The 57,671-nt window shown below is 39.9% G+C and carries 59 protein-coding genes, 2 tRNA genes and 1 other RNA gene (1 of these 62 running past the window's edge); 57 read left to right on the top strand and 5 right to left on the bottom strand.

The annotated features are described in order from the left end of the window. The 3 genes from FHR85_RS10425 to FHR85_RS10415 all read left to right on the top strand — a co-directional run. A protein-coding gene (locus FHR85_RS10425) for a lysine N(6)-hydroxylase/L-ornithine N(5)-oxygenase family protein (RefSeq protein ID WP_167262950.1) crosses the window boundary here: on the top strand, positions 1–1,286 show its 3' portion. It extends 28 nt beyond the left edge of the window; 1,286 of the gene's 1,314 nt are visible here — the last part of the coding sequence; its start codon lies beyond the left edge, outside the window; its stop codon occupies positions 1,284–1,286. Between the two features lie 81 nt (positions 1,287–1,367). Further along, positions 1,368–1,877, top strand: a complete 510-nt coding sequence (locus FHR85_RS10420; RefSeq protein WP_167262948.1) for a type 1 glutamine amidotransferase domain-containing protein — start codon at positions 1,368–1,370, stop codon at positions 1,875–1,877. A 49-nt stretch (positions 1,878–1,926) separates the two neighbouring features. Beyond that, positions 1,927–2,679, top strand: a complete 753-nt coding sequence (locus tag FHR85_RS10415) for a DUF3891 family protein (protein WP_167262946.1) — start codon at positions 1,927–1,929, stop codon at positions 2,677–2,679. Here the strand turns inward: FHR85_RS10415 and FHR85_RS10410 are convergent. Continuing rightward, positions 2,671–3,954 (bottom strand): glycoside hydrolase family 18 protein, encoded by a 1,284-nt coding sequence (locus FHR85_RS10410; RefSeq protein ID WP_167262944.1) that lies wholly within the window; start codon positions 3,952–3,954, stop codon positions 2,671–2,673. The genes FHR85_RS10415 and FHR85_RS10410 overlap by 9 nt on opposite strands. 94 nt (positions 3,955–4,048) lie before the next feature. Between FHR85_RS10410 and tadA the strand changes: the two genes are divergently transcribed. The 7 genes from tadA to FHR85_RS10375 all read left to right on the top strand — a co-directional run bounded on the left by tadA (position 4,049) and on the right by FHR85_RS10375 (position 8,618). Next, the gene (gene tadA / locus FHR85_RS10405) at positions 4,049–4,510 is read left to right on the top strand and encodes a tRNA adenosine(34) deaminase TadA (protein ID WP_167262942.1); all 462 of its coding nucleotides are present in this window, start codon (positions 4,049–4,051) and stop codon (positions 4,508–4,510) included. A 104-nt stretch (positions 4,511–4,614) separates the two neighbouring features. Then, positions 4,615–4,882: signal recognition particle sRNA large type (gene ffs / locus FHR85_RS10400), an RNA gene on the top strand. 145 nt (positions 4,883–5,027) lie between these two features. Next, positions 5,028–6,758, top strand: coding sequence for a DNA polymerase III subunit gamma/tau (gene dnaX / locus FHR85_RS10395; RefSeq protein WP_167262940.1), 1,731 nt, complete (start codon positions 5,028–5,030; stop codon positions 6,756–6,758). Positions 6,759–6,770: 12 nt separating this feature from the next. After that, positions 6,771–7,091 (top strand): YbaB/EbfC family nucleoid-associated protein, encoded by a 321-nt coding sequence (locus FHR85_RS10390; protein WP_167262938.1) that lies wholly within the window; start codon positions 6,771–6,773, stop codon positions 7,089–7,091. A 16-nt stretch (positions 7,092–7,107) separates the two neighbouring features. Then, positions 7,108–7,704, top strand: a complete 597-nt coding sequence (gene recR / locus FHR85_RS10385; protein WP_167262936.1) for a recombination mediator RecR — start codon at positions 7,108–7,110, stop codon at positions 7,702–7,704. A 69-nt stretch (positions 7,705–7,773) separates the two neighbouring features. Then, positions 7,774–8,037 (top strand): pro-sigmaK processing inhibitor BofA family protein, encoded by a 264-nt coding sequence (locus tag FHR85_RS10380; protein WP_167262934.1) that lies wholly within the window; start codon positions 7,774–7,776, stop codon positions 8,035–8,037. A 389-nt stretch (positions 8,038–8,426) separates the two neighbouring features. Beyond that, positions 8,427–8,618 (top strand): sigma factor G inhibitor Gin, encoded by a 192-nt coding sequence (locus FHR85_RS10375; protein WP_167262932.1) that lies wholly within the window; start codon positions 8,427–8,429, stop codon positions 8,616–8,618. A gap of 425 nt (positions 8,619–9,043) precedes the next feature. On the opposite strand, the gene murB is transcribed toward FHR85_RS10375, so the two are convergent. Next, positions 9,044–9,964 (bottom strand): UDP-N-acetylmuramate dehydrogenase, encoded by a 921-nt coding sequence (gene murB / locus FHR85_RS10370; RefSeq protein ID WP_167262930.1) that lies wholly within the window; start codon positions 9,962–9,964, stop codon positions 9,044–9,046. Between the two features lie 176 nt (positions 9,965–10,140). On the opposite strand from murB, the gene FHR85_RS10365 reads away from it, so the two are divergent. The 9 genes from FHR85_RS10365 (at position 10,141) to rsmI (ending at position 17,012) form a co-directional block, all read left to right on the top strand. Further along, positions 10,141–11,574, top strand: coding sequence for an aminotransferase class I/II-fold pyridoxal phosphate-dependent enzyme (locus FHR85_RS10365; protein WP_167262928.1), 1,434 nt, complete (start codon positions 10,141–10,143; stop codon positions 11,572–11,574). Positions 11,575–11,586: 12 nt separating this feature from the next. Then, the gene (tmk, locus tag FHR85_RS10360) at positions 11,587–12,228 is read left to right on the top strand and encodes a dTMP kinase (RefSeq protein ID WP_167262926.1); all 642 of its coding nucleotides are present in this window, start codon (positions 11,587–11,589) and stop codon (positions 12,226–12,228) included. A gap of 77 nt (positions 12,229–12,305) precedes the next feature. Beyond that, the gene (locus tag FHR85_RS10355) at positions 12,306–12,635 is read left to right on the top strand and encodes a cyclic-di-AMP receptor (protein ID WP_167262924.1); all 330 of its coding nucleotides are present in this window, start codon (positions 12,306–12,308) and stop codon (positions 12,633–12,635) included. Between the two features lie 16 nt (positions 12,636–12,651). Then, on the top strand, positions 12,652–13,092 hold the full coding sequence (locus FHR85_RS10350; protein WP_167262922.1) for a YaaR family protein: 441 nt from the start codon (positions 12,652–12,654) through the stop codon (positions 13,090–13,092). 19 nt (positions 13,093–13,111) lie between these two features. Continuing rightward, the gene (gene holB, locus FHR85_RS10345; RefSeq protein WP_167262920.1) at positions 13,112–14,104 is read left to right on the top strand and encodes a DNA polymerase III subunit delta'; all 993 of its coding nucleotides are present in this window, start codon (positions 13,112–13,114) and stop codon (positions 14,102–14,104) included. A gap of 5 nt (positions 14,105–14,109) precedes the next feature. Then, positions 14,110–14,937 carry a regulatory iron-sulfur-containing complex subunit RicT gene (locus tag FHR85_RS10340; protein WP_167262918.1) on the top strand — a complete coding sequence of 276 codons (828 nt, stop codon included), beginning with the start codon at positions 14,110–14,112 and terminating at the stop codon, positions 14,935–14,937. 13 nt (positions 14,938–14,950) lie between these two features. Next, positions 14,951–15,283 carry an initiation-control protein YabA gene (locus FHR85_RS10335; protein ID WP_167262917.1) on the top strand — a complete coding sequence of 111 codons (333 nt, stop codon included), beginning with the start codon at positions 14,951–14,953 and terminating at the stop codon, positions 15,281–15,283. Positions 15,284–15,375: 92 nt separating this feature from the next. Continuing rightward, a complete protein-coding gene (locus FHR85_RS10330; RefSeq protein WP_167262915.1) occupies positions 15,376–16,113 on the top strand; it encodes a tRNA1(Val) (adenine(37)-N6)-methyltransferase in 738 nt (245 codons plus the stop codon). A gap of 17 nt (positions 16,114–16,130) precedes the next feature. After that, complete coding sequence (gene rsmI, locus FHR85_RS10325; RefSeq protein WP_167262913.1) at positions 16,131–17,012, top strand: 16S rRNA (cytidine(1402)-2'-O)-methyltransferase; 882 nt, start codon at positions 16,131–16,133, stop codon at positions 17,010–17,012. Positions 17,013–17,052: 40 nt separating this feature from the next. Here the strand turns inward: rsmI and FHR85_RS10320 are convergent, their stop codons facing one another. Then, a complete protein-coding gene (locus FHR85_RS10320; RefSeq protein ID WP_167262911.1) occupies positions 17,053–17,328 on the bottom strand; it encodes an AbrB/MazE/SpoVT family DNA-binding domain-containing protein in 276 nt (91 codons plus the stop codon). Between the two features lie 585 nt (positions 17,329–17,913). Here FHR85_RS10320 and metG point away from each other — a divergent pair. The 26 genes from metG (at position 17,914) to FHR85_RS10190 (ending at position 42,988) form a co-directional block, all read left to right on the top strand. Next, entirely contained in the window at positions 17,914–19,884 is a 1,971-nt protein-coding gene (gene metG / locus FHR85_RS10315) for a methionine--tRNA ligase (RefSeq protein ID WP_167262909.1), read from the top strand. 60 nt (positions 19,885–19,944) lie between these two features. Then, complete coding sequence (locus FHR85_RS10310) at positions 19,945–20,709, top strand: TatD family hydrolase (RefSeq protein WP_167262907.1); 765 nt, start codon at positions 19,945–19,947, stop codon at positions 20,707–20,709. Between the two features lie 207 nt (positions 20,710–20,916). Beyond that, the gene (locus tag FHR85_RS10305; protein ID WP_167262904.1) at positions 20,917–22,176 is read left to right on the top strand and encodes a 3D domain-containing protein; all 1,260 of its coding nucleotides are present in this window, start codon (positions 20,917–20,919) and stop codon (positions 22,174–22,176) included. A 92-nt stretch (positions 22,177–22,268) separates the two neighbouring features. Beyond that, positions 22,269–22,829 (top strand): ribonuclease M5, encoded by a 561-nt coding sequence (gene rnmV / locus FHR85_RS10300; RefSeq protein WP_167262902.1) that lies wholly within the window; start codon positions 22,269–22,271, stop codon positions 22,827–22,829. Further along, complete coding sequence (gene rsmA / locus FHR85_RS10295) at positions 22,826–23,701, top strand: 16S rRNA (adenine(1518)-N(6)/adenine(1519)-N(6))-dimethyltransferase RsmA (RefSeq protein WP_167262900.1); 876 nt, start codon at positions 22,826–22,828, stop codon at positions 23,699–23,701. The genes rnmV and rsmA overlap by 4 nt, the downstream gene beginning before the upstream one ends. A gap of 352 nt (positions 23,702–24,053) precedes the next feature. Further along, the gene (yabG, locus tag FHR85_RS10290; protein ID WP_167262898.1) at positions 24,054–24,947 is read left to right on the top strand and encodes a sporulation peptidase YabG; all 894 of its coding nucleotides are present in this window, start codon (positions 24,054–24,056) and stop codon (positions 24,945–24,947) included. A 171-nt stretch (positions 24,948–25,118) separates the two neighbouring features. Further along, the gene (veg, locus tag FHR85_RS10285) at positions 25,119–25,373 is read left to right on the top strand and encodes a biofilm formation stimulator Veg (protein ID WP_167262896.1); all 255 of its coding nucleotides are present in this window, start codon (positions 25,119–25,121) and stop codon (positions 25,371–25,373) included. Positions 25,374–25,512: 139 nt separating this feature from the next. Then, on the top strand, positions 25,513–25,671 hold the full coding sequence (locus FHR85_RS10280) for a small, acid-soluble spore protein, alpha/beta type (protein WP_208379664.1): 159 nt from the start codon (positions 25,513–25,515) through the stop codon (positions 25,669–25,671). 112 nt (positions 25,672–25,783) lie between these two features. Then, positions 25,784–26,635: a 4-(cytidine 5'-diphospho)-2-C-methyl-D-erythritol kinase gene (ispE, locus tag FHR85_RS10275; RefSeq protein ID WP_167263047.1), complete on the top strand. Its 852-nt coding sequence runs from the start codon at positions 25,784–25,786 to the stop codon at positions 26,633–26,635. A gap of 65 nt (positions 26,636–26,700) precedes the next feature. Beyond that, on the top strand, positions 26,701–27,516 hold the full coding sequence (gene purR / locus FHR85_RS10270) for a pur operon repressor (protein WP_167262892.1): 816 nt from the start codon (positions 26,701–26,703) through the stop codon (positions 27,514–27,516). A 203-nt stretch (positions 27,517–27,719) separates the two neighbouring features. Beyond that, positions 27,720–28,007, top strand: a complete 288-nt coding sequence (spoVG, locus tag FHR85_RS10265; protein WP_167262890.1) for a septation regulator SpoVG — start codon at positions 27,720–27,722, stop codon at positions 28,005–28,007. A 230-nt stretch (positions 28,008–28,237) separates the two neighbouring features. Further along, positions 28,238–29,611: a bifunctional UDP-N-acetylglucosamine diphosphorylase/glucosamine-1-phosphate N-acetyltransferase GlmU gene (glmU, locus tag FHR85_RS10260; RefSeq protein ID WP_167262887.1), complete on the top strand. Its 1,374-nt coding sequence runs from the start codon at positions 28,238–28,240 to the stop codon at positions 29,609–29,611. 57 nt (positions 29,612–29,668) lie between these two features. Beyond that, positions 29,669–30,622: a ribose-phosphate diphosphokinase gene (locus tag FHR85_RS10255; protein WP_167262885.1), complete on the top strand. Its 954-nt coding sequence runs from the start codon at positions 29,669–29,671 to the stop codon at positions 30,620–30,622. Positions 30,623–30,708: 86 nt separating this feature from the next. Next, positions 30,709–31,359, top strand: a complete 651-nt coding sequence (locus FHR85_RS10250) for a 50S ribosomal protein L25/general stress protein Ctc (RefSeq protein ID WP_167262883.1) — start codon at positions 30,709–30,711, stop codon at positions 31,357–31,359. Positions 31,360–31,468: 109 nt separating this feature from the next. Further along, positions 31,469–32,029, top strand: coding sequence for an aminoacyl-tRNA hydrolase (gene pth, locus FHR85_RS10245; RefSeq protein ID WP_167262881.1), 561 nt, complete (start codon positions 31,469–31,471; stop codon positions 32,027–32,029). Positions 32,030–32,104: 75 nt separating this feature from the next. Beyond that, the gene (locus tag FHR85_RS10240; protein WP_167262879.1) at positions 32,105–32,332 is read left to right on the top strand and encodes an anti-sigma-F factor Fin; all 228 of its coding nucleotides are present in this window, start codon (positions 32,105–32,107) and stop codon (positions 32,330–32,332) included. A 55-nt stretch (positions 32,333–32,387) separates the two neighbouring features. After that, positions 32,388–35,927 (top strand): transcription-repair coupling factor, encoded by a 3,540-nt coding sequence (gene mfd, locus FHR85_RS10235; protein ID WP_167262877.1) that lies wholly within the window; start codon positions 32,388–32,390, stop codon positions 35,925–35,927. A 91-nt stretch (positions 35,928–36,018) separates the two neighbouring features. Then, positions 36,019–36,552 (top strand): stage V sporulation protein T, encoded by a 534-nt coding sequence (gene spoVT, locus FHR85_RS10230; protein WP_167262875.1) that lies wholly within the window; start codon positions 36,019–36,021, stop codon positions 36,550–36,552. 76 nt (positions 36,553–36,628) lie between these two features. Beyond that, positions 36,629–38,197: a polysaccharide biosynthesis protein gene (locus FHR85_RS10225; protein ID WP_167262873.1), complete on the top strand. Its 1,569-nt coding sequence runs from the start codon at positions 36,629–36,631 to the stop codon at positions 38,195–38,197. Between the two features lie 297 nt (positions 38,198–38,494). Further along, positions 38,495–39,943 (top strand): bifunctional methyltransferase/pyrophosphohydrolase YabN, encoded by a 1,449-nt coding sequence (gene yabN / locus FHR85_RS10220; RefSeq protein ID WP_167262871.1) that lies wholly within the window; start codon positions 38,495–38,497, stop codon positions 39,941–39,943. A 9-nt stretch (positions 39,944–39,952) separates the two neighbouring features. After that, positions 39,953–40,219, top strand: a complete 267-nt coding sequence (locus FHR85_RS10215) for an RNA-binding S4 domain-containing protein (RefSeq protein WP_167262869.1) — start codon at positions 39,953–39,955, stop codon at positions 40,217–40,219. A 58-nt stretch (positions 40,220–40,277) separates the two neighbouring features. Further along, complete coding sequence (gene yabP, locus FHR85_RS10210; RefSeq protein ID WP_167262867.1) at positions 40,278–40,583, top strand: sporulation protein YabP; 306 nt, start codon at positions 40,278–40,280, stop codon at positions 40,581–40,583. Continuing rightward, complete coding sequence (gene yabQ, locus FHR85_RS14630; RefSeq protein WP_167262865.1) at positions 40,580–41,188, top strand: spore cortex biosynthesis protein YabQ; 609 nt, start codon at positions 40,580–40,582, stop codon at positions 41,186–41,188. Before yabP ends, yabQ begins: the two co-directional genes overlap by 4 nt. Next, a complete protein-coding gene (locus tag FHR85_RS10200; protein WP_167263045.1) occupies positions 41,160–41,561 on the top strand; it encodes an FtsB family cell division protein in 402 nt (133 codons plus the stop codon). The genes yabQ and FHR85_RS10200 overlap by 29 nt, the downstream gene beginning before the upstream one ends. A 74-nt stretch (positions 41,562–41,635) precedes the next feature. Continuing rightward, positions 41,636–42,016: a S1 domain-containing RNA-binding protein gene (locus tag FHR85_RS10195; RefSeq protein WP_167262863.1), complete on the top strand. Its 381-nt coding sequence runs from the start codon at positions 41,636–41,638 to the stop codon at positions 42,014–42,016. Between the two features lie 681 nt (positions 42,017–42,697). Continuing rightward, positions 42,698–42,988 (top strand): TIGR04104 family putative zinc finger protein, encoded by a 291-nt coding sequence (locus FHR85_RS10190; RefSeq protein ID WP_208379659.1) that lies wholly within the window; start codon positions 42,698–42,700, stop codon positions 42,986–42,988. 132 nt (positions 42,989–43,120) lie between these two features. Here FHR85_RS10190 and FHR85_RS10185 read toward each other — a convergent pair. Both FHR85_RS10185 and FHR85_RS10180 read right to left on the bottom strand, forming a co-directional pair. Continuing rightward, positions 43,121–43,192 (bottom strand) — tRNA-Glu (locus FHR85_RS10185). Between the two features lie 15 nt (positions 43,193–43,207). Further along, positions 43,208–43,281 (bottom strand) — tRNA-Met (locus tag FHR85_RS10180). 264 nt (positions 43,282–43,545) lie between these two features. On the opposite strand from FHR85_RS10180, the gene spoIIE reads away from it, so the two are divergent. The 12 genes from spoIIE to lysS all read left to right on the top strand — a co-directional run bounded on the left by spoIIE (position 43,546) and on the right by lysS (position 57,220). Next, on the top strand, positions 43,546–45,993 hold the full coding sequence (gene spoIIE / locus FHR85_RS10175; protein ID WP_167262861.1) for a stage II sporulation protein E: 2,448 nt from the start codon (positions 43,546–43,548) through the stop codon (positions 45,991–45,993). Positions 45,994–46,056: 63 nt separating this feature from the next. Beyond that, on the top strand, positions 46,057–46,806 hold the full coding sequence (locus FHR85_RS10170) for a vWA domain-containing protein (protein ID WP_167262859.1): 750 nt from the start codon (positions 46,057–46,059) through the stop codon (positions 46,804–46,806). Further along, entirely contained in the window at positions 46,769–47,695 is a 927-nt protein-coding gene (locus FHR85_RS10165) for a protein kinase domain-containing protein (RefSeq protein WP_167262857.1), read from the top strand. Before FHR85_RS10170 ends, FHR85_RS10165 begins: the two co-directional genes overlap by 38 nt. 83 nt (positions 47,696–47,778) lie before the next feature. Continuing rightward, the gene (gene tilS / locus FHR85_RS10160; RefSeq protein WP_167262855.1) at positions 47,779–49,149 is read left to right on the top strand and encodes a tRNA lysidine(34) synthetase TilS; all 1,371 of its coding nucleotides are present in this window, start codon (positions 47,779–47,781) and stop codon (positions 49,147–49,149) included. An 11-nt stretch (positions 49,150–49,160) separates the two neighbouring features. Beyond that, on the top strand, positions 49,161–49,697 hold the full coding sequence (gene hpt / locus FHR85_RS10155; RefSeq protein WP_167262853.1) for a hypoxanthine phosphoribosyltransferase: 537 nt from the start codon (positions 49,161–49,163) through the stop codon (positions 49,695–49,697). Positions 49,698–49,829: 132 nt separating this feature from the next. Continuing rightward, positions 49,830–51,878: an ATP-dependent zinc metalloprotease FtsH gene (ftsH, locus tag FHR85_RS10150; RefSeq protein ID WP_167262851.1), complete on the top strand. Its 2,049-nt coding sequence runs from the start codon at positions 49,830–49,832 to the stop codon at positions 51,876–51,878. Between the two features lie 390 nt (positions 51,879–52,268). Further along, on the top strand, positions 52,269–53,045 hold the full coding sequence (locus FHR85_RS10145) for a type III pantothenate kinase (protein WP_167262849.1): 777 nt from the start codon (positions 52,269–52,271) through the stop codon (positions 53,043–53,045). A 2-nt stretch (positions 53,046–53,047) separates the two neighbouring features. Next, the gene (gene hslO / locus FHR85_RS10140) at positions 53,048–53,917 is read left to right on the top strand and encodes an Hsp33 family molecular chaperone HslO (protein WP_167262847.1); all 870 of its coding nucleotides are present in this window, start codon (positions 53,048–53,050) and stop codon (positions 53,915–53,917) included. Between the two features lie 31 nt (positions 53,918–53,948). After that, positions 53,949–54,788 carry a dihydropteroate synthase gene (gene folP / locus FHR85_RS10135; RefSeq protein ID WP_167262845.1) on the top strand — a complete coding sequence of 280 codons (840 nt, stop codon included), beginning with the start codon at positions 53,949–53,951 and terminating at the stop codon, positions 54,786–54,788. Continuing rightward, the gene (folB, locus tag FHR85_RS10130; protein WP_167262843.1) at positions 54,775–55,149 is read left to right on the top strand and encodes a dihydroneopterin aldolase; all 375 of its coding nucleotides are present in this window, start codon (positions 54,775–54,777) and stop codon (positions 55,147–55,149) included. The genes folP and folB overlap by 14 nt, the downstream gene beginning before the upstream one ends. Next, positions 55,136–55,633: a 2-amino-4-hydroxy-6-hydroxymethyldihydropteridine diphosphokinase gene (gene folK, locus FHR85_RS10125; protein ID WP_167262841.1), complete on the top strand. Its 498-nt coding sequence runs from the start codon at positions 55,136–55,138 to the stop codon at positions 55,631–55,633. Before folB ends, folK begins: the two co-directional genes overlap by 14 nt. Positions 55,634–55,729: 96 nt before the next feature. Further along, positions 55,730–57,220 carry a lysine--tRNA ligase gene (gene lysS, locus FHR85_RS10120; RefSeq protein ID WP_167262839.1) on the top strand — a complete coding sequence of 497 codons (1,491 nt, stop codon included), beginning with the start codon at positions 55,730–55,732 and terminating at the stop codon, positions 57,218–57,220. The last annotated feature ends 451 nt before the right edge of the window (positions 57,221–57,671 follow it).

Below are 57,671 nucleotides of genomic sequence, written 5' to 3'. Positions count from 1 at the left end.
GTGTTGGTATTGGACCTTTTAATTTAGGTTTAGCCGCATTAACTGAAGATTTGGATGACGTCGACAGAATCTTTTTCGATGAAACGCCGAAAATGAATTGGCATCCAGGCATGCTAATTGATGGGATGGATTTACAAGTATCGTTTTTAGCCGATCTGGTGACATTCGCAGATCCAACGAGTCGGTATTCGTTTTTAAATTATTTGCATGACCATGAACGACTATATAAATTTTTCTTTTATCATCGTTTAGAAATTCCGCGTCAAGAATATAATGATTATTTACAATGGGCAGCAGCTCAGATTAATGGCCTTTATTATGGTCATCGCGTGGTAGATGTGATTGATCATCAAAATGATTCTGAACCCCATTATGAAGTAGTTGTAGAAGACGTCGAGCAAGGTGAGACGTCACATTATTATACAAAGCATGTCGTGATGGCAACGGGCTCAAAACCGCTTGTGTTAAATGCAGCGGAAGATTTGCCCGAAGAAGATGTGTTGCATACGAGTCAATATTTAGAACATAAAGATGAATTGTTAAAGTCTGACCATGTGACGGTGGTCGGTTCAGGCCAAAGTGCAGCAGAAGTCTTTTATGATTTATTACAAGAGCGGAAAAATTATTCTTTTCATATTACGTGGTTTACGCGCAGTAAAGGGATTTTCCAGCTTGAAGCAGCTAGTATTGGACAGGAGTTTTTCTCTCCGAAGTATGTGGATTATTTCCATCAATTAGAGTTTGATAAACGTATGCGGACATTGGAGACGTTAGATCCGTTGCGTAACGGGGTGGATGTGAAGACGTTGGATCATATTTACCATTTATTATATAATTTCTCGATTGGTGAAACAGACCCACAAGTAACGATTCAACCGTTAACGGAAGTCAATGACATTAAGCAGAAAGACGGTTCATATGAATTGGTCTGTCAGCAGTGGCAGGAAGAACAATCGTTTGAGTATGACACTGAAAAAATAGTGTTAGCGACAGGGTATAAGCCTGATATTCCTAAATGGTTTACGGACCGCTTTGAAGACAGAGTTAAATGGGAGAATAAAGATAAGTGGATGTATGATTTGACGCGTGAGTATCGCCTGCAATTCAACGATGAACGTGATCATCAGTTTTATGTGGTGACGAATATTGATCATTCTCATGGGACAGCGGCGACGAATTTAGGGCTTGCTGTTCAACGGAATATGGAAATTATTAATGATATCGTTGGAAAACAGGTTTATAAAGCGCAGGATCATGCGATTTTCCAACAATTTCGCTATGAATAGGACTGGGTGAAGTCGTTTGATTTTATAGGTAACGGGAATAGTGTTAATAACAAAAACGATGAGGTCAAGGAGGGGTTCGCTATGTTTAAACGGATTGCGTGTCTCATGACGAATGACTTCGAAGACCGAGAGTACACAGACCCAGCCTATGCGTTTCGTGAAGCGGGACATTCAGTAGAAACGATTGGAAAACTGAGTGGCCAAGTGGTAAAAGGAAAGCGCGGGGAAGTGGAAGTAGCAGTTGATTATGGTATCGATGATCTCAGTCCAGATGAATTTGACGCGTTGTTTATCCCTGGAGGCTTTTCGTCTGATCAATTGCGCGCAGATGACCGATTTGTTCAGTTCGCTCGTGATTTTATGGAACAAAATAAACCCGTATTTGCGATTTGCCATGGACCACAATTATTGATCACAGCTAAAACTTTAAAAGACCGTCATGTCACAGGTTATGATTCTATTGTCGTCGATTTAGAAAATGCAGGTGCTATTTATCATGACCAGCCCGTTGTCGTCTGTCATAACCTTGTAACGAGTCGAAACCCTGATGATATTCCAGATTTTAATCGTGAATCCTTAAAACAGTTATGAGCTAGATTCATCTAGCTCATAACTTGTTCATAGAAGGTGGTGAGTTCGTTTGATTATAACAGAACGAGAAGATTCATTTATCATGATTCGCCAACATGATCATGCGCTTGTAAGCGGCGAAATAGCGAAGCAATGGTTATCTAACATTTTCGAAGGAGAAAAGTGGCGCGATCAAGTGGAATATGCCGTGTCTCATCATGACTATGCTTGGATTCCTCTAGATGCAGAACCTATTTGGAACGATGATAAAGGTCAGCCGCATTCATTTATGGATTATCCCGTCAAACCGAAAGTCGAGCATTATTCATGGGGAGTCGACCAGGTTCATAAACAGTCGGCATATGCAGCTCTATTATGCAGTTGGCATTATGCGTCATTTTTTGACCAACAATCTGATGATCCGATCATTTCCGAATTTATTACCCGGGAAATAAATCGACAACAATCTATTAAGCAACAATCATTACCCGGGCAATCTGAACAAAACTTTCATTTTAAGTTACTGCAATTCTGCGATGATTTGTCGCTTTATATGTGCTTAAATGAACCAGGAACACCCAAACATGAAGAGGTTAAAATGTTCAAAGATGGGTTCAGACAACACTTTCAAGGCTTGGACGAGCCTATACAAGCAAAATGGTTAGACGAACAACGAATTGCTGTTTCGCCTAACCCATTTAAGGAGCCATTTCACCTGACAATTCCAGTTAAAGAAGTGGATAAAGAATTAATTAACAGTCGCGGTCTTCAGCAAGCGTTTGACTTAACGGAATTTGATGAACGCCATGTCTATTTAGTTTAATTTTCGAATATTAAATTCGTGATCAAGCAATGCCCAGTTCTGAGGAAAAGCTAAGCCGAGTTTCCAGTAACTAATCCCTCGCAACCCTTTTTCTTTAATAAGGTCGAATTTAGCTTGAATACTTCTAGCGTCTTCAAACCAGACTTCGTGTTGGTTGCCATCTTCATCCCAATAATAGAAGTAGGGTGCTTGCGCTTCCTCATCGAATTCGATCGCTTGATTGTACTCGTTTGCCAGTTGAATGCCTTGATTGGGACTAATGGCTTGAGCAGGGTCGCCGCCTTCTTCATAAGGCAATGTCCAGTCATAGCCATAAGTATTTTGACCAAGCATAATCTTATCGGCAGGAATTTCAGTTAAAGCGTATTCGACCACATCGGTGACGGGACCAATCGGCGATACGGCCATTGCTGGACCACCACTATAACCCCATTCATACGTCATGAGCACAACGAAATCGACAATGTCACCGTGGGCAGCATAATCATGTGCTTCATACCACGCACCTGTTTGTTCAGCGCTTGTTTTCGGTGCAAGAGCGGTAGAAATCATCAAACCTTCTGGTGATAAACGGTCTTTTGCGGTTTGGAGAAATTGATTATAAGCCTCTCGCATATCTGTAGGTAAAAACTCAAAGTCGAAATGAATATCTTGATACCCAACTTCGTTTGCTGTTGCGATGATTTGGTTAAATAATTCATCTTGTACTTGCTGATTCGTTAATATTCTACGGCCAAGTTCCTGATCGAAGGAACCATCGCGTAAATTGGTGATGACCATCATAAGTGCAGTCTGATTCTCGCTAGCAATCTCAGGTAATGGTTCAATTGGTGGTGGTGTTAATGTACCGTCATCATTTACTTCATAACTAAATAATCCTAAGTACGTTAATAAAGGTGTACGATTCATTGCAGATTCAATCAGTTGATCGCTCACTGTATCCCCGAACGGTTCGACATAGGCATTAGTTGATATAGTGGTTTTGGATGGCTGAGGAATAGATAAGACTTGCCCGATCATTAAGGGTTCATTGTAATTCAAATCATTATACTCAGCTAATTCTTCAAACGGGATATTCAGTTTTTGACCAATAGAATAAAAACTGTCACCAGCTTGCACTGTATACTCATCATTAAGGATGACGAGTGTTTGCCCGACGACTAAATCATTTGGTGTTTCTAATTGATTAATCATAATCAATTCATCTGCTGATGCTTGATAACGATTGGCGATTGAATATAAGGAATCACCTCGTTCGACGACATGAATTAACATAAACGCACTCCTCTCACTTATTCTTTATGAATTTATGAGAGGTCAATCGTTAATATGCATCCATGCCATGTTATAATGGGTTTAGGTGATATAGATGCATGAAACATTTATGGATGAAGCGATCGAACAAGCGAAGCAAGCAGAAGCTATAGGAGAAGTGCCAATTGGCGCTGCGATTGTATATGAAGATCAAGTGATCGCTATTGGATATAATCAACGAGAGACGTCGCAATTAAGTGTAGCGCATGCGGAAATGATCGCGATTGAAGCGGCTAACCAGCAAATCGGGAGTTGGCGTTTAGAAGATTGTACACTCTATGTCACGTTAGAGCCCTGTCCGATGTGTGCAGGCGCGATTGTTCAATCACGTATTCCTCATGTTGTATATGGTGCTACAGATCCTAAGGCAGGGTGCGCTGGTACGCTTATGAATTTATTAGACGATGATCGGTTTAATCACCGTGCGACTGTTACATCAGGTGTGAAGGAAGCAGAATGTGCGTCGTTATTAACTGATTTTTTCCGTCGTTTAAGGAAACAAAAAAAGTCGACATAATTTGTTAACGAATTGGATTTCTTTGTTATTGCAAATTCGGATTAAACGTAATATACTAGTATATGCGCTTTTGAAAAGGCGCTCTATAATTAAATGAACACTTGCCGTGCTAGGTGGGGAGGTAGCGGTGCCCTGTAACCCACAATCCGCTATAGTGGGACTGAATTCCCGTCTGAGGTAAAGTAGCTTTAAGGTCTGACGTCAGTGCACAGTGTTGACGTCTGGGTCCTGTGCAACGAGAACCCGTGAACCCTGTCAGGTCCGGAAGGAAGCAGCAGTAAGCGGCCCCTCTTGTGTGTCGCAGGGCAACCTGGACCGAGCTAGAATCTGACGTAACGCTTATGAGTTACTTTATCGAAGATGGGTGCACGGCGTACATAATGATGACAACTCACCTGTTAAGCGGGTGAGTTTTTTTAAGATATTACAGCGTTTACGAAACAATTGTATTACGTTTTGAAATGTCTGAATCGAATCGGTTATAATGGAAGAAGAGAAACTAAAGGAGATTACGTCCATGGCCTATCAAGCATTGTATCGAGTGTGGCGACCACAACAATTCACGGATGTTGTCGGTCAATCGCATATTACTAGAACGCTACAAAATGCGATTCTACAGTCTAAAGTCGCCCATGCTTATTTATTTACAGGACCACGCGGGACAGGGAAAACAAGTGCGGCGAAAATATTTGCTAAAGCAATTAATTGTAATTACGCCCCTGTCGAGGAGCCATGTGGTGAATGTGATGCATGTCGTGGCATTCAAGACGGTTCGATTTCAGATATTATAGAAATAGACGCCGCTTCTAATAACGGTGTAGATGATATTCGTGAGATTCGAGATAAGGTGAAGTACGCGCCTAGTGCTTTGACTTATAAAGTGTATATTATTGATGAAGTGCATATGTTATCGACAGGTGCATTCAATGCTTTACTCAAAACTTTAGAAGAGCCACCTGAGCATGTGATGTTTATCTTGGCAACGACTGAACCACATAAGATTCCATTGACGATTATATCGCGTTGCCAGCGCTTTGATTTTAAACGAATTTCTCAACAAGCTATTGTTGATCGCTTAAAATTAATCCTCGATGATAGTGATATTCCGTACGATGATCATGCGATTGTTCATGTTGGTCTAACCGCTGAGGGTGGTATGCGTGATGCGTTAAGTATACTTGATCAAGCGATCGCCTATAGTGAAGATGGCCATATTCATATGGAAGACGTGTTAGCAGTAACCGGCTCGATTGCCCAAGAACAGTTACTGGCAATGATTGAATCGCTCATTCAGCAAGATGGGAAGCAAGCTTTAACGCTACTCGACCAAATGATTCAAGAAGGGAAAGATCCGAGTCAGTTCGTTTTTGATTTTATCAACTTCTTACGTGATTTGTTAATGTACAACAGTGCAGATGGCATGGAAGAAGCGCTTGTTCGCGCGATTCCGAATGAGCAATTTCATCAAGTGCGTCAACAACTGACAGGTTATTGGTTAGAAGAAGCAATTTCAGTCTTAAACCAAACGCAACAAGATATGAAATGGACCAATAGCCCGAAAATTTTAGTTGAAGTGGCGCTATTAAATATTCGCGAACTACCTAGTGAAGCTGAAGAACAACAGGGATCTGCCGCATCACCAGAACTGTTACAACAGATTGCGAACTTAGAGAAGGAACTGAAGACACTAAAAGAACAGGGTGTCCCGCAGGCTAATCAATCACAGGCGCCACAAGAAGCACCTAAGCGCCAACAAACCAACCGTCAGAAGCAATATAAAGTCCCATATGAAAAAGTGCGCCAAACGCTATCGAACGCTACAAAAGACGATATTCAATCGGTTCGTCATAATTGGGCATCTTTTATGGAGCAGTTAAAAAAGACAAGTCCACCTGCCCATGCTAAACTAGTGAATAGTGAGCCTAAAGCTGCTTCACCACAATCACTTATTATAGCATTTGAATATGAAATTCATTGTAAGCTCATTGAAGAAAACCAAGAAATGATTGAAACAGCTTTAAGTGAATATATTGGTAAAAGGCTGACGATGATTCCAATTCCAAAAGATGATTGGCAGCCGATTCGAGAGGATTTCTTAAATCAACAATCAGATGATGAAACAGAAACAGTTGCACCAAACGAATCAACCGAACATGAGGAAGAAAGTAACCCAGCTGAAGAGGAACAAGTCATTACCGAAGCTCAACAGTTATTCGGGGATGATTTTGTGGAAGTGAAAGATTCTTAATAAAATATTTGATTGAAAGGGATGGATTATATGAATAATATGATGAAACAAATGCAGAAAATGCAGAAGAAGATGATGAAGGCGCAAGAAGAATTACATGAGATGTCCTTTGAAGCGACTGCTGGTGGCGGAATGGTCAAGGTTGTCGCTAGTGGTAAAAAAGAAATTACCGACGTTGAAATTAATGAAGAAGTCGTCGACCCAGATGATGTTGATATGCTACAAGATTTAATTATTGCAGCAACGAATGATGTGTTGAAACAAGTAGATGACACAACAAACGAAAAGATGGGTGAATTTACGAAAGGTATGAATATGCCGGGAATGTTTTAGGAGGCCATGCTAATAAATGTATTATCCAGAACCAATTACGAAGCTAATTGATAGTTTCACAAAACTGCCAGGTATAGGTCCAAAAACTGCCGCTCGCCTGGCATTTTTTGTGTTAGAAATGGAAGAAGACGATGTATTAGATTTTGCAAAATCACTCGTCAACGCCAAACGTGAGCTAACGCATTGTAGTACATGTGGTCATATAACGGATCAAGATCCATGTAGTATTTGTAGTGATGAATCGCGTGATGGAACAGTCATATGTGTGGTGCAAGATCCAAAAGATGTCATTGCGATGGAAAAGATGAAAGATTTCCAAGGCAAGTACCACGTATTACACGGAACGATTTCACCAATGGAAGGAATTGGACCAGAAGATATAAACGTATCGACGTTGATTGAGCGACTTAAAGATGAGCAGGTAGAAGAACTAATCTTGGCGACGAATCCGAATGTGGAAGGGGAAGCGACAGCGATGTATATCTCACGTCTCGTGAAACCATCAGGCATTCGTCTATCCCGAATTGCACATGGATTACCTGTCGGAGGCGATTTAGAATACGCTGATGAGGTGACGTTATCGAAAGCACTAGAGGGACGTCGCGATTTATAATTGAATGAAGTTCTAATCGTGCTAATACGCGCATATGATTCTACTAGGACAAGCGAAAGGAGTTCTAGTATGGATCCAATTGTCGTGGTATTAGCACTTTTAGCTTTAATTATTTTATTGTTGCTGTTTGGTGTGCCTGTTAGTATGATGCATTGGTTATCTAAAGGTGTATTTAAAATAGTGATAGGGGCATTGTTTATTTTCATTGCTAATGTGTTTGGTGCAATGTTTGGTTTACATATTCCGATTAATTTATTTACATCTGTTGTTGCAGGATTCTTAGGCGTGATGGGTGTAGGAGCATTAGTGGCCATCCATCTGTTAATCTTATAGAGTTGTTGAAGGTAAAGCGAGTGCAGTATTGCATTCGCTTTTAATTTTATAGCTTTGCTAAAGTCCGTTGTTGAATTGCGATCCGCTTTCGGTGGACGCTTTCCGCGGGCACGGCTCGAGCCTCCTCGGAAGCTAAAGGAACTTCGGCTAAGTTCCGGACGTCAATCACAAACGCCGAAGTGACCCACATCCTGTGGGCCTCTGGGGGTCTCGAGACACGTGCTGTTCCCACAGGAGTCGCCACCTTCGCTCCTCACAAATCAACAATTAAGTGCTACATCAATCGAAAATCAACACTATACTTTAACAGTCCTGTTTTATAAAAAGTTTCATAGAACATGTATAAGAATCTATTAAGCTGGGGATGATAGGTAGTGGAGGTGGAACCGATGAATCAAATGACCTTTCACTACTGCCAAGTGTGTGATCAATGGAAAGCGCAAGGAATCTATGTTTTAACGAATTTTATTTGTCAGTCATGCGAGCGTGCAATAGTTCAAACGAATCCTGAAGAAGAGCAGTATCAATATTACGTTGAGAAAATGAAATCTCGTCCGTTAACAAATCAGATGTTGATGTAATCTCCTCTCCTATTTTTTATAGAATAATTTAAAAGACGCAACGACTTTAAATTTAACAGTCGTTGCGTCTTTTAAATTGGCTTTGTTATAGTTTAGTGTTTATTTTTAAATAACAAAGTATTGAGTTGTTGAATTGTGAGTAGCGTTGGTGTCGACATTAGTCTTCTGGGTCGTCGATGGTATAGCGCGTGTCTCGAGATCCCGCTGTGATACAGTGATACAGCGAAAAAGGCGCATGATACAGCGCAATTGGTGCTCTATACAGCGAAATCTCTCCATTATACAGCGAAAACATGCTTACATACAGCGAAACCATCGCTTGATACAGCGAAACTCCCAACACATACAGCGAAACTAAACTATACACCGAAAGTGGATCACGATATCAACAACGGACTTTAACAAAGCTTTTAAATTTAGAGCGTTTATTCAGGATCTTCTCCAATAATCCGAACTTCTCGTTCAAGGTCAACGCCAAAGGTTTCCTTGACTGTATTTTGCACAAGTTCAATAGATTGAATGTAATCCGTCGCTGTTGCGTTATTCTTGTTCACGATAAATCCAGCATGTTTAGTGGACACTTCAGCACCGCCGACGCCTTTACCTTGTAAATGACTGTCTTGAATGAGTTTACCTGCAAAGTAACCAGGTGGGCGCTTGAAGACACTGCCGCAAGATGGATATTCTAAAGGTTGTTTGGATTCACGTTTATACGTTAAATCATCCACGGTGGCTTTGATGTTATCGTATTGGCCTGGTTTTAAGACGAATAAGGCTTCTAAGACGATATAGCCTTTTTCAGGGATGTTGCTGTGGCGATATTGTAGGTCAAAGGCATCAGCTGAAAGGGTCAGTAAGTTGCCATCAGGGTCCACCACAACGGCTTCTTTTAAGACGTCTTTGATTTCGCCTCCATATGCGCCAGCATTCATGAACAATGCTCCTCCTACTGTGCCGGGGATCCCGCAGGCGAACTCTAATCCTGTTAGTTGTTCGTCTAACGCACGGTAGGAAACATCTATGATTCGAGCGCCACTTTGTGCAATCATTTCATTTCCTTCGACTGTAATGTCTTTTAATTCTTTCAGGCTTAAGATAATCCCGCGAATGCCACCGTCTTTGACGATTAAATTCGATCCATTACCGAGAAGGGTGAATGGGAGTTGTTCACGGTTAGCCAATTTCACCACTTCTTGAACGGCTTCGTAGGAGGAAGGCGTGACGAAGTAGTCAGCTGCGCCGCCAAGTTTTGTATACGTATGGTTTCTTAAGGGTTCGTTAATCATGATATGGTCATCATCAAGTATTTGTTGTAATTGTTGTTCGATCGATGCATTAGTTGCCATGCAGTTCATCACCTCAACGCTTTGATTTTACGCGTATGAATGGTTTGTTATAGACGCGTCAGTTTATATTATTCTTATTATAACACGAAATGAATATTTACCGTTTGATGCAATGTGTTTTGAGACTTTTTTCGTGTAAAATAGGGTTATCAACGAATGAAGATTAGGTGATTAAATTGGATCAAAGCCAGAAACCGCTTGTTGACTCTTTAAAAGAGCATATAAGTAATTCACCGCACTCCTATCATGTCCCGGGGCATAAAAATGGGCAGTTATTTCCGGATGAGTTTGCTGATTGGCGTCCGTTTTTAGCTTATGATGTAACGGAATTGCCTGGTTTAGATGATTTACATGAACCGAGTGGAGCTATTGCTCAGGCACAACAATTAGCGGCACATTATTATGGTGTGGATGAGACGTATTTCTTGGTGAATGGGACAACGGCTGGTAATTTGGCGATGATTATGGCGACTTGTGAAGCGGGTGATCACGTATTAGTTCAGCGCAACAGTCATAAATCGATTATGCACGCACTTCATCTAGTAGGTGCGAGGCCGATATTTGTGACGCCAGATTTTGATCAAGCAACGGGCCGATTTAGTTCACTGCGTGCTGAGGTAATGGCTGAGGCTATAAGTAGCTACCCAAGTATTAAAGCGGTTGTGTTAACGTATCCTGATTATTTCGGTGCCACGTATGATTTAAAATCAATTGTAAAGGAAGCACACGCTCGTCAGATTCCTGTTTTAATAGATGAAGCTCATGGGGCTCATTTTAAAGTGAGTGATGCCTTTCCGAAATCTGCGGTTGATTGTGGTGCAGATGTTGTGGTTCAGTCAGCCCATAAGACACTGCCAGCCCTTACGATGGGGTCATTCTTACATTTGCAGTCAGCTTATGTGTCAGCTAACCTTTTAAAATATTATTTACAAGTGTTTCAATCAAGTAGTCCGTCTTATTTAATTATGATGAGCTTAGATTTAGCTCGTTATACAGTTGCGAATCTACATAAGGAAGACGTGAAGAAGACGCTAGACTGGATTGAAAAGTTTAATAAGATGATTGATCAGCTCGATGGTTTTCAAGTGTCAGCGGTTCGTAAAGGTGTTGATGATCCATTAAAAACGATTATAACGTCGGATCGTTATAATTTACACGATGTGTTAATGTGGTTGCATGAGAATGGGATTGATGCTGAATTAGTCAGTGAACAACAGCTATTATTGATTCATGGCTTAAATTTAGACGATGAATCGTGGGAAGAGCGAATAAGAACCATGACGGATTGTTTGAAAGGCATTCCATTTAAGCCAAACCATGATAGAATAGAAACTAATATCTCATTTCAAAGTGGTATTGTGCGTCTACCGTATTCTTATAAAGATTTGAGGCAATTCAGCCAAGTATTTATCAATTTTCAGGAAGCGATTGGTCGGATTGCTGCTGAGTCGATCACCCCTTACCCGCCAGGAATTCCTGTCATCGTAGAAGGGGAAATCATTACGTCTGAAGCGGTAGAGATGATTGAACAAGCAAAAGCTGAATCTGTCCATATTCAAACGGCAGGTTCATCTAGTCATACACAGATTAAGGTTTATTCTATAGAGTAAAGGAAGAGTGTTGTGAGCGGATTATTTATTACATTTGAAGGTGGAGAAGGCGCTGGTAAATCAACAGTGATTCAATATATTGCGGATCAACTTGAGCATAAAGGGTATCACGTATTAATGACGCGAGAGCCAGGTGGCATTGATATTGCTGAGAAGATTCGCCAAGTGATCTTAGACCCTGGCCATACAGCGATGGATGCGCGAACAGAAGCGCTATTGTATGCAGCTGCGCGCCGTCAACATTTAATTGAAAAGGTTATCCCTGCATTAGAAGATGGTAAAGTTGTTTTATGTGACCGTTTTGTCGATAGTAGTTTGGCTTATCAAGGACATGCTCGCGGTTTAGGAATTGACGATGTGTATGATATTAATAAATTTGCGATTGAGGATTGTATGCCAGATTTAACGATTTTATTTGATCTCGATCCTCAAATCGGCTTAGATCGGATACAAGATAATGATCAACGTGAGAAAAATCGTCTTGATTTAGAGAAGCTTGATTTCCACCAAAAAGTAAAAGAAGCCTATGATCTATTAAAAGAACGTTTTTCTGATCGCATTCAGAGTATCGATGCTCATCAACCGATTGAAGCGGTACAACAAGCGTGTGAAGCGACAGTTAATCAATATTTAGATCATCGATTTCAAAAATAATGCTTTATGAGTGCTAAATTGTCAAAAAACTTGTTATAATAGTAATAAGTATAGAGTCAGTTAAGAGGAGGATAAGGATGAAACTAATCCTTGCGATTGTACAAGATAAGGATGCTAACCGCTTGGCAGATGCGTTGGCAGACAATGATTATCAATCAACTAAGTTATCATCGAGTGGCGGTTTTTTAAAGGAAGGTAACACGACATTGATGATTGGTGTTCACGAAGACCATGTTGATCACGCGTTAGAAATCATTGAAGATAATTGTAGTCACCGTGACCAAATGGTAGCTCCCATTTCACCAATGGGAGGCAATGCAGACTCTTATATTCCGAAGCCAGTCAAGGTCGAAGTAGGTGGGGCAACCGTCTTTGTATTACCTGTTGACGCCTTCCATCAATTTTAAGCAGGAGTGACTGATTGTGAAAGTAACTCAAGAAATGCGTGCGCAATTAGAGGCCACGCAGCAAAAACAACCCAAACAAATGAATATGAAATCGTCATTCCAAAGCGTGGTCGGACAAGAAGCTCAGAAAATGAAGGAATCTGAGCTTAACCGCTTGCTAGGTGATTTAACCAAGCAAGGTGAAAAAGTGGCGAAATTTCGCTCCTTCCCTGACCTAGGCAAATACAAACAAATGGTTCGTCAATTTATTCAGGAAGCGACTAATTATGGTTTGGAGCTTGAACAGTCGCGGAAATGGGACTTAAATGGCGGAAACCAGACGTTATCAATTGTGAAACAAGTCGATGAAAAATTGGTTAAACTGACGGATGATGTGTTAGATCAAGAGAAAAGCTCCATTGATGTATTAGATGATATTGGTGAAATCAAAGGACTTCTTATGAATTTATATGCTTAAATAGAACAGGATGACGTTAATGGAAACGTGGGCACAGTTACAAGAATTACAACCTGTTGCAACCCGTATGCTACAAAACAGTATTGTTAAAAATAGAATGGCACACGCTTATTTATTCCATGGGCCAAAAGGGACTGGCAAACAAAACGCCAGTCTTTTATTTGCGATGCGGTCGTTTTGTGAAGAAGCTGTAGAAGAATCGAGTGAACCTTGTGGGGAATGTCGGTCATGTAAGCGAATTAAATCAGGCAATCACCCTGATGTCCATTGGCTAGAACCAGAAGGACAATCGATTAAAAAAGAACAAATCGAATTTCTGCAAAAAGAATTTACATACACAGGCTTAGAATCCAATCAAAAAGTTTATATCTTATCAGAAGCTGACAAAATGACAACCAATGCGGCTAATCGCTTATTGAAATTCTTAGAAGAACCTAGCCAGCAGACGGTAGCGATTTTAATGACTGAGAATGTGGGTTCTGTGCTGAATACGATTTTGTCACGTTGCCAACGTATACAATTCCATGCTTTGAATCAAAATGACTTAACACAGCAATTTATCGAACAAGGTATACCTGAGTCTACGGCACAAATTTATGCAGCCCTTAATTTTGATTTAAACGAAGCTATGACTTATGAAGAGGATAGTTGGTTTGCCGAAGCACGAAAAATAGTGATACAATTAATAGATAAAGTCATGAATCCTAAAGAAGAAGGATATCTGTTCCTCCATCAAGTGTGGCTACAACATTTCCAGGAACGCCACCAGCACGAGCTAGGAATAGATTTACTAACATTATGGTATCAAGATATTATTTCATACCATTTAGATCGACAAGATCGTATCGTTTTAATTGATCAAAATGACCGATTAAAGCAATTTCAATATACGATGACATTACATGAAGCCAAAGCGTGTGTATATGAATTGCTTCAAACGAAACGTAGGTTAGCCTACAATGTTCACAATACACTTGCAATGGAACATTTAGTCCTTCAATTGCAGAGGTGATAAACGTGATAGAAATTATTGGTGTCCGCTTTAAACAAGTGGGTAAAATATATTATTTTGACCCAGGAGAGCTACAATTAACAACTGAAGATTATGTCATTGTTGAAACGGCTCGCGGGATCGAGTTTGGTCGCGTTGTGATTTCAAATCGTCAAGTTGATGAAGAAGATGTTGTCTTACCGCTTAAGAAAGTGATTCGGGAAGCAGATGACAAAGATAAATTGACGGTAACTGAAAACAATGAGATGACAAACCAAGCGATTAATGAATGTTCGAGTAAGATTAAAGAGCATCAACTCGATATGAATTTGGTTGATGCAGAGTATACATTTGACCGTAACAAAATTATTTTTTATTTTACGGCAGATGGACGTGTGGACTTCCGTCATTTAGTGAAAGATTTAGCGTCAGTGTTTAAGACACGGATTGAATTACGCCAAATTGGTGTGCGTGATGAAGCTAAGATGTTAGGCGGAATCGGGCCTTGTGGACGTATGCTTTGTTGTTCTACTTTCTTAGGTGACTTTGAACCTGTCTCAATTAAAATGGCAAAAGACCAAAACTTATCATTAAATCCAGCCAAAATTTCTGGATTATGTGGCCGTTTGATGTGCTGCTTAAAATATGAGAATGATATGTACGAAGAAGCTAAACAAGAGCTACCTGATATTGGTGAAAGCCTAACAACTTCTAACGGATCTGGTAAAGTTGTCGGCTTGAATATGTTAGAGCGTCTTGTGCAGGTTGAGTTAACAGAAATGGAACGCACAGTTGAATATACAGTTGATGAATTAATTGATGAAGGCGCCATTAAAGTGCCAGCAACAGAGTAATGAGGTGGATGTTGTGAACAAGAAGGAAGTGTTAGAGCGTTTTTCTCATTTAGAAAAACAGTTTGAAGAATTACAGCAAGATTTTTCGTTGTTGAAAAACGATCTCGTTCAACTAATGGAAGAAAATCATCAATTATCGCATGAAAACCATCATTTGCGTCAGCGTGTAGACGATTTAACACAGGATGAACCCGCTAAACATGAACATAAAGCTGCCAAACGAGTTGGCGAAGGCTATGATAATTTGGCGCGTATTTATGAAGAAGGCTTCCATATTTGTCACGTCTATTTTGGAACACCAAGAGAAGAAGAAGACTGTATGTTTTGCTTAAAGTTTTTTAACTAGATAGATTCACTGAACATCCTTTACTGCTATGTGTAGTAAAGGATGTTTATTGTTAGCGTGTTTATGATTATTAGAAGAGAGGTTTAAAGGGCATGGTAGAATTAAAAGGTGATGAACGAATTGACTACTTATTTACCGATGATGAACGGCAAGTGATTCAAAGCCCGTCAGCGTTCGCATTTTCAGCTGATGCTGTCTTGTTAGCTGATTTCACATATTTACCAATTAAACGTGGTCGCGTCATGGATTTGTGTACAGGTAATGGCATTATCCCGTTGTATTTATCTAAGCGTTCCAATGCTTCAATTTATGGCGTTGAAATTCAAGAACGGTTATATGATATGGCGTTACGTAATGTTAAACTTAACCAACTAGAAGATCATATCGAAATGATTCATGGTGACCTTCGTGAGGTATCGAAACAGTATAATCAACAGTTCGATGTTGTGACGTGTAATCCGCCTTACTTTAAAACGGATTCGAAAGAGAAACAAAATAATAATGATTATTTAACGATCGCAAGACATGAGGTTTATGGTGGGCTAACTGATGTGTTACAAGCCTGTAGTCGTCTGGTTAAATCAGGGGGCAAAGTTTCGATGGTTCATCGTCCCAATCGTTTAGTTGAAATCATGACCTTAGCTGAAACCTTTCAATTAGCGATCAAACGACTAAAGTTCGTCCATGCCAAACCGAATCGAGATGCGACCATGGTATTAATCGAGTTTTTAAAAGATGGAAAATCAGATATTAAAGTCGAGCCGCCGTTTTATATTCATCAGGAAAACGGAGCGTACACGGATGCGATGAAGGCGATTTTACATGGCTAGAAAGGAAGAATTTTCAAATGGTTCAGATTCAAAAAAGTTTCGGTAAAGACCAGAGCTCAACTTTATACATCGTCCCAACGCCGATTGGAAATTTAAATGATATGACATTCCGTGCGGTGGATGTCTTAAAACAAGTCGATTTAATCGCTTGTGAAGATACACGGCAAACGAAGAAACTATTAAATCATTTTGAAATAGAAAAATCATTAGTCAGTTTCCATGAACATAGTGAGGAATCAAAGCGGGCAAGTTTGCTAGCTGATTTAGGTGAGGGGAAATCGATTGCTTTAGTGAGTGATGCTGGTATGCCACTCATTTCGGATCCAGGGTACACATTAGTGCGAGATGCACGCGAAGAAAGGCTTCATGTCGTTGTGTTACCAGGTGCCAATGCAGCATTAACCGCTTTAGTTGGCTCAGGGTTACCAACTGATACGTTCACGTTTGCTGGATTTTTGCCGAAGAAAGATCAAGACTTACGAAATCGTTTAAAAGAGTTAGATCGGACAGGAAATACTTTGATTTTTTATGAGTCGCCTTACCGTGTAAAGCAAACTTTAAAACGGATGGCTGATGTATATCATGCGTCTCGCCGAGTAACACTGGCTAGAGAGCTAACTAAAACGTTTGAAGAGTATGTGTCTGGAACCGTTGAGGAAGTTTACGAGTGGGCTTGTTCAAATGATGCCACTATACGTGGTGAATTTTGCATCACTGTAGAGCCAGCTGATCAAACAGATGAGGAAGAAGACCGTTGGTGGGAATCCTGGTCAATTATTGAACATGTTGATTACTATAAGTCTGAGGAAGGTATCAAAACGAAAGCTGCAGTTAAAAAAGTCGCCTTAGATCGTGGTATTTCAAGTCGTGATATTTATGATGCTTATCATGAGTCCTAAACATAGAAAAAGCGGGGCATCATAACCCCGCCTTCTCACTTTAATTCATTTTCTTTTGGATTTCATTAATTAATTGTTGTGCGCCTTCTTTACTAAGAACGATGTTTCCGTCGCCAACCATGATGTTGTCGTTAGAAACCTCTCCAGTAATTTGGCAAGCCATATTAGGTTGGTATTTCTTTAAAACAATTTGATCGTCGTCAACGTAGATTTCTAGTGCGTCTTTAACGTTGATGTCTAATGTACGACGAAGTTCAATTGGAATAACTACTCGTCCTAATTCATCGACTTTTCTTACAATACCAGTTGATTTCATTTTGTTTCTCCCCTCTCGATCATAATTTCGCTATCTTTCGAGACTAAATTTACCACTCTTTGTATGTATAGTCAATTAATTAAAGTATATTTACTAGTAAAGTGTTTCAAATTGAAACAACATACATGAATGGTGTAGATGTGTCTTAAAGAAATAGGATGTACAATGAAAAACAATGGAAATTAACGCTTAAAATCGTTACAATAGAACCTAACTGAATATATTAATGATTATGTTCTATCTTAGTCCATTGTTGGAATTGTGATCCGCTATCGGTGGACGCTTTCCGCGGGCACGGCTCGAGCCTCCTCGGAAGCTAAAGGAACTTCGGCTAAGTTCCGGACGTCCTGTCCGAACGCCGAAGTGACCCACATCCTGTGGGCCTCTGGGGGTCTCGAGACACGTGCTGTTCCCGTGACGGCCCGGACGGCCTAATGTCGACGTTGGTCACAGGACGTGACCGCTTTTAGTCGACCAGGAGTCGCCACCTTCGCTTCTCACAATTCAACAATTTAGAGCTAGCTTTATAAATCTTGAAACTAAAATTTTAAATAAGCTTATAATAGCTATATAGGAGGTTTCTTAATGCCTGAGGAGAAGAATACGTTTTATATTACAACACCTATTTACTACCCAAGTGGCAACTTACATATTGGCCATGCGTATACAACGGTCGCAGGTGACGCGATGGCTCGGTATAAACGATTAAGAGGCTATGATGTCATGTACTTAACAGGTACTGATGAACATGGCCAAAAAATTCAACGCAAAGCGGAAGAAGAGGGGACTTCTCCGAAAGAGTATGTGGATGGCATTGTAAGTGGTATTCAATACTTATGGGATAAGCTAGATATTTCTCATGATGACTTCATACGTACAACTGAGGATCGTCATAAAGTCATTGTCGAGAAAATCTTTGATCAACTCGTCCAACAAGGCGATATTTATTTAGATGAATATGAAGGTTGGTACTGTACACCTTGTGAGTCCTTCTTCACTGATCGTCAATTAGATGATGGTCATTGTCCAGATTGCGGTCGTCCAGTTGAACGAGTTAAGGAAGAATCATATTTCTTTAAGATGAGTAAATATGTTGATCGTTTAGTGCAGTTTTATGAAGACAATCCAGGCTTTATCCAGCCAGAATCACGTAAAAACGAGATGCTAAGTAACTTTATTGAACCAGGTTTAGAAGACTTAGCGGTATCAAGAACGACTTTCGAGTGGGGTGTAAAAGTCCCTGGTGATCCTAAACACGTAATCTATGTTTGGGTTGATGCATTATCCAACTATATTACAGCTTTAGGTTACGGAACAGATCATGACGAACGCTATCAAAAATATTGGCCAGCTGATGTACATTTAGTTGGTAAAGAGATTGTTCGTTTCCATACCATTTATTGGCCAATCATGCTTATGGCCCTTGATTTGCCACTTCCAAAGAAAGTGTTTGCTCATGGTTGGTTACTCATGAAAGATGGCAAAATGTCTAAATCAAAAGGTAACGTCGTCGACCCAGTTGATTTAATTGATCGTTATGGTTTAGATGCGCTTCGTTATTACTTATTACGTGAAGTCCCGTTTGGTTCTGATGGTGTCTTTACGCCAGAAGCATTCGTGGAGCGTTCAAATTATGATTTAGCCAATGACTTAGGTAACCTATTAAATCGTACAGTAGCCATGATTAATAAGTATTTTGATGGTCATGTGCCAGCGATTAATCTAAATGAAACAAGTTATGATACAGACTTAATGAAGTCAGCAGCGGAAACGAAGCTAAAAGTCGAAGAAGCGATGGACGAGATGGAATTCTCGGTTGCCCTTTCGACGTTATGGCAATTTATCAGTCGCACGAACAAATATATCGATGAAAATGAACCTTGGGTATTAGCTAAGGATGACGCACAACGCGATCGTTTAGGTAATGTGATGGCTCATTTAGTCGAGTCTCTTCGCAAGATTGCTATTATGCTTCAACCATTTTTAACGTCTACACCGAAAAATATCTTTGATCAGCTTGGCATTCAAGATGAGGCGGTACAAACATGGGATAGCATTGCTGAGCATGATCTTCTTCAAAACGTACAAGTCGTGAAAAAAGGTACACCAATCTTCCCTCGTCTTGACACAGAAGAAGAAGTTCAGGCGATTGTAGATATGATGACGAAAAACTCACCAAAACCGACTGAAGAAGCGGAAAATGAAAATGAGCAAAATGAAGACCAATCAGAGGAAATCACTATTGATGATTTCTTTAAGATCGATTTCCGCGTTGGTGAAGTCATTCACGTGGAACAAGTTCCGAAGACAGATAAATTATTAAAAATACAACTTGATTTAGGCTATGAGAAGCGTCAAGTTGTTTCGGGTATTGCAGAGCATTATGGTGAGCAAGATCTAATCGGTCGAAAAGTGATTTGTGTGAGCAACTTAAAACCAGCAAAACTTCGCGGTGAATTATCAGAAGGTATGATTCTAGCCGGAGAAGACGACAATGGTCATTTAAGCCTCGCAACCATCGATCAATCCTTACCAAACGGAACACAAATTAATTAAAAGATAAAAAAGGGGCGAATTTCGTCCCTTTTTCATGTATATGAAAAGGAGTGCAACGTCATGTTATTTGATACACATGTGCATTTAAATGCTGATCAATTTATGGAAGACCGTGATGAAGTCATTCAACGAGCTTTAGATGAAGGCGTTACTGAAATGGTAGTCGTCGGTTTCGATCGTAAAACTATTCCTATAGCCATCGAAATCGCTGAACAATATGATTTCATCTACGCAGCAATAGGCTGGCATCCAGTTGATGCGATTGATATGCAAGATGAGGACTTACAATGGATAGAAGAATTAAGCGCTCATGAAAAAGTTGTCGCCATTGGAGAAATGGGCTTAGATTATCACTGGGACAAATCACCCAAAGACGTACAAAAAGACGTATTCCGTCAACAAATCGCTTTAGCTAAACGCGTGAATATGCCAATTATTATTCATAACCGCGAAGCAACAGCTGATATTGTTGAGATTTTAAAAGAAGAACAGGCAGGAGAAACTGGCGGCATTATGCACTGCTATAATGATGATGTCTCTTACGCAAAAGAATGTTTAGACTTAGGATTTCATATATCTTTAGGGGGGCCTGTCACGTTTAAAAATGCGACAGATCCCAAAATCGTAGCCCAAGAGGTACCGCTTGAGAAGCTATTAATCGAAACGGATTGCCCATTTTTAGCTCCGCACCCCAATCGAGGCAAACGTAATGAGCCAGCTTATGTGAAACTCGTCGCTGAGAAAATTGCTGAACTCAAAGAGATCTCAGTTGATGAAGTAGCAAAAGAAACAAATAAAAATGCCAAAAATCTATTTCGCATATAATGAAAAAACCGTTCATAAAATAAAATGACCCACGTACGTATAAATCAAGTATGCTTGGTTAATGATGGTTTTAGGTATCAAATAGCGACCAATTTGTAAACAAATATCAAAGATTGTCATCAAAATGTAATGTGTAAATAGGACTTTTTTAGTTGACTTATTGGTATAGGGTGCCTATAATCGGTTGCGTACAAGGAGGCATAGTTTATGGCAAATTTTGAACAGGCGAAAGGAAGCGGACGTCGCTTCACGTCGAAACACATGTCTATTATTTTCTTTTCAGTGTTAATTGCCTTTTTCTCAGTTGCCATGTTTATCAGCGATGCAATGAAAGCTGAAGTTTCAGTCTCTATAAACGGTGAGGAAGAAACTGTTCATTCAACGGCTGACACCGTTGAAGGTTTATTGACTGAAATAGACTTAGAGGTTGGTAAACATGATGAGTTGTCTAAGTCATTAGACGCTCCAGTAGAAGATGGAATGGAGCTTACTTACAAAGAAACAGATGAAGTCGTCGTTACAATTGGAAATAAATCAAATCATTACTATACAACAGAAGATAACGTACAAAACTTTTTGAATGATGAAGGAATTGAGCTATCCGAAAACGATCAAATGTCCGTTTCGGCTCAAGATGATATTCGCAATAATATGCATATCGCAATCAATAAAGCTCTTGAAGTCACCATTAATGATGGTGGTGAAAAACAAACAGCTCATGTTCCTAATCAAACGGTAGAAAATCTATTAAACAAGCAAGGGATTGCATTAGATGACAATGATCGTATCAATGTGGATCCTACTGAAAAAGTAAAAGATAACCGTACAATCGAAATTGTTCGCGTTTCTACAGAGTATGAAACAGTCGAAAAAGATGTTCCTCATGAAACAGAAACACGTGAAGATGATTCGATTATGCAAGGTGATAGTGAAGTCGTTCAATCAGGTCAAGATGGTAAAAAAGTGGAAGAATACAAGATTACCAAAGAGAACGGCGAAGAGGTTTCTCGTGAACTAGTTGAAGAGGAAATCGTTGAGGAAAGTGAAAATCGTGTGGTCGCAAAAGGAACAAAGCAGCCAACACAAACAGCACAATCTAGCTCATCAAATGAGTCGAGTTCACAATCATCAGATGTTCAACAAGTTTCTGAATCATCTGGTGGCTTTCAAACGTTTACTTCAACGAAATATACAGCAGACTGTAGTGGCTGTTCAGGCTATACAGCAACAGGTGTAAATGTTAATAATAAAACAACTCATAATGGTATGAGAATAATTGCTGTTGATCCTAGTGTTATTCCGTTACATTCTAGAGTAGAAGTGAAAACACCATCTGGTTCATTTACTGCTATTGCACTTGATACAGGCGGTGCTATTAACGGTAACAAGATTGATATTTTAACTAATTCAAGATCGGACGCACTCCAATGGGGCCGTAGATCTGTTCAAGTTCGAGTACTTGATTAATATTTTCGCCTTTGGAAGAATCCTGCTATACTATGAAGGTATAGCAGGATTTTTTATGTTGAAGTTGATATGAATAAAAGTGAGGCATTGATTTGAAAATACAAGAAGTTATCGTCGTAGAAGGTCGTGACGACACAGCTAAAATAAAGCAAGCGGTAGACGCTGATACGATTGAAACAAATGGTTCAGCTATTGACCAGCCAACTTTAGAACGAATTAAGCACGCACAGGCTAAACGCGGTGTGATTATTTTTACTGATCCAGATTTTCCAGGTGAACGGATTAGACGGATTGTGCAACAAGAAGTCCCAGGGTGTAAGCATGCTTTTATGCCAAAAGATGAAGCAAAAGGCTCGAATGGACTAGGGGTAGAGCACGCTACGAAACAGGCGATTCACGAAGCACTGGAAGCTGTTTATGAACTACGTCAGACATCTTATCAGCCTATAGAGTGGCGTCCTTATTTACTGGAATATGGGTTAGTAGGTGGGGCGGGTGCTAAACCACGGCGTGAGCGTTTAGGTGAGCGATTAAAAATTGGCTATGCGAATGCTAAACAATTAGAAAAAAGATTAAACATGTTTCAAATCACAGTGGATGAATTCGAATCCGTTATGGATGAGATCTTGAAAGAGGAGCGACAGCAACCATGAAACCGATAGCGACAATAACACGGACGAAAGAAATTATGGAGCGTCATCAATTATCTTTTAAGAAAAGTTTAGGGCAAAATTTCTTAGTTGATGTTAATATTCTTGAAAAGATTGTGTCCAAAGCAGGTATTGATGATGAAACAGTGGTGATCGAAGTCGGTCCAGGGATTGGTGCATTAACTGAACAATTAGCTAAAAAAGCTGAACATGTTTATGCGTTTGAAATTGACGGGCGCTTAATCGATGTTTTAGAAGATACGATGTCGCCTTATCCGCAAGTGACAGTGACCCATCAAGACATTTTAGAGGTTGATTTAAATGCATTTATTGCTGAACATGTTCCTGAGGGTAAACAGGTCAAAGTTGTGGCAAATTTACCGTATTATATTACGACACCCATTTTAATGAAGTTGTTATCACGTCAGCTTCCAATTGAGTCGATCACAGTCATGATGCAAAGGGAAGTAGCTGCTCGCATGGCTGCGGCTCCGAATTCTAAGGATTATGGGTCGTTATCCATTGCTGTCCAGTATTATACCGAATCTGATGTCATTATGACGGTTCCGAAAACGTGTTTTGTCCCGCAACCTAATGTTGATTCAGCGATTTTGCAATTAAATGTTCGAAATCAGCCATATGTCACTGTTAAAGATGAGGCGTTGTACTTTGAGATTGTTCAAGCAAGTTTTGGTCAACGTCGGAAAACGTTACGTAATAATTTAAAACGTGCTTTTAAAGAATTGGATGCATCGACACTTGATCAAGTGTTTGCAGAATCGAATATTGATGGGACAAGGCGGGGAGAATCGTTAACGCTTAAAGAGTTCGGATCTTTAAGCGATGTCATGAGCCATTATGTAAAAAATAATTGATCTTCGCTCTGTTATAGTCCGTTGTTGATATTGTGATCCGCTGTCGGTGGACGCTTTCCGCGGGCACGGCTCGAGCCTCCTCGGCCCAAAGGCGTGGCCTGCGGGGTCTCGAGACTCGTGCTGTTCCCGCAGGAGTCGCCACCTTCGCTCCTCACAATTCAACAACTTAGCGTTAAATAAAGTTAAAACCAACACTAAGTTTTAACAAAGCCTCGAAATTATAAAGCATCTAACATCTTTTGTTTGTGAAAAACAAAAGATGTTAGATTTTTTTATGGGATTACATAGCACATTTATTTGTCCTATGTAATAGTGTGTAATGAGAAGGGCATCTGCGGAAAGGGCGAGCGCTATGACTTGGCAAAAAGGAGATATTGTGACACGTTATTCCTATAATCATGATCTGTTATTTCGTGTGCAACATTCTCATAAGGATGAAATTGTGCTATTCGGGGAAAACTTCCGACTAGAGGTTGATGCACCTTCCTCTGATTTAAGACGAGTGGAAGATAATGAACGTAATCAATTAGAGCAATCGATTCGTGAAAGTGAAGCAACGTCTTATCGTATGTTTCGTCAAGATTATTATTTACAGTCATTTCGTCATTATACATCTTCTATGGTCGCTGAAGACCCTATTATTCAATTTCAACTATGTCCAAAAGTCCTACACATTGATGGGGATCATTTATTCCTTAAAAAATGTATCATGTTATATAAACGGCTGGGCTTACAAGTTCACGGAATTCACGTGAATGAGTCAGAGATGCCAGAAAAAACGAAAGAGCTTGTTCAAAAAATTCAACCTGACATCCTCGTGATTACTGGCCATGATGCGTATTCTAAAGATAAAGGTGAAGAGCAGGACATTCGTGCTTATCGTAATAGTAAATATTTCGTTGAATCTGTACGTGAAGCTAGACGTATACAACCGAGTCTGGATCAAATGGTGATTTTTGCAGGGGCATGTCAATCTCATTTTGAGTCGTTAATTAAAGCGGGAGCGAATTTTGCGAGTTCACCTACACGAATTAATATCCACGCACTAGATCCTGTATATGTTACGGCGAAAGTAGGCTTCACCTCATTCATGGATAAGGTGGATTTACATGATGTACTTCACAAAACGATCACGCGTGAAAAAGGAATAGGAGGCGTTGAAACGAGAGGCTTATTTCGAATTGGTCTACCTTATATGCAGGGATTACCCCAAACAAATGAACATCCACAAGAACACCGCCGATAGCGGTGTTTAATTTTTTTAACGAGTTTTTAATGTATGAATTTGCTGAATTCGGTCATATTAAGAAGAAGATGAGACTTTTTATTGACATATGATCGCTTATATTGGTATAATTAAAAACTTTTGACTAACAATAGGAAATGTGTTACAGTTTATATAGTGAGGTGGAGTTTAATGGGAAAAACATTGGGTGAAATTAAACAAGCACTAGACGTTAAAATTGGTGAACGTCTAACGCTAGAAGCAAACGGTGGTCGTCGTAAAACAATTGAACGTTGTGGCGTTCTGGCGGAAACATACCCCTCCGTTTTTATTGTTGAACTTGATCAAGATGAACACGCTTTCGAACGTGTTTCTTACAGCTATGCGGATGTTTTAACTGAAACAGTTAAAATTACATTTACAGATGAGAGGACTAAGTTAGCTTAATTTAAGCTAATCGTTTATTTTTCTTCTTTTTGTTAATGCCCTCAACACTTACCATGTTTCGAATTCCTAATCGTACATAACCTAAGCGTGTCGTATTAAACGACAGAAGGAGTTGTGGTCGTTGGGTCGAAAAGGCGTAATGTCTAATCGTTTCAAGGATGAGATCGCAAAAGAGCTGGGGTTTTACGACACGGTACAAAGAGAAGGTTGGGGCGGTATCAAATCAAGAGATGCCGGTAACATGGTGAAGCGGGCTGTTGAGATGGCACAAGAACAGATGGATAAGGAACAACGTTAAAACGTTGGGGAAAGCAGGCCTGATTTTCAGGTCTGCTTTTTCTTTTGCATTGATAACAGATACTCGTTCGTATATGATACAATCACAGAGATGATGAAAACAGTAGGTGATGATCATGGTATTTGAAAAAGCACCAGCCAAAATAAATTTAACACTTGATGTCTTACATAAACGAGACGATGGTTATCATGAAGTTGAAATGATTATGACAACCGTTGATTTATTTGATCGTTTAAGCTTCGAAAAGTTAGATAACGACCAAATCCAAATTGAATCGGAGAACCGATTCGTGCCAGACAATGAACAAAACTTAGCGTATCAAGCAGCCAATATATTCAAACAACAGTTCTCAATTAAACAAGGTGTAAGGATTGAAATTGATAAGCAGATCCCTGTTGCAGCAGGTCTTGCAGGTGGTAGTAGTGATGCTGCTGCGACAATCCGAGGTTTAAATCGACTATTCGATACACGTTTATCAAATCAAGAAATGGAACAGTTAGCTGAGCGTATCGGTTCAGACGTACCGTTTTGTGTTCAAGGTGGCACACAATTGGCTCGTGGGAGAGGCGAAGTGCTAAAACCTGTTACGCCACTGCCACCGTGCTATGTGGTCATTGCGAAACCAACTGTTGGCGTTTCAACGAAGGAAATATACAAACGTGTCAATTTAAATGAAATGACGCATCCTGATACTTTAGCGATGATTCATGCGCTTGATGAACAGGATTTTGGCAAGGTTTGTGCTGAGTTGAATAACGTGTTAGAGCCGATTACAGTTGAGATGCATTCAACCATTGCACAAATAAAAGAAAGAATGCAAAAAGCTGGTGCACCTGGTGTTTTAATGAGTGGAAGCGGTCCGACCGTTTATGCACTTGTTCAGCAGGAAGCCAAAGCAGATCGAATTTATAACAGCTTAAAAGGGTTCTGTCAGGAAGTTTACACAGTCCATGCCCTACGCTAAATATAGTCATGCCAAACAATTCGTGATATAGTAGGGTTAATTATTCGGTTTTTGAGGTGGATGAAATGAAACGAAGTCAACGAATCGCAGCCATGACGCATTATTTTAAGGAAAACCCAAGAATTCTCGTCTCACTTCCGTTCTTTGTAAAAACGTACGAAGCAGCAAAATCATCCATTAGTGAAGACATAGATATCATTGATGATATGTTCAGACAGTTAGGGATAGGACGAATTGAAACGGTATCTGGCTATTCAGGTGGCGTTAAATATGTTCCTGATTATCCATTAGAAGCGAGTCAGAATTTTATCGATGAGTTGATTGAGTTGTTAGAAGATCCGACTCGCATTTTGCCTGGTGGATATTTATATATGAGTGATTTATTAGGTCATAATTATTATGTACGGCGAATTGGTAAGATTTTTGGATCTGCATTTCAACATATAGAAGCTGATTATGTTGTAACAGTAGCGACTAAAGGGATTCCAATCGCTTATGCAGTGGCCGAAGCACTTAATTTACCAGTCGTCATCATCCGTCGTGATCCAATCGTGACTGAAGGCTCAACTATTAGTATCAACTACGTATCAGGCTCATCCCGAAAGATTCAGTCAATGGCTTTAGCTAAGCGACATATTACACCTGGTTCGAATGTTATATTAGTGGACGACTTTATGAAAGCAGGCGGTACGATTAAAGGGATGGAAAGTTTAATGGCTGAGTTCGATGCCCATGTTAAAGGGATCGGTGTTCTAGCTGAAGCTGAGGATGAAGATGAAGAACGACGTGTGATGAATTATACATCATTACTAAAAATCCATGATGTTAATGAAAAAGCGCAAGATGTAAAAGTGATGCGAGGTAACTATTTCAATTCTTGAGATTCAATAAGGAGTTAATCATGTTCTAGGACAGATTAGCTCCTTATTTTTCTTTATCTTTGTCACAAAATTATAAAAAAATAAAAATTTTAGCAGGAATTTAAGTCTCATTGTTGAAAAGTAAAATTAGAGTCCTATAAATTTTGTGCAATTATATTGTGCGAAAAAGGTTCAGTTTAATTTCCAAAAGGTGGTGAGACAGAATGCAAGTAACAGACGTAAGGCTTCGTCGTGTAAACACTGATGGTCGTATGCGTGCTATTGCATCAATTACTTTAGACGATGAATTTGTCGTCCATGATATTCGTGTAATTGATGGGAATAATGGGCTATTTGTAGCGATGCCTAGTAAACGTACGCCAGACGGAGAGTTTAGAGACATCGCCCACCCAATTAATTCTGGTACACGTGGTAAAATCCAAGATGCTGTCTTGGAAGAGTACCGTCGTGCAGGTGAAGAAGTGGAATACGAAGAAGCAGGCGCTTCTTAAAAAAGTAATGAACAGAGGTTCAATCGTTAGCGCGATTGAATCTCTTTTTTTATCTTTAACCCAAAAGGAATGAACTTAAACTTGTTTTTATAAATCTCTCTTTATTTTAGTCGACAGAATTAGCGGTTAAGTTGCATGTAGGCTTGTTTTAAGATATATTCATAATGGATGATTATAATGGTTTCAAACTGTTAATAATGAAGTTTTGTTTGACTGTTGGAGGGAAAAGAATGACGAATCGTAATGCTGTTGTTTTGGCGGCAGGTAAAGGATCAAGAATGAAATCAGAATTATATAAAGTGCTTCACCCCGTGTGCGGAAAGCCTATGGTGCAACATGTCGTGGATCAGTTAAATCATTTAGGGCTGAATCAAATCGTGACGATTGTAGGTCATGGAGCTGAATCAGTACAAGAACAGTTAGGTGATCAGACGCAATATGCTGTTCAAGAAGAGCAACTAGGGACAGGCCATGCCGTACAGATGGCAAGTTCAGTTTTAGAAGGTCAAAAAGGAACAACGGTTGTCGTTTGTGGAGATACCCCATTACTTACAGCTGATACGATGCGTGAATTAATGGATCAGCATGAACAACAACAAGCTAAAGTGACGGTTTTAACGACTGACGTGGACGATGCTACTGGTTACGGTCGAATCATTCGTCAGGTTAATGGTCAAGTTGAAAAAATCGTAGAAGAAAAAGATGCATCCGACGAAGAGAAAGCAGTAACTGAAATTAATACGGGTACATATTGTTTCGATAATGAATTATTATTCGAGGCTTTATCTCAAGTATCGAATGATAATGCGCAAGGTGAGTATTATTTACCTGATGTGTTGGAAATAGCGAACGAACGTGGCGAAACCGTGGCAGCGCATAAGACGACACATGTTGAAGAAACAGTGGGCGTCAATGATCGCGTGGCGTTGTCTAAAGCAGAGAAACTGATGAAAAAACGGGTTAACGAGTATCATATGCGCCAAGGTGTCACCATCGTAGATCCAGATCAGACATATATTGGACCTGACGTATCCATCGGAACAGATGTTACGCTTGAACCAGGTGTCCATATTCATGGTAATACACAGATTGGCTCCCATTCAGTGATTGGTGCCCATACGACCATTAATCATGCTACAATTGGAGAAGAAACTCTAATTAAGCAAAGTGTTGTCACCAATAGTCAAATTGGTTCGAGAGTTCAAATTGGTCCTTTCGCTCATATTCGCCCTGAAAGCACATTAAGTGATGATGTTAAAGTGGGTAATTTCGTTGAAGTGAAAAAGACAACAATGGGATCAAATAGTAAAGCATCGCACTTATCTTATTTAGGTGATGCGGAACTTGGTAACAATGTGAACGTTGGTTGTGGCAGTATTACGGTTAATTATGATGGACAATCGAAGCATCAAACGGTTATAGGAGATGATGCATTTATTGGCTGTAACTCGAACTTAGTTGCCCCTGTATCCATCGAGAAGGGTGCTTATGTCGCTGCTGGTTCTACGATTACGAAAGATGTGCCAGAAAAAGCGTTATCGATTGCTCGTTCTAGACAAGAGAATAAAGAAGGTTATGTCGATCGTTTGAAGAAACGATCTTAACATAAGGTTGAGCAAGCTTAATTATAAAACAAACGAGATGGTGGAGGTTCCTTTTTTATGACTAATCAATACCAAGACCCTAGTCTGAAAGTATTTTCCCTTACTTCAAATCCTGAGTTAGCCCACGAAATTGCTGATTCTGTTGGTGTCGAACTCGGCAAATCCTCGGTGAAACGGTTTAAAGATGGCGAAGTTCAAATTAACATTGAAGAAAGTGTACGTGGATGCGATACGTTTATCGTCCAGTCAACGAGTAACCCTGTTAACGAACATTTGATGGAATTATTGATTATGATTGATGCGTTAAAGCGTGCATCAGCGCGTACAATTAACATTGTGATGCCTTACTATGGCTATGCACGTCAAGATCGTAAAGCACGCTCACGTGAGCCGATTACATCGAAATTAGTCGCGGATTTATTAGAGACGGCTGGTGCAGATCGTGTTGTTTCTGTGGACTTACATGCCGCGCAAATTCAAGGCTTCTTTAACATTCCTATTGACCATTTGATCGCAGGACCAACCCTTTCCGATTACTTCTTAGAAAAAGGGTTAGAAGATGTGGTTATTGTTTCACCTGATCACGGTGGTGTAACCCGTGCCAGGCAAATGGCCGATCGTTTAGGTGCGCCAATCGCGATTATTGATAAGCGTCGACCACAACCGAATGTAGCTGAAGTTATGAATATTGTGGGTAATATTGAAGGTAAAACTGCTATTCTTGTCGATGATATCATTGATACAGCTGGTACGATTACATTGGCTGCCAATGCGATGATTGAGAATGGCGCAAAAGAAGTCTATGCGTGCTGTACACACCCTGTGTTATCTGGCCCAGCAATTGAACGGATTGAGAATTCAGCCATTAAAGAATGTGTTGTGACGAATACGATTAAATTATCTGATGACTTAGGAACAGATAAAGTTGTCCGTTTATCTGTTGGTGATTTAATTGGTGAGTCGATCAAACGGGTTCATGAACACCGTTCGATCAGTTCACTTTTTGATTAATAATTTTACATTTTCGTTTAAAAAGGTATAATAGAGGGTAAGAGTAAATATCAGAAAGTTTCTTACAAAACGGAGGTTGAATACACATGGCAGCAGTAATTCAAGCGAAAGAAAGACAAGACACAACGCGTTCTGAAACAAAACAGATTCGTGCAGCGGGTCGAGTACCAGCCGTTGTTTACGGCAAGGATAAAGACCCAATCACGGTTTCAGTAGATAGTATGGATTTACTTAAAAAAGTTAGAGATGAAGGCCGTAATGCGGTGTTCTCTTTAGAAGTTGAAGGTGGCAAATCGTTAGAAGCAATGCTTTATGATTATCAAACAGATGTCATTAAAAACGAATTAACACACGTCGACTTCTATCTTGTTGATATGTCTACTGAAGTAGACGTAGAAGTGTCTGCTAATATCGAAGGTGAATCTAAAGGTGAAAAAGAAGGTGGCGTGATGCAACAAACGATGCACATGCTTAACGTACGTGCAACACCACGTAATATCCCTGAAGATATCACAATCGATGCTAATGAATTAGAAATTGGTGACAGTGTCACAGTAGGCGATCTGAAATCTGGTAAGAACTTTGAACTTCTTGATGATGAAGATACAACGATTGTGACTGTATTACCACCACAACAAGAAGATGTTCCTGAAGTAGGCGATGAAGGAGTATCTGAAGAAAACGCTGAGCCTGAAGTGATTAACGAAAAATCCGAAGATAACGAAGAAGAAAAATAATTTGATATTTACTTGAAGTGAACAGATCGAAGTCAGCTCATGTTGTGCGCTTCGATCTGTTTTTTCCATTTAATCGTTTTACATAGAAAGAAATAAGGAGTTTCGGAACATGAAGTGTATAGTAGGTCTGGGTAATCCCGGTTTAAAATATAAAAAAACACGTCACAATATTGGTTTCCAAGTCATTGATCACATGGTTGAAGAAAACGGTTGGAAATATAAAAAAGATAAATTCAAAGGCCATTATGTCCAAGAAAATTGGAACGGTGAAAAAGTCTTATTATTAAAACCCCAAACGTATATGAATTTATCTGGGCAATCAGTACGTGAAGCGGTTGATTATTTTAATCTAGAACCGTCGGACGTACTGGTTATTTATGATGACCTTGATTTACCGACTGGAAAAATTCGCTTGCGCCAAAAAGGTGGTCATGGTGGCCATAATGGAATAAAAGATATTATTAATCAATTGGGGACTAAAGAGTTCAATCGTCTACGATTTGGAATTGATAAACCAGAAGGCGAGCAGTCAGTTGTCGATTATGTGTTAGGTAAATTCTCAAAAGCTGAGCAACAATCAGTCAATCCATCCATCGAAGAGGCTGCACGGGCGTGTGAAGCATGGTGTGAGAAACCATTTTTAGAAGTGATGAATGACTTCAATCAATAATATAATCGAATATAGAACCTTCACGTTGGTTAAGCTATAACATAGTATAGCTTGGTAATTGAGGGAGGTTCTGATGTGTTACATGTATCATGTCGTCATTGTCATAAGGTGATGCAAGAGTTTGATGGTGATTCAATGCTTGAAAATTGGTTGTTAGAACACTCAGGAGAAGAAACTAATTTCCATGAATTTTTACAAACAACACCAGATGGTGCTTTGCATTTATGGTTAGTTTGCGAGGAGTGTGAAGATATTCTAACGCAAAATCCTAATCTATTCGAACAAGATTATTTTATCCATTAGTTGCTTTGGTAAGGACCAAGGCCTTTTTTCTGTTGAGGTAAGGGGGAGAAAAGTTTTGCAAAACATTAAAGAATATTTGTCGTTACAAGACGATTTCGCAACAATTATCGAAGGCTTAGAACAAGGAATGAACGAACAACAAGTTTCAGGCCTAACCAATCCATCACGCGCAGTATTGGCTGGGATTGTAGCTGAATCTTCAGAACGTCCGATTGTTTATGTCACACACCAGTTACAGCAAGCGCAAAAAGTTTATGAGGAACTATCCGCTGTATCAGAAAACGAGCAAGACGTTCATCTTTATCCAGCTAATGAACTTTTAGCTGCTGAGATTGTGTCTGCTTCCCCTGAATTAAAAGCGCAACGGTTAGAGGCTTTAAAACTGTGGCGTCAACGTGGACGAGGAATTTTAGTCGTGCCCATTTCGGCGTTCAAGCGACTGTTACCCCCTGCATCCATGCTCGATCGTTATGAAGTGACGCTAACTACGGGTGAAGAGGCGCCGCCTGAGCAGATGATCGAAAACATGCATCATTTAGGCTATAAAATGGTTGATTTGGTTGATGCGCCTGGAGAAATGAGTCGCCGTGGTGGAATCGTCGATGTCTATCCATTAACTGAAGCTTATCCGATTCGTGTCGAGTGGTTTGATGATGAGGTCGAATCGATTCGTTATTTCGATGCGGAAACACAACGCTCCCAAGGCGAGATTCAGACGATCCAAATCAGTCCAGCTGAGGAGTTTGTTGCGACAGTTGAACAAATGCAGCACGCGGCGACCGAGCTCAAAATGTTACGCCAGGAAACGGCTCGACAACTTAGCACGGATGAAGAGCGGGAACAATTACATGAACATATTAATTATGATATAGAACGTTTAGAACAAGGTGAGATGTTTGATGGAATCTCACAATATGTTCAACTTCTTTACGGTGAGAAAAATAGTTTGCTAGATTACTTCCCAGAGCAAACGGTTTTAATGTTAGATGAAATGAGCCGAATCTCAGAAACAGCAGAACAACTCGACCGTGAAGAAGCGAATTGGTACACGGATATGTTGCAGCGTCAAGCGATCGTTCAAGGGCTCACCCTTTCCTTTGATTGGTTGACGGTTTGGCAAGGCATGACGTTTTCGAAGGTTTATTTATCGTTATTCTTGCGTCATATTCCGAATACAAAGCCGGAAAATGTGATTAATATGTCTAGTCGGCAAATGCAGCAATTCCACGGGCAAATGAATTTACTTCAAAATGAAATGGAACGGTGGCGTGAGGCTGAGTTTTCTGTTGTCATTATTGCGGCGAATGAAGAAAGAGCTGAAAGAGTCGAACGAGTCTTAGATGACTACGAAATGACGGCAAGTCGTGCGCCTAATACGACAGCTTTACCTGTTTCAAAGCCGATTATTATCACTGGCTATATAAGTGAAGGCTTTGAAATGCCGAGTTACCGATTAGCAGTGTTAACGGAAGAAGAACTGTTTAAAAAGAAAATGCCGAAAAAACGCAAGAAGCAGACTTTATCTAATGCTGAACGGATTAAAAGCTATCAAGAATTAGAAACTGGTGACTATGTTGTTCATACAAATCACGGTATTGGTAAGTATTTAGGCATTGAAACGATGCAAGTCAGTGACGTTCACAAAGACTATATGGTGATTCGTTACTCTGGAAACGATAAGTTGTTTGTCCCTGTTGAACAAATTGATTTAGTTCAAAAATATGTCGGGTCAGAAGGCAAAGAACCGAAGTTATACCGTTTAGGCGGAACAGAGTGGAAGAAAGTCAAATCTCGAGTTAAATCATCCGTTGAAGATATCGCTGATGATTTAATTAAATTATATGCTGAACGTGAATCATCGAAAGGGTTTGCCTTTTCGGAAGATGATGAAATGCAACGGGAGTTTGAAGCGGCCTTCCCATATGAAGAAACAGAAGATCAGATGCGTTGTATTCAAGAAGTAAAAGCTGATATGGAGAAAGAACGCCCAATGGACCGCTTATTATGTGGTGATGTCGGCTACGGTAAAACAGAAGTGGCGATTCGTGCAGCCTTTAAAGCGATCGTTGATAATAAGCAAGTCGCGATGCTTGTTCCAACGACCATTTTGGCACAACAACATTATGAAACCTTTAAAGAACGGTTTGAAGAATACGGGATTAATGTCCGTGTGCTTAGCCGTTTCCAAACACCCAAACAACAAAAGGAAACCCTTTCGGATCTACAAAAAGGGTTGGTTGATGTCGTCATTGGAACGCATCGTCTGTTATCGAAGGATATACAGTTTAAAGATTTAGGTTTACTTGTGATTGATGAAGAACAACGTTTTGGTGTGAAGCACAAAGAAAAGATTAAGCAGATTAAGGCTAATCTAGACGTGTTAACGCTAACCGCAACGCCAATTCCAAGAACCTTGCATATGTCGATGGTCGGTGTGCGTGATTTGTCAGTCATTGAGACACCACCTGAAAACCGTTTTCCAATTCAGACGTATGTGGTTGAATATAATCCGCCATTTATTAAAGAAGCGATTGAACGAGAGATGTCGCGTGATGGTCAGGTATTCTTTTTATTTAATCGCGTTGATATGATTGACCGTGTTGCAGCTGAAGTGGATGAATTAGTAGAGGATGCACGTGTTGCGTTCGCGCATGGTCAAATGAATGAACGTCAGCTTGAGAATATCATTTTTGATTTCTTAGAAGGTCATTATGATGTATTAGTCAGTACAACCATTATCGAAACAGGAGTCGATATTCCGAATGTAAACACCTTGATCGTGAATGATGCTGATCGTATGGGGCTTAGTCAGTTATATCAATTACGTGGACGTGTCGGTCGTTCGAATCGTTTAGCTTATGCTTACTTTACCCACCAGCAAAATAAAGTGCTTTCAGAAGTGGCTGAAAAACGTTTAGAAGCCATTAAAGAGTTCACAGAATTAGGATCAGGATTCAAAATTGCGATGCGCGATTTATCGATTCGTGGCGCTGGTAATTTATTAGGTACTGAACAACATGGCTTTATTGACTCAGTCGGTTTCGATTTATATTCGCAAATGCTAAATGAGGCGATCCAGGCGAAACAAGAAGGTAAGCCATATGAAGAAACGAAACCGTTCGAAGTCGAAATGACGCTGTCACTTGATGCTTACATTCCAAGTGACTATATCGATGATGAAACGCAGAAAATCCAAATGTATAAACGAATTAACGCAGCAAATGATGTGCAGGAAATCTTTGATATGAAAGATGAATTGCTCGATCGTTTCGGTCCATATCCGCAAGAAGTAGAAGAACTTCTGCAAGTGGCTCGCATTCGCTTGTTAGCTCAGAAAGAACGAATTGAAACAGTTCATGAGAAGAATCAGTCGATTGAAATGATGATGGATGAAGAAGCAAGTTTAACAGTCGACGGCTCTGAGCTATTTGTTTTAGCCAATGAATATGGACGTATGGTGCAACTAGGAACAGAAGGCAATAAGCTTAAGATTATGATTAATTATGGACGTAAACAAAAACAAGAACGTTACGATGTATTGGAAGATTTGTTAACGAAACTGCATCAAGTGAAAAAACAACCAAACCATGCATAGTTTTCTTCTACTGCTTCATACTACGATTAAGAACCAAACACGACACTCATCAACTGATGGGTAACATCAGGGAAAGTGGGGATTACACAGTATGAAAGCAACAGGAATTGTGCGTCGAATTGATGACCTAGGAAGAGTTGTCGTCCCTAAAGAAATTAGGCGAACGTTACGTATTCGTGAGGGTGATCCACTCGAGATTTTTGTTGATCGTGATGGAGAAGTGATTTTGAAAAAATATTCACCGATCAATGAGTTGGGTGAGTTTGCCCAAGAATACGCTCATGCACTTTTCGATGCGACGGGTTATAAGGTGTTAGTATCTGATCGTGATGAGTACATTGCGGTCGCAGGTGCTTCGAAGAAATCGTACTTAAAGCAACCCATCGGAGAAGCGATTGAAAAAGCGATGGAAAATCGGGATTCAGTGGTTGAGCGACAGACGTATTCCGTTGACTTAGTTCAAGGTCAGGAAGAGTCACTGGCGTCGTTTATTATCCATCCGATAATTTCTAATGGCGATCCCGTCGGAAGTATCGTGATGTTTGCTGAAGAAGGAACGCTTGCAGATGTTGAAATCAAAGTGTGTGAGACGGCGAGTAACTTTTTAGCTCGACAAATGGAGTAGTTGTACCGTAATGGTCCGTTCTTGAACCTGTTTTATGCTATAATAGTGATGTATTAAATTCAGAAAGAGGTTTATTATGTCGCGGGCGGATCAATGGTTAAAAGGTACAATTATTCTAACGATTGCAGGTTTTATTGGTAAGATATTAGGTATGGTGTATCGCATTCCGTTACAAAACTTAGCAGGTGATGAAGGGTTATATATTTATCAACAAATTTACCCGTTGATCTCGCTAGCATTAATGTTATCGATTTATAGTTTTCCGAGTGCGATCTCTCATACCTTATCTCATGAGCTCAATCAAAACGCCCAGGCTCGTTTACATAACGCGTCTGCGGTGTTTTATTTATTATGTGGCACGGGCTTTGTGATCAGTCTGAGTTTGTTTTTATTAGCGCCTGAAATTGTCGAGTTAATGGGTGACCCTGCTCTGTTGGAAGCTGTACGAATGAGTAGCTTATTGTTTTTACTGATTCCGTTTACAGCTTTTTTACGAGGGTTGTTTCAAACGAAGGGACAACCAGCAGCTGTGGCTTGGTCCCAGATCATAGAGCAATTTATACGTGTGATCGGCATTATTGTTGCAACTATTTTGATCGTTCAGACTTCTGCCTCGTTATATACATTAGGCTATGTGGCAAGTCTCGCAACAATAGTAGGAACGATTGTTGCTTTTGCATTATTACTAATCTTATTTAAACAATCACGATTTCGACATCAATTGTCATTTGGATTGCCAATAACGATTTCTAAAAAATTAGTGCAATCGCTCATGACAGGGATGATTATTTATAGTTTGACTCATATCTTGCATCTATTACTTCAGTTGGTAGATGTCATGACGATGGTGCGAGGTTTAGAACAATTTGGGTTAACCTTTGAACAGGCGAAAGTAGCAAAAGGTGTATTTGACCGAGGGAACCCGTTGATTCAGCTCGGTTTAGTGTTCGGGTCGGCTTTAGCGTTTGCGATTGTCCCTGCTTTTGAACAAGTGAGTGGACAGATTTCTAAATTAGATGAGCGCCTCGCCTTTAAGGTGACGTGGTTGTTATCATTAAGTGCTGCAGGCGGATTAGTCGTGATTATGCCATGGCTGAATCCTTTGTTTTATCAGTCTTCAGATGGAACAAGTACGATTCAATGGCTGGTCATGCTTGTCTTTATCTTGTCACTCTTAATGGCATTATCTGTTATGTTGCAGGCTTATCAGGTCCGTTTACAACAACTGCTCGGCGTGGGATTGTTGTTAGTTTTGAAAGTCAGTTTAAACATATGGCTCATACCTATACATGGCATCATGGGCGGAGCACTTTCATCTGTGATTGCGAGTTTATTGGTTTTGATTCTATGTTATATCACTTGGATTAAACAGTCACAATTAACGAATTTACTCCCTTTCACGATTAAAGCGACTGGATCTGTCTTATTAATGGTGGCGCTCGTTTCATTATTTTCGTTTGGTTTAGAAGCGTTAGGATTATTACAGGAAGATCAGCGATGGTTATTAAGTATTGCTGTTGTGTTGATGTGTGGACTTGGAGTAGTAGTTATTTTATTTATGATGACTCAAAGCAAGTTATTCAATATCTATGAGCGGCAAACATTAGCCCAATTACCACAGATCGGGAAATGGTTTAAAGATTAGGCTTTGATAAAGTCAGTCCGTTGTTGAAATTGTGATCCGCTATCGGTGGACGCTTTCCGCGGGCACGGCTCGAGCCTCCTCGGAAGGAAAGCACTTCCTGCGGGGTCTCGAGACTCGTGCTATTCCCGTGACGGCCCGGACGGCCTAATGTCGACGTTGGTCACAGGACGTGACCGTTTTTAGTCGATCAGGAGTCGCCACCTTCGCTTCTCACAATTCAACAACTCAGTGCTACATCATATGAAAATCAACACTAAAATTTAACAGAGTCAAAGATTAGTAGAAGGTAGGGATTGCATGGGACATATACATATTGTTGGTCTTGGGGCTGGTACGATTGATCAGTTACCATTAGGCATTTACCGACAACTCATAAAACAAGAAAACGTTTTAACTCGAACGCTTGATCATCCAGTTATTCATGATCTGCAAGCAGAAGGTGTCACATTTTCTAGCTACGATGAAGTTTATGAGGCGAATGACCAATTTGCGAGTGTCTATGAAACTATTGCTGAAGATTTAATTAAGCAAGCTAGACAAAAAGATATCATTTATACAGTACCAGGGCATCCAATGGTCGCTGAAAAGACGGTGCAATTATTGTTGGAAACAGAGCAAGATGATATTACGGTTTCGATTGAAGGCGGGCAGAGTTTCATCGATCCACTCTTAACAGCTGTCAATGTTGATCCGATCGAAGGGTTCCAATTATTAGACGGAACAGCCCTCGATAGACATGTTATTCAATATGAGCAGCATCTATTGATTAGCCAAGTGTTTGATACTGTCACGGCCTCTGATGTGAAGTTGACGTTAATGGAAGACTTACCTCATGATTATCCCATTACTATTGTTCATGCAGCTGGAAGTGACCAAGCTTGGCAGCGAACAGTCCCATTATATGAACTTGATCGGAATTTCCCGGTGAGTAATTTAATTACGGTCTATGTGCCACCTCAACCTCGAGATCAATTACACCATACGTTCACAGCGTTGCGCGAGGTTATTGCAAGGTTACGAGGCCCAGGAGGATGTCCTTGGGATCAGAAACAAACACATGAGTCACTCCGCCCCTATTTGATAGAAGAGGCGTATGAAGTGATCGAAGCGATTGATCAACAGGATGATGATCATTTAGCTGAAGAGTTAGGTGATGTTCTCCTCCAAGTGATGCTACATAGTCAAATTGGTGAAGATCATGGTTATTTCACAGTTGATGATGTTATTCAGAATGTGACGGACAAAATGGTTGAACGCCATCCTCATGTTTTTGGTGATGAAAACGTAGATTCAGCAGATGATGTGAAACGGAATTGGGAAGAAATTAAACAACAAGGCCGTCCGAAACAAGAATCAGTATTAGATGATGTGAATGAGTCACTACCTCGCTTATTATTAGCAAAAGAGATTCAAAAGAAGGTTGCTAAGGTAGGGTTTGATTGGAAAGAAGCTCAACCAGTTGTAGCGAAAGTTTATGAAGAATTAAAGGAATTTGAAGAGGCAGTGGCGAATGAAACAAGTGATGAAGCGGAATTAGAGTTAGGAGATGTCTTATTCTCGCTTGTGAACTTAGCACGATATTATCGTATCGATCCAGAAGTAGCACTCAATCGAACGTGTGATAAATTTACTCAACGATTTCAAAGCGTTGAAAAACGTGTAAACGAGAGCAATCAAGCGATAACTGACTTGTCTTTAGAAGAGCTTGAGGAGTATTGGCAAGAGATTAAAAGAAATCAGCAATGAGGTGACATGATGCGCTTAGATAAATTTTTAAAACTATCACGCTTAATTAAACGACGTACAGTAGCGAAAGATGTAGCGAATCAAGGCCGTATAGAAGTTAATGGTCAACCAGCAAAAGCATCATCTGACCTTACTGTCGGGGATGAAGTTATGATTCAGTACGGCCATAAGAAACTAGTCATTCAAGTAGAATCCTTACAGGAACATGTGAAAAAGGATCAAACAACACGTCTATACACAGTCATTAAAGAAGAAAAAGTTGAAACAAATGATTAATTGATGCATGAACTCTTGTTACTAGTCATAAGATGGCTAGTGAATAGGAGGGGTAGACATGCCATATGAAAAATCACTCTATCAACCAGATCGCGAGGAAAAACGAGAACATGCTGTGACTTTGACTGATCGAAAGGAATTGAAGTTAACAGGGGTTTTGGATGTCGATAGTTTTGATACAGAGGAATTTCTGTTAAAGACATCACTAGGGTACTTGATGGTGCGCGGCCATAATTTGCATATGAAGAATTTGAATGTTGATGAAGGGTTGCTCACGATCCAAGGTAAAATCTATTCTTTTGATTATATCGACGAGTCTAAACAACAGCCAGCTAAAGGATTCTTTAGCAAGTTATTGAAATGACGCTAACAACACAATTCACCACGATGCTCATCCTTATTCTATGTGGATTACTAATCGGTGCACTATTTGATGTGTACAAGCAGTTGGTTCGTCCGCATGATTTTAAGAACCGATTAGTAATTGATAGTTTATTTTGTGGGTTAGTGGGGGTATGGTTGTACTATACCCTGTTTCAACTTAACGGTGGAGCACTGCGATTTTATTTTATAATCGCCTTAGCTCTAGGTATTTCGACATATTATGCGCTGTTTCAAGACATATTCCTACGATTTTTTGCGTATTTTTTGAATTTTTTGTCCGCTTGTTTTCGCGTTATTTATCAGCTCATAGATTATGTGCTTGTTAAACCTTTAACATGGATTTTCCGCGTTTTGACGGGCATAGTCGTTTTTGTTTTAAGTATTGTATGGCGATTAATAATGACATTAATCAAGCTGATCAAGCTGTTATTGGCCCCGTTTGTGCCGAGAATAGTAAAAAAGTACCTTAAACACTTCGTCGAAACTTGCGATAATAGAATTAGGTTTATGTGGAAAAAACTAGTGCTACTTATAAAGAAAAGGAGGCGTGCAAGTGATGTTCAAGAAGAAGAAGAGGAAGGATAATGTTGAAAAGTTAGATTCAACATATGTTAAAGAACAAGAAGCTTATCTTGCTCGAAAGCGAAGAGAGAAAAAGCTTCTTAAACGTCGCTTAATCGCCTTTGGTTTACTTTTCTTATTAGTGGTCGGTACACTTTCAGGTTATTATATACAACAACAAGCCATACATGAAGATAAAAAAGCAGAACAAGAACAACTTCAAGAGGAATTAAAAGCAGCTAAAGATGAACAAGATCGATTAGAACGAGAAGTTGAATTATTAAATGACACTGAGTATTTATTACAAATCGCACGGAAAGATTATTTCTTCTCCCGTGAAGGTGAAGTAATTTTCAACTTGCCTGAAGACAGTGAAGAAGGTGAGCCTTCTTATTGACACTTTTAATCGAGCTTATATATAATGATAAAGAGTAGATTTTCTTATTATTATTAAGGAGGAGCATTTTCTTTATGTCAGTTGAAGTAGGCAGCAAGTTGCACGGTAAGGTGACCCGCATTACGAATTTTGGAGCTTTCGTTGAGCTTCCAGATGGGTCAACTGGCTTGGTCCACATTAGTGAGGTAGCAGATCAGTTCGTTAAGGACATTAGCGAACACTTATCCGTCGGTGATGAGGTCGAGGTTAAAGTTTTAAATGTAGAGGATAATGGCAAGATTGGATTATCCATTAAAAAGGCGGATGTGAAATATGAGCGCGAAGAGCAGAAGAAACGCGCAGAAAATTTTGAATCAAAAATGAACAAATTTTTAAAGGATAGTGAAGAAAAGATGTCCTCACTTAAAAAGCATACGGAATCTCGCCGTGGTGGCGGTGGTGCTAAAAGAGGGTAATCTTGCTGTCTATTTAGATAAGTCAATATATAGCGATTTTAGAGAAGCTACAACGGAACATTGTTCTGTTGTGGCATTTTTTTAAATTTAAGCTCTACGATATTTGTTGAGGTGGTCACACAATTTAAGGTGAAGTTTTGAATGGTAGCCATTGGTGTTAGATGAGTCACTTTTACGCCTCAAATGATCAACCACTATCGTCGTTAACAATCTGACAAATCAACACTTAACTTTAACAGAGCCAATTAAAAAGAAGAGAGTATCATCGTGGCGCATAGTAGAGAACATAAAATTAACCACAATGATGTTGCTGGTTTGGCTTTATTAGTTATAGTAATTGTTTCTGCATCTAACGATATGTCGTCATATTTTCTTACAATTGCATTTATAAGTATTCTTTTCACTTAATTTTATTTGGACTATTGTGATAAAAGAGCATAGAAAAAATAAATCTTATAAAGAATCATTTAAAATTTTATTATTTGGTATATTACTTTTTACTAGCTTGGAAATAATTTTAGCTTTGTAGATTTAGGTTTGATATTTTGATCGGAAAATAGTATAAGCATATCAGTTATAAAATTTTATTAAATCATTGAGAATCCAGGGAAATTATCATTTTGTGGTCAATAACGTTATTCAACTAACAAGGAGTATCATTTTCACAAGAGGGGGTCTATTATGCCTGTTTGCCAAAACTGTGGTACAAAATGGACTTGGAAACAAACGATAAGAAGGTTATTTAGATTGAATTGCCCATACTGTGAAACTAAGCAATATGAGTCTGCTTCATCTAGATTTAGAAACGGGGGATTAGCTCTTTTACCGTTAGTCTTGATATTACCAATTAATGTACTATTCGATTTTTCAGTAGGTACAACTATTATTATAGGAATTATTATTACATTAGCGATCTTGGGTCTATATCCCTTTGTTTTAAATTTGTCTAACGAAGAAGAAGCATTTTGGTAACGTACAGGTAATGAATATGAAGCTATAAGGTCGTTTTTTTAATAAGATTATTTTTTGGTATTCATCAAATAATCAAATATACATAAAAAGCCCGACATTGTTATTAATAACAATGTCGGGCTTCATCTTTAGTGACCCGTACGGGACTCGAACCCGTGTTACTGCCGTGAAAGGGCAGTGTCTTAACCGCTTGACCAACGGGCCTTAGTATTAAAAAAATAGCGGCGGAGGGAATCGAACCCCCGACCTCACGGGTATGAACCGTACGCTCTCGCCAGCTGAGCTACACCGCCAAGTTTTAAATCTGCTCTGTTGAGCACAAAGATTATAGTACAATACGAGAGTGCGTGTGTCAACAAGATTTCAACGATTTCTCTTGTAAATTTTGTTGATGTTCATCAACCTTTGTAAAAGCATGTACCTTAAATCTTATTTGTACGCTTATTTCATCAATTAACGAAAGGAAAAGTCGAAAATTTTTTCCATTGCTACTCGTGATTTTGACAAAGTTTTAGTCATATTCGTGATTAACTGTGCATATAAGGGGTGGTGATGACGTGAGTTCTCTATCAAAACGATCTATATTCGCCAGTAATCGTCGCCTAAACGAAACGATGCCAGTACTCAATAGGTTGGCAAAGTTTTTGTATCAATTGATGATTACGTACGGACTATTATGGTACTTATTAGGATTATTATTAGGACGAGCCATTATATTATCGGACATTTCGCCGTTTGCGATCGCTTTCTTGGCTGTTACAGCAGTTACAAAACGGTCGTTTGCTCCATTGACGATGTTGTGTATGATATTAGGGGCTTTAACTGTTAGTATCCCACACGCAGTTTTTATCAGTTTGAGCAGTTTGTTGATGCTGATGATTGACCATCATTGGGGACAAACTCGTTCAAAACGTCTGAAGTGGTTGGCTTTGACAAGTGGTGCGAGTGTTGTGTTAGCAAGGCTAATGATTGTTGCCTTTGAAGGTGTTTTTACGATTTATGATATGACGATGTTTGTGATTGAAGGTACGCTTGCTGGGTTTTTAGTGATGGTATTTTTGCAAGCGTATCCATTTAATTCGCTAAAACCCCCGCGTGCGAAATTCAAAGTAGAAGAAATGATCTGTGCCATGATATTAGCGACAGCTGTGTTAACAGGCATGGTCGGATTAACCATCAATGGTATTGCGATTGACCAGATCATGGCGATCTACATTGTGTTATTTGCTGCTTTAGTAGCGGGAACGACGGCAGGTTCGGCTGTAGGCGTGATGGTTGGTTTAATGTTGAGTTTGACGAGTGCTATTGAACTTTATCAGATTAGCTTATTAGCCCTTATCGGGTTATTAGCTGGATTATTAAAAAATGTTAACAGAACTGTGATGACGTTCGGTGCACTTATTGCTGCATTATTAATTGGTATTTATAACATTGAAATGATGTCGCTACACAATCTGTTATGGCAGACCGTCATAGCAGCTGGTTTATTTTTGCTGACACCATCCATGCTTGGTAAGAAAGTGGCTAAGTATGTCCCTGGAACGGAAGAAGCACAAGCGGAAAACGAGCAGTATCTACAAAAAGTTCGAGATGCAACAGCGAACCGAGTAGAACGATTCTCGGAAATGTTCGAAGCTTTATCGGATAGTTTTGCTTCGATTGAAACGGATACGACGAAGTTTGATGACATGCATGATGTGGACGAGTATTTGAGTCGGGTGACGGAGAAGACGTGTCAAACCTGTCTTAAAAAACAGACTTGTTGGGTGAATCAATTTGATCGTACTTATCCTGTGTTAAAACAAATGATGATGGCGATTGAAGAACGAGACTCATCGCAACTTAATTTTCAAATGGGGAAATTGCGGAATTTCTGTGTGAAAAGTGATCAAGTCGTGGATCAAATGCGTTATGAATTCTCATTTTATAAAGCGAATAAGCGGTTAAAACAACAAGTGAGAGAAAGTCGTCAGTTTGTATCGGAACAACTCAATGGTGTATCAGAAGTGATGAATAATTTCGCGACAGAAATGGTAAAGGAACGAGAAGATTATGTTTGGCATGAACAAATGATTCGCCGCGTGCTTTATGAGAACCGTTATTCATTGGAGCATCTGGAATTATTTTCGATTGATAAGGGTAATATTGATTTAGAAATGACACTCTATTTTAACGATTATCACGGAGAAGCAGAAAAAGTCATTGCCCCGCTGTTATCGGATTTATTAAATGAAACAGTCGTAGTAGACGAAGAAACGGCTTCTTCAGAACGGCATGGTGATCGGACGTTTGTTTTTAGTTCGGTGAAAAATTATCAGTTAGCTTCTGGAGTAGCTCACGCAGCGAAACAAGGCAATCTATTATCAGGCGACACATATATGACGTTGCCGTTAGGAAAGAGTCGCTTTGTTTTAGCGATTAGTGATGGTATGGGAAATGGCGAACGGGCTTATTTAGAAAGCTCGGAAACATTGAAACTACTCAAACAAATTTTACAATCGGGTATTAATGAACAAGTCGCTTTACAGTCGATTAATTCGATTCTATCGTTGCGAACATCCGATGAGATCTATGCGACGCTTGATCTGGCTGTGATTGATTTACAAGAACCACATGTGAACTTCTTGAAGATTGGTGCTATGATGAGTTTTATTAAAAGAGGCGATGCTGTCTACCCGATTGAATCGGGCAACTTACCGATTGGTATTTTAGAAGAATTCGATGTCGAACCTGTTTATGAATCGCTCAAAGATGGCGACTTACTCGTTATGGTGAGTGATGGGATTTTAGAGACTGTGGCAACTGAAGATAACCGAGAAATGTGGTTGAAACGGAAAATTCGTGAGCTTGAAACAGATGATCCTCAAGATGTGGCAGATTTAATATTAGAAGAAACGATTCGTAGTCATCACGGGGCTATAGTCGATGATATGACCGTGTTAGTGACAAAAATTGAAAAGAGTCGACCGAAATGGGCTTCATTCTCTTCGGTGGCTACGGTTTAATGACGTATATTTCTATTTTTGACTGTCAACAATGATTGTAAATGTTGAAGGAGGCGTTGGCAGTTGAATAAAGGTAGTGTTAGTCAGATTCTATTAATCACAGATGGTTGTTCCAATCAAGGAGAAGATCCAGTAGCTGTTAGTCGTCACATTGTATCAACAGGGGTATCTGTTAATGTGATTGGTGTATTAGATGACGATCAAACAGAAGAACCGATTGGCTTGCGTGAAGTCAATGAAATAGCTGAAGCAGGTAAAGGGGTTAGTCGAATCGTATATGCGGATGATTTATCCGAAACGATGCAAATGGTGACCCAACAAGCTATGACGCAAACGATTCAAGGTTATGTGAATCAAGAACTAAAGAGTATTTTAGGTGATGAAACAAATGAAGAAGCTTTGCCACCTGAGACAAGGGGTGAAGTACAAGAGGTTATGGAAGATTTAAGTGAAACAGTTGATTTAAATATGGTGATTCTAGTGGATACGAGTGCTAGTATGCAAACGAAAATGTCAGCTGTGAAAGAGGCCTTAGATGATTTAATGATCAGTTTAGATGCAAGACAAGGTCAATTCATGTATACGGTTTACCAATTCCCGACTCGTAAGCAAGTTGTGAAGTTGCTGCTTGATTGGACGGATGATGGTAAACGGATTGCTAAGGTGTTTCCGAAGTTTGCTGTGGGTGGCATTACCCCTACTGGTTCAGCATTGCGTGAAGCGGCAAAGGCCTTCCATATTAGTGAACAAGATGATGTAATGAGAGGGGCAGCATATGATGTCATCGATCCATCCTACCGTTCGTCTAGCTAATGGGACGAAGATTAATGGTCTGTGGCATAAAAGACAGTATCAGATTAAACAGCTATTAGGTGAAGGTGCGCGAGGATCAACTTACCTTGTTGAAGCATCGGGTAAGAAAGTGGCTTTGAAAATTAGTCGCGATCCATCCGTTGTTACGGCTGAAGCTAATATTTTAAAGAAATTGCAACGGGCCCAAAGTATTTCACTTGGGCCCTCTTTAATCGATGTAGATGATGGTTATCTTCCTAATCGAATGAAGCAAAGCTTTTACGTGATGGAATATGTGCAAGGTAAACCTATGACAACGCTAGTGGGAAAGTTATCATTAGTTGATCTTGGACGATTAATGTCACGACTCTTATCTGAACTCCATCAACTTCATAGCATGAGTTATATTTTTGGTGATTTAAAGCTAGATAATATGATTTTTGATGATAGCTTGAAACGAATTCGGTTAGTGGATGTTGGGGGTGTTACGCAGGTAGGACGTGGTATTCGAGAATATACGTCGATCTATGACCGAGGGTTTTGGCGGCTAGGTGGACGAAAAGCTGAACCAACCTACGATCTGTTTGCCTTGGCGATTTGTTTGATGCACGCTGAACGCCCGTTGAAATTTGATTCCAACGGTCAGCAACAAATACTTTGGCGCTTCTTATCTAGTAGCAAGCGGATTACGCCCTTTCAACAAGTGATCAAACAAGCCTTATTAGGAAAATACCGTGACGCTTTGCATATGAAACGTGATGTTGATCAAGTCGTGCAACATTTAATCCGCTCTCGCCCAGTCCAACAACGCACGACTAAAGTAAATAATAGGCGCATCAGTGAACGTGACTTAATTACATTGAGTGGAATGGTGGCGTTTAATGGATTCATGATCTATATATTATTATAGTCGCTCCCGCTGTTAATTGAATGAGGATTTGGTATAATGGTACGATAAAGTGGTGATGAATCATCAAAAGGGCGGCTTGTCTTATGGAAGAACAAGTAAAACAATTTATCCAAGAGCAAGGGCTAATTCAACAAGGTGATGAACTTTATGTTGCTGTATCAGGGGGCGTTGATTCCATGGCGTTACTCCATTTACTGTACAACATACAATCAGATTGGAATTTAACCCTTACAGTCCTAACAGTGGATCACCAGTTACGCGGTGAAGAATCTGAAGCGGACAGTTTGTTTGTGGGTGAACAAGCTACCAACTTATCCATTCCTTGTCGCTTACTTAAAGTTGATACTAAAGATTATCAACAAAAGACCCAAACAGGTGTACAAGAAGCAGCGCGAACATTACGTTATGATGCCTTCGCAAAGGAAGTAAGTGAATCTGGAAAACTTGTTTTAGCCCATCATGGTGATGACCAAATTGAAACGATGTTCATGCGCCTAAGTAAAGGCGTCTTTCCAAGAGGCATGGAAGCTAGTAAACAGTTAGATTCACTTCACGTTATTCGTCCTTTGTTAAAGGTGAGTAAGGAGCAGATTAGGGATTATGTCAATCAACATTCGATTCCTTTTCGTGAAGACCCAAGCAATGCTTCGGACGACTATACGCGCAATCGTTTCCGTCATCAGCTGTTACCATTTGTTCAATCAGAGAATCCTAATATACATAATAGTGCTATGGACCTTCATCATGAATTAACCGAAGATCATCAGCTGTTAAATGAATGGGCTGAGGAACGTATGATGGCGATTAGCCAATTTTGTGAACAAAAGGTGACCTTTTCAATTAATTTTTTTGAGGCCCTACCATTACCTTTACAAAGGCGAGGCTTTCATCTAATATTAAACTATCTTAGTGTAAGTAATCAGTCTTATCGTCGTGATTTTCAATCGTTTAAAGAATGGTTAGCATCTGAAACGCCTAATAGTGAATGGACGTTACGACAAGGATTAAAGGCTATTAAATCATACGATACGTGTACGGTGACAACCCAGACGCTCGAATCGAGGAGTTATGAGATTCCATTGAATATTGGCGATCTGAAGCGGCTACCTAATGGGTGGACGATACAGGTTCAAGAGATAAGTTCTGAATATAGTAAAACACTCGATTTAAATGATCGCGTCATGGTTGGCTCAAAATCAGATGTGTCATGGCCGTTAACCGTTCGAACAAGACGTCCGGGTGATCGTATAAGACCTAAAGGATTAAATGGCCATAAAAAAGTAAAGGATATTTTCATTGATGAAAAAGTTCCTTTAAATGAGCGTGATACATGGCCGGTGGTGACAGATGCAAATGGTCGTGTGTTGTGGATTCCTTTATTAAAACAGAGCGATTGGGCTGATTTATCGGATACACGTCATATCATACTTTCAATCGATGAAAGTGAATCATAGGGGGATTTGTTTTGCATAATGAAATTAAAGAAGTCTTGATTTCTGAAGAGGAAATTCAAGCGAAAGCAGAAGAATTAGGAGCGCAAATCACACGTGACTTTGACGGGAAGTTCCCTCTGGCAGTAGGTGTCTTAAAAGGTGCTATGCCGTTTATGAATGATTTATTAAAACGTGTTGAAACGCATGTGGAAATTGACTTTATGGATGTCTCAAGCTATGGCGGCGGCATGGAATCATCTGGGGAAGTTCGCATCGTGAAAGACCTGGATACACAAGTTAAAGGTCGCGATTTGTTGATCATCGAAGATATTATTGATAGTGGCTTAACATTAAGTTATTTAGTCGACTTATTTAGGTATCGTCAAGCGAATTCCATTACGATCGTGACATTGTTAGACAAGCCATCAGGTCGTAAAGCTGATGTGTTTGCAGACATTGTAGGTTTTGAAGTACCAGACGCCTTTGTTGTTGGTTATGGACTGGACTTTCAAGAGCGTTATCGAAACCTTCCGTATATCGGGGTTTTAAAAGAAGAGATTTATTCATAGTTATTGTTTGAGGTAGGTAAAATAATTATGATAACATAAGTTTAGTTTTGCACTTAAATAAGGAAACAAGCAATGAACTATAGATGATGGGTAGACAGCTTAGTTTGCACATAGCTTAGGAGGAGGTTAGTGATGAATCGGGTGTTCCGAAATACCATATTTTACTTAATAATCTTTTTAGTTGTCATCGGAATTATCGGAATGTTGAACAATCCGAGTCCGGAAACGGAACAACTCACTTACGATGAATTTCAAGAGGTCTTAGAAAATGACCAAATTGAAGAATTAAACTTACAATATACGAACTTTGCGTATGATGTAACGGGTGAATATCAGCCTGGTGATACGGGAGAAACTGAATCATTCAGTGCTGAGATTCCAGCGACTGAAGAAATCGTTAATAATGTTCTGGATACAGCTCGAGATCAAGGGTTAGTCGATGTTCAAGCAGCTGAGGAACCAAGTGCTTGGGCGCAATTTTTCACAACACTTATTCCGTTTTTAATTATCTTTATCCTGTTCTTCTTCTTACTTAGCCAGATGCAAGGCGGCGGTGGCCGTATGATGAACTTTGGTAAGAGTAAGGCGAAGATGTATACTGAAGATAAGAAACAGACCAAATTTAATGAAGTAGCAGGTGCTGATGAAGAGAAACAAGAGCTTGTAGAAGTTGTTGAGTTCTTGAAGGATCCGCGTAAATTCTCTGAATTGGGCGCGCGTATTCCAAAAGGGGTTTTACTTGTCGGCCCTCCAGGTACTGGTAAGACATTACTTGCGAAGGCAGTAGCTGGTGAAGCAGGTGTACCATTCTTCTCAATCAGTGGTTCGGACTTCGTTGAAATGTTTGTCGGTGTTGGTGCGTCACGTGTACGTGACTTATTCGAAAATGCGAAGAAAAACGCACCGTGTATTATTTTCATTGATGAAATTGATGCAGTTGGACGTCAGCGTGGCGCTGGTGTCGGCGGTGGTCACGACGAACGTGAACAGACATTAAACCAATTACTTGTTGAAATGGACGGTTTTGGTGTCAATGAAGGTATTATTATGATGGCGGCGACAAACCGCCCAGACATTCTTGACCCAGCGTTATTACGTCCTGGTCGTTTTGACCGTCAAATTCCGGTACAGAACCCAGACGTTAAAGGACGTCAAGAAGTCTTACAAGTCCACGCACGTAACAAACCATTAAGTGAATCAGTGGACGTTAAAGCGATTGCGTTAAGAACACCTGGATTTACAGGTGCAGACCTAGAAAACTTATTAAACGAGGCAGCTTTAGTTGCTGCACGTGCTGACGCTAAGAAGATTGAAATGGAACACGTCGATGAGGCGATTGACCGTGTGATTGCAGGTCCTGCCAAGAAGAGCCGTGTCATTTCTGATAAAGAGAAAAACATTGTCGCTTACCACGAAAGTGGACACACAGTTATTGGTATGGTGCTTGATGAAGCCGATATGGTTCATAAGGTAACAATCGTGCCACGTGGTCAAGCTGGTGGTTATGCGGTAATGCTTCCTAAAGAAGACCGTTATTTCCAAACGAAACCAGAATTGCTTGATAAGATCACTGGCTTATTAGGTGGTCGTGTTGCTGAAGAATTAATCTTCGGTGAAGCAAGTACTGGCGCTCATAATGACTTCCAACGCTCAACTAACATTGCCCGTAAGATGGTAACTGAATTCGGTATGAGCGAGAAGTTAGGTCCATTACAATTTGGTAGTTCTGGAGGCCAAGTCTTCTTAGGTAAGGACATTCAGAATGAACCAAATTACAGTGATCAAATCGCTTATGTGATTGACCAAGAAGTTCAAGCAATTATTAATGATTGTTACGAACGTGCTCACAGTATCTTGTCAGAGCATAAAGAGCAATTAGAAATCATTGCGAAAACATTACTTGAAGTTGAAACACTTGATGCTCGTCAGATTAAAGGTCTTTTCGAAGATGGCGTTTTACCAGAGCCACTCGAAGAAGAAGAGGTTGATGAGACTCCTTCTGAACAAACATCTGAAAAGACTGAAACAGATGGTCAAGATGATTCAGATGACAATCAAGACGTTCAAGTTAATATTCAATCACAAGATGAGTCCTCAGATGAGACTGTTTCAAATGAAACAGCTAACGATGAGACTACTTCAGATGATGAAGCATCAGATGACGATCGTCGTAAAGAATAACCAAGTTATATCAACCTACCCTGAATGATTCAGGGTAGGTTTTTTGTTGTTGGTTTAGCTTGAACCGTTGTTGAATTGTGATCCGCTCCCGGTGGACGCTTTCCGTGGGCACGGCTCGAGCCTCCTCGGCCGAAAAACGCGGCCTGCGGGGTCTCGAGACTCGTGCTGTTCCCACTGGAGTCGCCACCTTCGCTCCTCACAATTCAACAACTTAGTGCTTAACTAATTAAATTCACCACTAAAAGATAAAAGGTTGTTATACCGCTAATTCATTGAGATTTTGAGTAGGTTTCACGACAAAAACTGAGTGTTTGTGGTATGATTTACGTTGAATGAAACATCAAGCTAATGACGCGTTATTAAATTGTTATAAAGAAATGGTGTGACAGTATGATATTTGTGTTAGACGTAGGCAATACCAATACCGTTATGGGTGTGTTTGAACAAGACAAATTAACTTACCAGTGGCGCATTGCAACCGATCGTCATAAAACGGAAGATGAATACGCCATGCAGGTGAAAGCTTTGTTGCAACACCACGGGCTATCATTCGATGACTTTGATGGTGTGATTATTTCATCAGTGGTGCCTCCGATTATGTTTTCTTTAGAGAAGATGTGTGAAAACTACTTTCACATAAAGCCATTGATTGTAGGTAGCCAACGCGTGGATGCTCATTTGAAAATGGCTTACCCGAATCCTCAGGAAATTGGTGCAGACCGTATTGTTAACGCAGTTGGTGCCATTAAAATGTATGGCGCGCCGGCTGTTATTATTGATTTTGGGACGGCGACGACCTATTGTTATGTCAACGAAAATGAAGAATATGTAGGTGGAGCGATTGCGCCTGGCATCAATATTTCGACCGAAGCTTTGTATGCTAAAGCGGCTAAATTGCCACGCATTGAGATTGGTCGTCCTCATCAAGTGGTCGGGCAATCAACGGTAGAAGCGATGCAATCAGGAATCTATTATGGCTACGTCGGCCAAGTGGATGCTGTCGTGAACCAATTTAAAGCTCAAGCTAATCAAACGCCAACTGTTGTCGCAACAGGTGGCTTGGCTAGATTAATTGGTAAAGGATCTGAAACCATTGATTATGTCGATACTGAACTGACATTACATGGTTTATATGAGATATATTGCGCGAATGAGAAAGGAGATTAATCATGAGTGATTATTTAGTTAAAGCAACTGCATTTGACGGACAAGTCCGTGCTTATGCGATTGAATCAACACAATTTGTAGGTGAAGCGTGTCGCCGCCATGATACATGGCCAACTGCATCAGCGGCCTTAGGTCGAACGATGACTATTACGTCGATGATGGGCGCTATGCTTAAAGGTGATGATAAGTTGACGGTTAAAGTTGAAGGTGACGGTCCGATCGGTGCCATTGTTGCAGACGGAAATGCAAAAGGTGAAATACGAGGTTACCTCAAAAACGCACATGTCGATTTTGACTCAAATGAACATGGCAAATTAGACGTTCGCCGTGCTGTGGGTACAAACGGTACGATTGGCGTCGTGAAAGATATAGGACTAAAAAATAATTTCACAGGACAAGTTCCGATTGTATCGGGTGAAATTAGTGAAGACTTCACGTATTATTTTGTGACATCAGAACAAGTTCCGTCAGCTGTGGGTGCGGGTGTTTTGGTTGATACAGATTATTCGATCTTAGCTTCAGGTGGTTTTATTGTTCAAATGATGCCTGGTGCGACTGAGGAAACCATCTCAATCGTTGAAGAACGGATTAATCAAATGACAACTGTTTCAACACAAATTCAAGAAGGTAAAAAACCAGAAGATATTTTGGAAAGCTTTTTTGAAGGACATGAATGGCATATTGTTGAACAACAAAACGTTGAATTTAGTTGTTCATGTTCTAAAGAACGTACGGAAAATGCGATTGCTTCACTTGGAAACGAAGAAATACAGTCGATGATTGAAGAAGATGGTGGAGCAGAGGCAACTTGCCACTTCTGTAATGAGGTCTATCACTTATCAGCAGACGAATTGAGCGAATTAAAGAGCTAATTTTTTAGTTAGTGTGGAAAGGGGAATCTTCATGCAAGATACTCAGCCTATGAACCAGTCGCTTCAATTATTCGATCAGACAATGGTTATGGGAATTCTAAATGTAACACCCGATTCATTCTCGGATGGTGGACAGTTTAATGATCTAGAACGGGCTGTGGCACAGGCGGAGCAAATGGTAGCAGATGGTGCGACAGTAATTGATGTCGGGGGGGAGTCTACACGCCCTGGACACACGCCTGTTTCAGCAGAAGAAGAAATTGATCGAGTGGTTCCCGTGATTCAAGCGTTAAGCGATCATATATCTGTACCCATTTCAATTGATACGTTTAAAGCTAAAACAGCTGAAGCTGCGGTTCGAGCGGGTGCGACAATCATCAATGACGTATGGGGTGCTAAGCATGACCCAGAGATTGGGGCTGTTGCAAAGAAATATAACTGTCCGATCATTTTAATGCATAATCAAGCTGAATCAGATTATGACGATCTAATGGATGACATAAAAACCTCTTTGAAGGAATCGATTGAAATCGTGAAACAACAAGGGGTTAATGACGAGCAAATTATTTTAGACCCTGGCGTCGGTTTTGGTAAAACACATCAGCAAAATTTACTCGCCATGCGACGTATGCAAGAACTGAAAACACTCGGCTATCCGATTTTACTAGGAACCTCACGTAAATCAATTGTGGGTAAAACGCTGGGTTTACCTGTTGAAGAACGATTAGAAGGAACGATTGCAACGATTTGTCAGGGTGTAAGCCAAGGTGTTGATATTGTACGGGTTCACGATGTGAAGGAAGTAAAACGTGCAGTAGACATGATGGATGCAATGCTTGGTAAAGGGTGGAATGAACATGGACAAGATTAAGTTAAATGGCATGATGTTTTATGGGTATCACGGTTTGTTTCCAGAAGAGAATAAGTTAGGGCAACGTTTTACAGTCGACTTAGAGCTTATGTTGGATTTAACGTCATCAGGTAAAACTGACAACATGGATGAAAGCATAGATTATGGTCAAGCCTATGAAGTCGCTCAGGCTGTTGTTGAAGGTGAAGCGTATAACTTAGTGGAAGCTGTTGCTGAAACTTTGGCTGAAGACATGTTTCGAGCATTTTCAATTTTAGAAGCGATTAAAATCACAATTGATAAACCAGGTCCGCCAATCCCAGGTTATTACCAATCGGTTGCAGTTAAGATTGAACGGGAGCGCCCTTATGGCTTATCGTAGTTATATTGCTTTAGGATCGAATATTGAACCGAGGGAAACTTATTTGAAAGAGGCTATTGAAGCTTTATCTCAAGATCAGGACGTTGAGCTTATAGCATTATCAAAGGTCTACCAAACTGCACCAGTTGGTTTTCTTGATCAAGGAGCTTTTCTAAACATGGTGGTCGCTGTTGATACCACCTATGAACCGTTAGAATTATTAGCGTTAACGCAATCGATTGAGGAGTCTGTCGGCCGTGAGAAAACGTTTCGAAACGGACCAAGGCAGATCGATTTAGATATTTTGTTATTTGCTCAGACGACTTTAGAAACCGAGCGTTTAACGATTCCTCATCCACGAATGACTGAACGTGCTTTTGTGTTAGTGCCTTTGTCTGATCTGGCTAAACATGAAAAAATTAACGATAAAACCGTTCAAAGCTATGTGAATGAACTTGATTCTGAGGAACTTGCTGGTGTAGAGTATTATGCAGAACATATTTGAATAAACGATGATCTAACCTTCTGTTTAATGCGCCTGGTGGTTAAACTAGATTATCAGGTATCATGAAGGATTACTTAATAGATAGAGGTGAATAATGTGTCAGAAGAAATGAATGACCAAATGCAGATGCGACTTGAAAAGTTAAAAACATTACAAGAATCTGGCATCAATCCATTTGGTGATAAATTTGAGCGTACCCATCTAGCTAAAGATTTACAAGCAGCCTATGATCAGTATAGTAAAGAAGAGTTGGAAGAAATGGAATCTGAAACCACAGTTACCGTCGCTGGACGTATTATGACGAAGCGAGGTAAAGGTAAAGCAGGATTCGCACACATTCAAGATTTATCAGGACAAGTGCAAATCTATGTTCGTAAAGATCGAATTGGTGAAGAAGCTTATGACATTTTCCAATCAGCTGACCTAGGTGATATTGTCGGTGTTTCAGGTGTTATGTTTAAGACTAAAGTTGGCGAACTATCCGTTAAAGCAGATTCATTCGAATTTTTAACCAAATCACTGCGTCCATTACCAGAGAAGTTTCATGGTTTAAAAGACGTCGAACAACGTTATCGTCAACGTTATCTTGATTTAATTACGAACTTAGAAAGCCGAGATACGTTCGTATTAAGAAGTAAGATCTTACAATCTATGCGCCGTTACTTAGATGACCAAGGCTTTTTAGAAGTTGAAACACCGATGATGCATTCGATTCCAGGCGGTGCATCGGCGCGCCCATTCGAAACGCATCATAATGCTTTAGATATTCCTTTATATATGAGAATTGCCATTGAGCTCCATCTGAAGCGATTAATCGTGGGTGGTATGGAGAAAGTGTATGAAATTGGCCGAGTCTTCCGTAATGAAGGAGTTTCAACACGTCATAATCCAGAATTCACTATGATCGAGTTATATGAAGCATTCGCTGATTACCATGATATGATGGATTTAACAGAAACACTAATTGCTCATATTGCTCAAGATGTACTTGGCTCAACAACTGTAACTTACGGCGAACATTCAGTTGATTTATCATCTGGTTGGAAACGTTGGCACATGGTTGACGCCATTAAAGAATATACAGGGGTAGACTTCTGGCAAGACCTATCAGATGAACAAGCTCAAACATTAGCGAAAGAACATGGTGTTGATGTAGATAATAATATGACATTTGGTCATATCGTTAATGAATTCTTTGAACAAAAAGTCGAGGAACATTTAATTCAACCAACCTTTATTTACGGACATCCTGTTGCGATTTCCCCGTTAGCTAAGAAGAATGATGAAGATGGCCGTTATACCGATCGTTTCGAATTATTTATAGTAGGTCGTGAGTATGCCAACGCATTCTCTGAATTAAATGACCCAATTGACCAGCGTGAACGTTTTGAAGCGCAAGTGAAAGAACGTGATGCAGGTAATGATGAAGCCCATCTCATGGATGAGGACTTTTTAGAAGCTCTAGAATATGGAATGCCACCAACAGGTGGATTAGGGATCGGAATTGATCGATTAATCATGTTATTAACTGATTCGCCATCAATCCGTGATGTATTACTCTTCCCACAAATGCGTCATCGTTCTTAAATGATTATGTATAGAAGAAGCCAAGACTTACCACACTATTGAAGGTGTAGGTAAGTCTTTTTTATGGTTGAGAACAAGAATTATTCATATTGCATAGAATGACATGGTGACCGAAAGAGGATGTTAACTAACTTAGTAGTTATTAGAGGTAAAAAGAAGCTGTATTTGTCAGAATTAATTTACATTAACAAAACTATTGCGTATGATTTTCAGGCGTGATACATTATTAATTGTCGCGTTGAGAGACGCGCTAATGACAGTGATTTGAAGGAACATAAAGCAAAATCAAATCACAAAATAACTATTGACTTTCTAACCAATAGTTGTTATATTTAAAAGGTCGCTTTTTGAGAGCAAAATCGATTCAAACAATCGATTAAAAAGATTAATAAAAAGTTGTTGACTTCCGGTTTTCAACTTGGTATATTAGTCATTGTCGCTTTCGAACGCG

It is taken from the genome of Alkalibacillus almallahensis, from assembly GCF_011761495.1.
GTDB classification, from domain to species: Bacteria; Bacillota; Bacilli; order Bacillales; family Alkalibacillaceae; genus Alkalibacillus; species Alkalibacillus almallahensis.
This window is presented reverse-complemented; position numbering and strand designations above follow the sequence as displayed.

Excerpts from the sequence above, each read along its gene's own strand:
- FHR85_RS10225 (WP_167262873.1), top strand. The coding sequence starts at position 36,629 with ATGTCGCGGGCGGATCAATGGTTAAAAGGTACAATTATTCTAACGATT.
- folP (WP_167262845.1), top strand. The coding sequence starts at position 53,949 with ATGCAAGATACTCAGCCTATGAACCAGTCGCTTCAATTATTCGATCAG.
- FHR85_RS10195 (WP_167262863.1), top strand. The coding sequence starts at position 41,636 with ATGTCAGTTGAAGTAGGCAGCAAGTTGCACGGTAAGGTGACCCGCATT.
- FHR85_RS10410 (WP_167262944.1), bottom strand. The coding sequence starts at position 3,954 with ATGTTAATTCATGTCGTCGAACGAGGTGATTCCTTATATTCAATCGCC.
- FHR85_RS10250 (WP_167262883.1), top strand. The coding sequence starts at position 30,709 with ATGGCAGCAGTAATTCAAGCGAAAGAAAGACAAGACACAACGCGTTCT.
- dnaX (WP_167262940.1), top strand. The coding sequence starts at position 5,028 with ATGGCCTATCAAGCATTGTATCGAGTGTGGCGACCACAACAATTCACG.
- FHR85_RS10305 (WP_167262904.1), top strand. The coding sequence starts at position 20,917 with ATGGCAAATTTTGAACAGGCGAAAGGAAGCGGACGTCGCTTCACGTCG.
- spoVT (WP_167262875.1), top strand. The coding sequence starts at position 36,019 with ATGAAAGCAACAGGAATTGTGCGTCGAATTGATGACCTAGGAAGAGTT.
- holB (WP_167262920.1), top strand. The coding sequence starts at position 13,112 with ATGGAAACGTGGGCACAGTTACAAGAATTACAACCTGTTGCAACCCGT.
- folB (WP_167262843.1), top strand. The coding sequence starts at position 54,775 with ATGGACAAGATTAAGTTAAATGGCATGATGTTTTATGGGTATCACGGT.
- FHR85_RS10355 (WP_167262924.1), top strand. The coding sequence starts at position 12,306 with ATGAAACTAATCCTTGCGATTGTACAAGATAAGGATGCTAACCGCTTG.
- FHR85_RS10420 (WP_167262948.1), top strand. The coding sequence starts at position 1,368 with ATGTTTAAACGGATTGCGTGTCTCATGACGAATGACTTCGAAGACCGA.
- glmU (WP_167262887.1), top strand. The coding sequence starts at position 28,238 with ATGACGAATCGTAATGCTGTTGTTTTGGCGGCAGGTAAAGGATCAAGA.
- FHR85_RS10215 (WP_167262869.1), top strand. The coding sequence starts at position 39,953 with ATGCGCTTAGATAAATTTTTAAAACTATCACGCTTAATTAAACGACGT.
- yabQ (WP_167262865.1), top strand. The coding sequence starts at position 40,580 with ATGACGCTAACAACACAATTCACCACGATGCTCATCCTTATTCTATGT.
- FHR85_RS10380 (WP_167262934.1), top strand. The coding sequence starts at position 7,774 with ATGGATCCAATTGTCGTGGTATTAGCACTTTTAGCTTTAATTATTTTA.
- pth (WP_167262881.1), top strand. The coding sequence starts at position 31,469 with ATGAAGTGTATAGTAGGTCTGGGTAATCCCGGTTTAAAATATAAAAAA.
- FHR85_RS10330 (WP_167262915.1), top strand. The coding sequence starts at position 15,376 with ATGGTAGAATTAAAAGGTGATGAACGAATTGACTACTTATTTACCGAT.
- tilS (WP_167262855.1), top strand. The coding sequence starts at position 47,779 with ATGGAAGAACAAGTAAAACAATTTATCCAAGAGCAAGGGCTAATTCAA.
- FHR85_RS10190 (WP_208379659.1), top strand. The coding sequence starts at position 42,698 with ATGCCTGTTTGCCAAAACTGTGGTACAAAATGGACTTGGAAACAAACG.
- FHR85_RS10200 (WP_167263045.1), top strand. The coding sequence starts at position 41,160 with ATGTTCAAGAAGAAGAAGAGGAAGGATAATGTTGAAAAGTTAGATTCA.
- rsmA (WP_167262900.1), top strand. The coding sequence starts at position 22,826 with ATGAAACCGATAGCGACAATAACACGGACGAAAGAAATTATGGAGCGT.
- FHR85_RS10320 (WP_167262911.1), bottom strand. The coding sequence starts at position 17,328 with ATGAAATCAACTGGTATTGTAAGAAAAGTCGATGAATTAGGACGAGTA.
- rsmI (WP_167262913.1), top strand. The coding sequence starts at position 16,131 with ATGGTTCAGATTCAAAAAAGTTTCGGTAAAGACCAGAGCTCAACTTTA.
- FHR85_RS10145 (WP_167262849.1), top strand. The coding sequence starts at position 52,269 with ATGATATTTGTGTTAGACGTAGGCAATACCAATACCGTTATGGGTGTG.
- metG (WP_167262909.1), top strand. The coding sequence starts at position 17,914 with ATGCCTGAGGAGAAGAATACGTTTTATATTACAACACCTATTTACTAC.
- FHR85_RS10280 (WP_208379664.1), top strand. The coding sequence starts at position 25,513 with ATGTCTAATCGTTTCAAGGATGAGATCGCAAAAGAGCTGGGGTTTTAC.
- FHR85_RS10375 (WP_167262932.1), top strand. The coding sequence starts at position 8,427 with ATGAATCAAATGACCTTTCACTACTGCCAAGTGTGTGATCAATGGAAA.
- yabN (WP_167262871.1), top strand. The coding sequence starts at position 38,495 with ATGGGACATATACATATTGTTGGTCTTGGGGCTGGTACGATTGATCAG.
- yabG (WP_167262898.1), top strand. The coding sequence starts at position 24,054 with ATGACTTGGCAAAAAGGAGATATTGTGACACGTTATTCCTATAATCAT.
- FHR85_RS10165 (WP_167262857.1), top strand. The coding sequence starts at position 46,769 with ATGATGTCATCGATCCATCCTACCGTTCGTCTAGCTAATGGGACGAAG.
- murB (WP_167262930.1), bottom strand. The coding sequence starts at position 9,964 with ATGGCAACTAATGCATCGATCGAACAACAATTACAACAAATACTTGAT.
- yabP (WP_167262867.1), top strand. The coding sequence starts at position 40,278 with ATGCCATATGAAAAATCACTCTATCAACCAGATCGCGAGGAAAAACGA.
- purR (WP_167262892.1), top strand. The coding sequence starts at position 26,701 with ATGAAACGAAGTCAACGAATCGCAGCCATGACGCATTATTTTAAGGAA.
- spoVG (WP_167262890.1), top strand. The coding sequence starts at position 27,720 with ATGCAAGTAACAGACGTAAGGCTTCGTCGTGTAAACACTGATGGTCGT.
- recR (WP_167262936.1), top strand. The coding sequence starts at position 7,108 with ATGTATTATCCAGAACCAATTACGAAGCTAATTGATAGTTTCACAAAA.
- ftsH (WP_167262851.1), top strand. The coding sequence starts at position 49,830 with ATGAATCGGGTGTTCCGAAATACCATATTTTACTTAATAATCTTTTTA.
- folK (WP_167262841.1), top strand. The coding sequence starts at position 55,136 with ATGGCTTATCGTAGTTATATTGCTTTAGGATCGAATATTGAACCGAGG.
- hslO (WP_167262847.1), top strand. The coding sequence starts at position 53,048 with ATGAGTGATTATTTAGTTAAAGCAACTGCATTTGACGGACAAGTCCGT.
- FHR85_RS10310 (WP_167262907.1), top strand. The coding sequence starts at position 19,945 with ATGTTATTTGATACACATGTGCATTTAAATGCTGATCAATTTATGGAA.
- FHR85_RS10255 (WP_167262885.1), top strand. The coding sequence starts at position 29,669 with ATGACTAATCAATACCAAGACCCTAGTCTGAAAGTATTTTCCCTTACT.
- veg (WP_167262896.1), top strand. The coding sequence starts at position 25,119 with ATGGGAAAAACATTGGGTGAAATTAAACAAGCACTAGACGTTAAAATT.
- tadA (WP_167262942.1), top strand. The coding sequence starts at position 4,049 with ATGCATGAAACATTTATGGATGAAGCGATCGAACAAGCGAAGCAAGCA.